General features: G+C 58.1%; 60 protein-coding genes (1 of these 60 running past the window's edge). 38 read left to right on the top strand and 22 right to left on the bottom strand.

The features are described from left to right. The 4 genes from odhB to PHW99_RS00930 form a co-directional block, all read left to right on the top strand. Window positions 1-68 carry the end of a 2-oxoglutarate dehydrogenase complex dihydrolipoyllysine-residue succinyltransferase gene (odhB, locus tag PHW99_RS00945; protein WP_300172813.1) on the top strand. The gene continues 1,210 nt to the left of window position 1, outside the view, so only the last 68 of its 1,278 coding nucleotides appear in the window; its start codon lies beyond the left edge, outside the window; the stop codon is at window positions 66-68. Window positions 69-139: 71 nt separating this feature from the next. Further along, window positions 140-1,567, top strand: coding sequence for a dihydrolipoyl dehydrogenase (lpdA, locus tag PHW99_RS00940; protein ID WP_300172811.1), 1,428 nt, complete (start codon window positions 140-142; stop codon window positions 1,565-1,567). A gap of 80 nt (window positions 1,568-1,647) precedes the next feature. Then, a complete protein-coding gene (gene zapE, locus PHW99_RS00935) occupies window positions 1,648-2,745 on the top strand; it encodes a cell division protein ZapE (RefSeq protein WP_300172809.1) in 1,098 nt (365 codons plus the stop codon). Further along, complete coding sequence (locus PHW99_RS00930; RefSeq protein WP_300172807.1) at window positions 2,742-3,119, top strand: hypothetical protein; 378 nt, start codon at window positions 2,742-2,744, stop codon at window positions 3,117-3,119. The genes zapE and PHW99_RS00930 overlap by 4 nt, the downstream gene beginning before the upstream one ends. Window positions 3,120-3,145: 26 nt before the next feature. Here the strand turns inward: PHW99_RS00930 and PHW99_RS00925 are convergent, their stop codons facing one another. Beyond that, a complete protein-coding gene (locus PHW99_RS00925; protein ID WP_300172805.1) occupies window positions 3,146-3,910 on the bottom strand; it encodes a protein phosphatase 2C domain-containing protein in 765 nt (254 codons plus the stop codon). Window positions 3,911-3,914: 4 nt separating this feature from the next. Next, a complete protein-coding gene (locus PHW99_RS00920; protein ID WP_300172803.1) occupies window positions 3,915-4,721 on the bottom strand; it encodes an outer membrane protein assembly factor BamD in 807 nt (268 codons plus the stop codon). A gap of 14 nt (window positions 4,722-4,735) precedes the next feature. Here PHW99_RS00920 and PHW99_RS00915 point away from each other — a divergent pair, with 14 nt between their 5' ends. The 22 genes from PHW99_RS00915 (at window position 4,736) to PHW99_RS00810 (ending at window position 25,777) form a co-directional block, all read left to right on the top strand. Continuing rightward, window positions 4,736-5,752, top strand: a complete 1,017-nt coding sequence (locus PHW99_RS00915) for an RluA family pseudouridine synthase (protein WP_300172802.1) — start codon at window positions 4,736-4,738, stop codon at window positions 5,750-5,752. Between the two features lie 117 nt (window positions 5,753-5,869). Next, window positions 5,870-6,565, top strand: a complete 696-nt coding sequence (scpB, locus tag PHW99_RS00910) for an SMC-Scp complex subunit ScpB (protein WP_300172801.1) — start codon at window positions 5,870-5,872, stop codon at window positions 6,563-6,565. Further along, window positions 6,562-7,704 (top strand): pseudouridine synthase, encoded by a 1,143-nt coding sequence (locus PHW99_RS00905; RefSeq protein WP_300172799.1) that lies wholly within the window; start codon window positions 6,562-6,564, stop codon window positions 7,702-7,704. The genes scpB and PHW99_RS00905 overlap by 4 nt, the downstream gene beginning before the upstream one ends. Before the next feature lie 135 nt (window positions 7,705-7,839). Further along, window positions 7,840-8,265: a nucleoside-diphosphate kinase gene (gene ndk / locus PHW99_RS00900; RefSeq protein ID WP_300172797.1), complete on the top strand. Its 426-nt coding sequence runs from the start codon at window positions 7,840-7,842 to the stop codon at window positions 8,263-8,265. An 8-nt stretch (window positions 8,266-8,273) separates the two neighbouring features. After that, window positions 8,274-9,419 (top strand): 23S rRNA (adenine(2503)-C(2))-methyltransferase RlmN, encoded by a 1,146-nt coding sequence (rlmN, locus tag PHW99_RS00895; protein WP_300172795.1) that lies wholly within the window; start codon window positions 8,274-8,276, stop codon window positions 9,417-9,419. A gap of 4 nt (window positions 9,420-9,423) precedes the next feature. Further along, the gene (gene pilW / locus PHW99_RS00890; RefSeq protein WP_300172793.1) at window positions 9,424-10,260 is read left to right on the top strand and encodes a type IV pilus biogenesis/stability protein PilW; all 837 of its coding nucleotides are present in this window, start codon (window positions 9,424-9,426) and stop codon (window positions 10,258-10,260) included. Then, on the top strand, window positions 10,253-11,197 hold the full coding sequence (locus PHW99_RS00885) for a RodZ domain-containing protein (RefSeq protein WP_300172791.1): 945 nt from the start codon (window positions 10,253-10,255) through the stop codon (window positions 11,195-11,197). The genes pilW and PHW99_RS00885 overlap by 8 nt, the downstream gene beginning before the upstream one ends. Then, window positions 11,197-12,468, top strand: coding sequence for a flavodoxin-dependent (E)-4-hydroxy-3-methylbut-2-enyl-diphosphate synthase (gene ispG / locus PHW99_RS00880; RefSeq protein ID WP_300172790.1), 1,272 nt, complete (start codon window positions 11,197-11,199; stop codon window positions 12,466-12,468). The genes PHW99_RS00885 and ispG overlap by 1 nt, the downstream gene beginning before the upstream one ends. An 11-nt stretch (window positions 12,469-12,479) precedes the next feature. Beyond that, window positions 12,480-13,793, top strand: a complete 1,314-nt coding sequence (gene hisS / locus PHW99_RS00875; RefSeq protein WP_300172788.1) for a histidine--tRNA ligase — start codon at window positions 12,480-12,482, stop codon at window positions 13,791-13,793. Between the two features lie 12 nt (window positions 13,794-13,805). Then, entirely contained in the window at window positions 13,806-14,483 is a 678-nt protein-coding gene (locus PHW99_RS00870; RefSeq protein ID WP_300172786.1) for a tetratricopeptide repeat protein, read from the top strand. A gap of 3 nt (window positions 14,484-14,486) precedes the next feature. Further along, window positions 14,487-15,626: an outer membrane protein assembly factor BamB gene (gene bamB / locus PHW99_RS00865; protein WP_300172784.1), complete on the top strand. Its 1,140-nt coding sequence runs from the start codon at window positions 14,487-14,489 to the stop codon at window positions 15,624-15,626. Window positions 15,627-15,653: 27 nt separating this feature from the next. Beyond that, window positions 15,654-16,994 carry a ribosome biogenesis GTPase Der gene (gene der, locus PHW99_RS00860; RefSeq protein WP_300172782.1) on the top strand — a complete coding sequence of 447 codons (1,341 nt, stop codon included), beginning with the start codon at window positions 15,654-15,656 and terminating at the stop codon, window positions 16,992-16,994. Window positions 16,995-17,113: 119 nt separating this feature from the next. Next, window positions 17,114-17,362, top strand: coding sequence for an RNA chaperone Hfq (gene hfq, locus PHW99_RS00855; RefSeq protein WP_300172780.1), 249 nt, complete (start codon window positions 17,114-17,116; stop codon window positions 17,360-17,362). A 1-nt stretch (window position 17,363) separates the two neighbouring features. After that, entirely contained in the window at window positions 17,364-18,515 is a 1,152-nt protein-coding gene (gene hflX / locus PHW99_RS00850) for a GTPase HflX (protein ID WP_300172778.1), read from the top strand. Window positions 18,516-18,554: 39 nt separating this feature from the next. Continuing rightward, window positions 18,555-19,964 carry an FtsH protease activity modulator HflK gene (hflK, locus tag PHW99_RS00845; RefSeq protein WP_300172776.1) on the top strand — a complete coding sequence of 470 codons (1,410 nt, stop codon included), beginning with the start codon at window positions 18,555-18,557 and terminating at the stop codon, window positions 19,962-19,964. A 10-nt stretch (window positions 19,965-19,974) separates the two neighbouring features. Beyond that, window positions 19,975-20,880: a protease modulator HflC gene (gene hflC, locus PHW99_RS00840; protein WP_300172775.1), complete on the top strand. Its 906-nt coding sequence runs from the start codon at window positions 19,975-19,977 to the stop codon at window positions 20,878-20,880. 14 nt (window positions 20,881-20,894) lie between these two features. Next, complete coding sequence (locus tag PHW99_RS00835; protein WP_300172867.1) at window positions 20,895-21,083, top strand: DUF2065 domain-containing protein; 189 nt, start codon at window positions 20,895-20,897, stop codon at window positions 21,081-21,083. A 57-nt stretch (window positions 21,084-21,140) separates the two neighbouring features. After that, window positions 21,141-22,289 (top strand): ATP phosphoribosyltransferase regulatory subunit, encoded by a 1,149-nt coding sequence (locus PHW99_RS00830; protein WP_300172773.1) that lies wholly within the window; start codon window positions 21,141-21,143, stop codon window positions 22,287-22,289. A 19-nt stretch (window positions 22,290-22,308) separates the two neighbouring features. Then, window positions 22,309-23,685 (top strand): adenylosuccinate synthase, encoded by a 1,377-nt coding sequence (locus tag PHW99_RS00825; RefSeq protein ID WP_300172771.1) that lies wholly within the window; start codon window positions 22,309-22,311, stop codon window positions 23,683-23,685. Between the two features lie 95 nt (window positions 23,686-23,780). Continuing rightward, window positions 23,781-24,305 carry a phosphoribosyltransferase gene (locus PHW99_RS00820; RefSeq protein WP_300172769.1) on the top strand — a complete coding sequence of 175 codons (525 nt, stop codon included), beginning with the start codon at window positions 23,781-23,783 and terminating at the stop codon, window positions 24,303-24,305. A gap of 53 nt (window positions 24,306-24,358) precedes the next feature. Further along, window positions 24,359-25,564, top strand: a complete 1,206-nt coding sequence (locus PHW99_RS00815) for a PLP-dependent transferase (protein WP_300172767.1) — start codon at window positions 24,359-24,361, stop codon at window positions 25,562-25,564. Between the two features lie 42 nt (window positions 25,565-25,606). Beyond that, the gene (locus PHW99_RS00810) at window positions 25,607-25,777 is read left to right on the top strand and encodes a hypothetical protein (RefSeq protein ID WP_300172765.1); all 171 of its coding nucleotides are present in this window, start codon (window positions 25,607-25,609) and stop codon (window positions 25,775-25,777) included. Between the two features lie 16 nt (window positions 25,778-25,793). Here PHW99_RS00810 and mnmH read toward each other — a convergent pair whose 3' ends face one another. Together mnmH and PHW99_RS00800 are read right to left on the bottom strand one after the other, a co-directional pair. Next, a complete protein-coding gene (mnmH, locus tag PHW99_RS00805) occupies window positions 25,794-26,858 on the bottom strand; it encodes a tRNA 2-selenouridine(34) synthase MnmH (protein WP_300172762.1) in 1,065 nt (354 codons plus the stop codon). Beyond that, window positions 26,858-27,511, bottom strand: coding sequence for an arylesterase (locus PHW99_RS00800; protein ID WP_300172760.1), 654 nt, complete (start codon window positions 27,509-27,511; stop codon window positions 26,858-26,860). Before PHW99_RS00800 ends, mnmH begins: the two co-directional genes overlap by 1 nt. Window positions 27,512-27,536: 25 nt before the next feature. Between PHW99_RS00800 and PHW99_RS00795 the strand changes: the two genes are divergently transcribed. After that, window positions 27,537-28,223: an ABC transporter ATP-binding protein gene (locus tag PHW99_RS00795; protein ID WP_300172758.1), complete on the top strand. Its 687-nt coding sequence runs from the start codon at window positions 27,537-27,539 to the stop codon at window positions 28,221-28,223. Window positions 28,224-28,235: 12 nt separating this feature from the next. On the opposite strand, the gene PHW99_RS00790 is transcribed toward PHW99_RS00795, so the two are convergent. After that, window positions 28,236-29,357 carry a sensor domain-containing diguanylate cyclase gene (locus PHW99_RS00790; protein ID WP_300172756.1) on the bottom strand — a complete coding sequence of 374 codons (1,122 nt, stop codon included), beginning with the start codon at window positions 29,355-29,357 and terminating at the stop codon, window positions 28,236-28,238. Between the two features lie 177 nt (window positions 29,358-29,534). Further along, window positions 29,535-30,464, bottom strand: a complete 930-nt coding sequence (locus PHW99_RS00785) for a folate-binding protein (RefSeq protein WP_300172754.1) — start codon at window positions 30,462-30,464, stop codon at window positions 29,535-29,537. A 71-nt stretch (window positions 30,465-30,535) separates the two neighbouring features. Here PHW99_RS00785 and mltG point away from each other — a divergent pair, with 71 nt between their 5' ends. The 6 genes from mltG to PHW99_RS00755 are packed head-to-tail and all read left to right on the top strand — an operon-like array spanning window position 30,536 to window position 35,028. After that, entirely contained in the window at window positions 30,536-31,495 is a 960-nt protein-coding gene (mltG, locus tag PHW99_RS00780; RefSeq protein ID WP_300172865.1) for an endolytic transglycosylase MltG, read from the top strand. 17 nt (window positions 31,496-31,512) lie between these two features. Further along, on the top strand, window positions 31,513-32,160 hold the full coding sequence (tmk, locus tag PHW99_RS00775; protein ID WP_300172863.1) for a dTMP kinase: 648 nt from the start codon (window positions 31,513-31,515) through the stop codon (window positions 32,158-32,160). Continuing rightward, on the top strand, window positions 32,157-33,152 hold the full coding sequence (locus PHW99_RS00770; protein ID WP_300172752.1) for a DNA polymerase III subunit delta': 996 nt from the start codon (window positions 32,157-32,159) through the stop codon (window positions 33,150-33,152). The genes tmk and PHW99_RS00770 overlap by 4 nt, the downstream gene beginning before the upstream one ends. Then, a complete protein-coding gene (locus PHW99_RS00765; RefSeq protein ID WP_300172750.1) occupies window positions 33,149-33,535 on the top strand; it encodes a PilZ domain-containing protein in 387 nt (128 codons plus the stop codon). The genes PHW99_RS00770 and PHW99_RS00765 overlap by 4 nt, the downstream gene beginning before the upstream one ends. Before the next feature lie 18 nt (window positions 33,536-33,553). After that, the gene (locus PHW99_RS00760; protein ID WP_300172748.1) at window positions 33,554-34,351 is read left to right on the top strand and encodes a TatD family hydrolase; all 798 of its coding nucleotides are present in this window, start codon (window positions 33,554-33,556) and stop codon (window positions 34,349-34,351) included. Next, window positions 34,348-35,028 (top strand): ankyrin repeat domain-containing protein, encoded by a 681-nt coding sequence (locus PHW99_RS00755; protein ID WP_300172746.1) that lies wholly within the window; start codon window positions 34,348-34,350, stop codon window positions 35,026-35,028. The genes PHW99_RS00760 and PHW99_RS00755 overlap by 4 nt, the downstream gene beginning before the upstream one ends. Before the next feature lie 149 nt (window positions 35,029-35,177). Here the strand turns inward: PHW99_RS00755 and PHW99_RS00750 are convergent, their stop codons facing one another. The 5 genes from PHW99_RS00750 to guaB all read right to left on the bottom strand — a co-directional run bounded on the left by PHW99_RS00750 (window position 35,178) and on the right by guaB (window position 41,616). Further along, window positions 35,178-36,089: an adenylate/guanylate cyclase domain-containing protein gene (locus tag PHW99_RS00750; protein WP_300172744.1), complete on the bottom strand. Its 912-nt coding sequence runs from the start codon at window positions 36,087-36,089 to the stop codon at window positions 35,178-35,180. Window positions 36,090-36,142: 53 nt separating this feature from the next. Then, the gene (locus tag PHW99_RS00745; RefSeq protein ID WP_300172742.1) at window positions 36,143-37,144 is read right to left on the bottom strand and encodes an LD-carboxypeptidase; all 1,002 of its coding nucleotides are present in this window, start codon (window positions 37,142-37,144) and stop codon (window positions 36,143-36,145) included. After that, window positions 37,141-38,217, bottom strand: a complete 1,077-nt coding sequence (gene tadA, locus PHW99_RS00740; protein ID WP_300172740.1) for a tRNA adenosine(34) deaminase TadA — start codon at window positions 38,215-38,217, stop codon at window positions 37,141-37,143. Before tadA ends, PHW99_RS00745 begins: the two co-directional genes overlap by 4 nt. Before the next feature lie 293 nt (window positions 38,218-38,510). Next, the gene (gene guaA, locus PHW99_RS00730) at window positions 38,511-40,127 is read right to left on the bottom strand and encodes a glutamine-hydrolyzing GMP synthase (protein WP_300172736.1); all 1,617 of its coding nucleotides are present in this window, start codon (window positions 40,125-40,127) and stop codon (window positions 38,511-38,513) included. A 19-nt stretch (window positions 40,128-40,146) separates the two neighbouring features. Continuing rightward, window positions 40,147-41,616 carry an IMP dehydrogenase gene (gene guaB, locus PHW99_RS00725; RefSeq protein ID WP_300172734.1) on the bottom strand — a complete coding sequence of 490 codons (1,470 nt, stop codon included), beginning with the start codon at window positions 41,614-41,616 and terminating at the stop codon, window positions 40,147-40,149. Between the two features lie 111 nt (window positions 41,617-41,727). Between guaB and PHW99_RS00720 the strand changes: the two genes are divergently transcribed. Further along, a complete protein-coding gene (locus tag PHW99_RS00720) occupies window positions 41,728-42,264 on the top strand; it encodes a DUF4124 domain-containing protein (RefSeq protein WP_300172732.1) in 537 nt (178 codons plus the stop codon). Between the two features lie 22 nt (window positions 42,265-42,286). On the opposite strand, the gene PHW99_RS00715 is transcribed toward PHW99_RS00720, so the two are convergent. Beyond that, entirely contained in the window at window positions 42,287-42,616 is a 330-nt protein-coding gene (locus PHW99_RS00715; protein ID WP_300172730.1) for an RnfH family protein, read from the bottom strand. 9 nt (window positions 42,617-42,625) lie between these two features. Next, window positions 42,626-43,063, bottom strand: a complete 438-nt coding sequence (locus PHW99_RS00710; RefSeq protein ID WP_300172728.1) for a type II toxin-antitoxin system RatA family toxin — start codon at window positions 43,061-43,063, stop codon at window positions 42,626-42,628. Window positions 43,064-43,131: 68 nt separating this feature from the next. On the opposite strand from PHW99_RS00710, the gene smpB reads away from it, so the two are divergent. The 4 genes from smpB to PHW99_RS00690 all read left to right on the top strand — a co-directional run bounded on the left by smpB (window position 43,132) and on the right by PHW99_RS00690 (window position 45,524). Next, entirely contained in the window at window positions 43,132-43,605 is a 474-nt protein-coding gene (gene smpB / locus PHW99_RS00705; RefSeq protein WP_300172726.1) for an SsrA-binding protein SmpB, read from the top strand. Between the two features lie 93 nt (window positions 43,606-43,698). Continuing rightward, a complete protein-coding gene (locus tag PHW99_RS00700; protein WP_300172724.1) occupies window positions 43,699-44,082 on the top strand; it encodes a hypothetical protein in 384 nt (127 codons plus the stop codon). Window positions 44,083-44,133: 51 nt separating this feature from the next. Then, a complete protein-coding gene (locus tag PHW99_RS00695; RefSeq protein WP_300172723.1) occupies window positions 44,134-44,682 on the top strand; it encodes an RNA polymerase sigma factor in 549 nt (182 codons plus the stop codon). 38 nt (window positions 44,683-44,720) lie between these two features. After that, entirely contained in the window at window positions 44,721-45,524 is an 804-nt protein-coding gene (locus PHW99_RS00690) for an anti-sigma factor (protein WP_366912858.1), read from the top strand. A gap of 3 nt (window positions 45,525-45,527) precedes the next feature. Here PHW99_RS00690 and PHW99_RS00685 read toward each other — a convergent pair whose 3' ends face one another. The 9 genes from PHW99_RS00685 to PHW99_RS00645 all read right to left on the bottom strand — a co-directional run. Further along, on the bottom strand, window positions 45,528-46,631 hold the full coding sequence (locus PHW99_RS00685; RefSeq protein WP_300172719.1) for an enoyl-CoA hydratase/isomerase family protein: 1,104 nt from the start codon (window positions 46,629-46,631) through the stop codon (window positions 45,528-45,530). Then, complete coding sequence (locus PHW99_RS00680; protein ID WP_300172717.1) at window positions 46,619-47,503, bottom strand: DMT family transporter; 885 nt, start codon at window positions 47,501-47,503, stop codon at window positions 46,619-46,621. The genes PHW99_RS00685 and PHW99_RS00680 overlap by 13 nt, the downstream gene beginning before the upstream one ends. 129 nt (window positions 47,504-47,632) lie before the next feature. Beyond that, entirely contained in the window at window positions 47,633-49,459 is a 1,827-nt protein-coding gene (gene typA / locus PHW99_RS00675) for a translational GTPase TypA (protein WP_300172715.1), read from the bottom strand. An 11-nt stretch (window positions 49,460-49,470) separates the two neighbouring features. Next, a complete protein-coding gene (gene truB, locus PHW99_RS00670; protein WP_300172713.1) occupies window positions 49,471-50,487 on the bottom strand; it encodes a tRNA pseudouridine(55) synthase TruB in 1,017 nt (338 codons plus the stop codon). A gap of 5 nt (window positions 50,488-50,492) precedes the next feature. After that, entirely contained in the window at window positions 50,493-50,861 is a 369-nt protein-coding gene (gene rbfA / locus PHW99_RS00665; protein WP_300172712.1) for a 30S ribosome-binding factor RbfA, read from the bottom strand. Between the two features lie 17 nt (window positions 50,862-50,878). Next, window positions 50,879-53,818: a translation initiation factor IF-2 gene (gene infB / locus PHW99_RS00660; RefSeq protein WP_300172710.1), complete on the bottom strand. Its 2,940-nt coding sequence runs from the start codon at window positions 53,816-53,818 to the stop codon at window positions 50,879-50,881. A 79-nt stretch (window positions 53,819-53,897) separates the two neighbouring features. Next, window positions 53,898-55,397 (bottom strand): transcription termination factor NusA, encoded by a 1,500-nt coding sequence (nusA, locus tag PHW99_RS00655; protein WP_300172708.1) that lies wholly within the window; start codon window positions 55,395-55,397, stop codon window positions 53,898-53,900. Window positions 55,398-55,414: 17 nt separating this feature from the next. Then, on the bottom strand, window positions 55,415-56,041 hold the full coding sequence (gene rimP, locus PHW99_RS00650) for a ribosome maturation factor RimP (protein ID WP_300172707.1): 627 nt from the start codon (window positions 56,039-56,041) through the stop codon (window positions 55,415-55,417). A gap of 135 nt (window positions 56,042-56,176) precedes the next feature. Further along, window positions 56,177-56,707 (bottom strand): ATP-binding cassette domain-containing protein (locus PHW99_RS00645; protein ID WP_300172705.1); only part of this gene is annotated, 531 nt, incomplete at its 5' end.

The following is a 56,707-nucleotide window of genomic DNA, read 5'->3' as shown; positions in this document are numbered from 1 at the left end:
CCGTGTTGGGCCTGGTGGCGATGAAGGAAGCACTGGAAGATCCGGCTCGTTTGTTGTTTGACATCTGATTGATAAGAAATTGACCCGTAGCCCACGTTCTATCTGCGTGGGCTGCTCTTATTTTTAATTCTGGATTTTTATGAGCAAACAATTTGATGTGATCGTGATTGGTGGCGGCCCTGGTGGCTACATTGCCGCCATTCGTGCCGCCCAGTTGGGCAAAAACGTGGCCTGTGTGGATGAGTGGAAAAACGCCAACGGTGGCCCGGCCCCGGGCGGCACTTGTACCAATGTGGGTTGTATTCCCAGCAAGGCTTTGCTGCAATCGAGTGAGCATTTTGAGCAAGCCAGCCACCACTTTGCCGATCACGGCATTTCGCTGAGTGGCTTGAAGATGGATGCCGCCAAGATGGTGGCACGCAAAGATGCCGTGGTGAAGCAAAACAACGACGGCATTTTGTACCTGTTCAAAAAGAACAAAGTCAGCTTCTTCCATGGCCGCGCCTCGTTTGTGAAAGCCGCAGAAGGCGGCTACGAGATCAAGGTGAGTGGTGCGGCTGAAGAAACCCTGGTTGGGCAGCAGATCATTGTGGCCACCGGGTCGAATGCCCGGGCGTTGCCGGGTACACCGTTTGATGAGGAAACCATCCTCTCCAACGAAGGTGCGTTGCGCATCACGACTGTTCCCAAGAAACTGGCCTTGGTCGGCTCTGGCGTGATTGGCCTGGAGATGGGCTCTGTCTGGCGGCGTTTGGGCGCTGAGGTGACGATCTTGGAAGGCTTGCCAGACTTTTTGGGAGCCGTGGACCAGCAAATTGCCAAAGAGGCCAAGAAAGTCTTTGAAAAACAAGGCTTGAAGATTGAACTGGGCGTCAAGGTTGGTGAAGTCAAGATCGGCAAAAAGGGCGTCAATGTGGCCTGGACCAACGCCAAAGGTGAGGCTCAAACGCTGGAGGCTGACAAGCTGATCGTCTCCATTGGCCGCGTGCCCAATACCATTGGTTTGAATACCGAGGCTGTGGGCCTGAAGCTCGACGAGCGCGGTGCGATTGTGGTGGATGCGGATTGCCGTACCAACCTGTCCGGGGTCTGGGCCGTGGGTGACGTGGTACGCGGGCCGATGCTGGCGCACAAGGCGGAAGAAGAGGGTGTTGCCGTGGCTGAGCGGATTGCTGGTCAGCACGGGCATGTCAACTTCAACACGATTCCGTTCGTGATTTACACCAGCCCCGAAATTGCCTGGGTCGGCCGTACCGAGCAACAGCTCAAGGCCGACGGCGTGGCCTACAAGGCGGGCACGTTCCCGTTCCTGGCCAATGGCCGGGCCCGTGCCTTGGGTGACACCACCGGCATGGTCAAGATGTTGGCTGATGCCGCCACCGATGAAATTCTGGGCGTTCACATCATTGGCCCCATGGCCAGTGAGCTGATTGCCGAATGCGTGATGGCCATGGAATTCCGCGCCAGCAGCGAAGACATTGCCCGCATTTGCCATGCGCACCCGTCCTTGAGTGAGTCCACCAAGGAAGCTGCGTTGGCGGTGGACAAGCGCACGCTGAATTTCTGATATTTATATAAGAAATAGACCTCTAGCCCGCATAAAATATGCGTGATAAGCTATGTTTTATATAGCAATATAGACGATTTGTGACGGTCAAGAAAATCTATCAGGCTGAGCTGGCTGCTCGCGGGTACAACGCGGACCCGGCCCAGCTGCGCGCGGTGCAGACACTGGACGCCTGCGCGCGTGAGTGGGCTCACTTCAAGGAAAAGCGGTCCAACGCGCTCAAAAAACTGATCAACCACCCGGTCATTCCCCGTGGGGTTTACATGTATGGCGGCGTAGGGCGGGGCAAGAGTTTCCTGATGGATTGCTTCTACAGCGCGGTGCCTTTGCGGCGCAAGACGCGACTGCATTTCCACGAGTTCATGCGCGAGGTGCATCGTGAGCTGGCAGGTCTGCAAGGGACGGCCAATCCGCTGGATCTACTGGCCAGGCGGATCGCCGAAAAATATCGGCTGATCTGTTTTGACGAGTTCCATGTCTCGGATATCACCGATGCCATGATTCTTCACCGCTTGCTCAAGGCCCTGTTTGACAATGGTGTCGGGTTGGTTACCACCTCCAATTTCAAGCCGGATGATCTGTACCCCAATGGCTTGAACCGGGATCGCCTGCTGCCTGCGATTGCGATGCTGAAGGCACAACTCAACGTGATCAACGTGGATAACGGTACCGATTACCGTGGCCTCACACTGGAGCAGTTGCAGCTGTATCACAGCCCGCTGGGTGAGGCGTCCGAGGCGGCCATGCAGGATGCGTTCGGGCGGTTGGCAGAGATGCAGGACGAAGATCCAGTATTGCAGATCGAGTCCCGAAAAATTCACGCCCGGCGCAAAGCGGGCGGTGTGGTCTGGTTCGATTTCAAGACCCTGTGTGGTGGTCCACGCTCGCAAAACGACTATCTGGAACTGGCGACCCAGTTCCACACCGTGTTGCTCAGCGACGTGCCCCAGATGTCACCCCGGATGGCAGCAGAAGCGCGCCGATTTACCTGGCTGGTGGATGTGCTTTACGATCGGCGGGTCAAGCTGATCATGTCGGCTGAGGTTCCAGCCAGCCAGCTTTATACGGAGGGGCAGATGGTTAACGAGTTTGTACGCACGGTGTCGCGCATCAATGAAATGCAATCGGGTGAGTTTTTGGCGCTGGAGCGCCGTGCCGTGGACACGCGACTGACATGAAGCATCGGTTGGGGCTCAGACTGTTGCTGGTTGTCGCGCTATTGCCTGTGCCGCTGCTGGCTCAGGCCGAAGAGCCTCTGAACATTGAAGCAGAGCGGGAGCGGATTGCACGGGAGCGTGCCCACCATGAGGCCGTTTTTTTGCAGGCCGAGCGTGACTGTTACGCCCGTTTTGCCGTGTCCGACTGTTTGCAACAGGCGCGCAAGGATCGACGCGCTGCACTTGACCCGCTGCGTCGTCAGGAGTTGGTCCTCAATGACATCGAAAGAAAGTCCAGGGCAGTTCAGGCGCTGGATCGGATCCAAAACAAGGTGTCAGAGCAGCAGCAGGGAGCAATACAGCGACAAGCTGAGCCAAAAACGCTGGCCAAATAAGCGGGGCAGGGTGGCCTGCCTGCTCTTCAGGCGTTCAGAGACTCCAGCTTGACAATGGCCAGTGACAAGTTGTCCCCACCACCTTTGGCTCTGGCACGGGCCTTGTCGATCAGGAATTCACTGGCATCACGCGGCGACAGGTTCGACAGAACCGAGCCCAGCTCCATATCCGTGAAGTAGTGCCACACCCCGTCACTGCAAGCCATCAGCGTGTCACCAGGCTGCAATTTCAGAATGAAATGGTGCTCCAGCGGTGGCTCTTTTTCTGTCCCCAGACAACTCATCAGAATATTGGCCTGGGGATGGAAATTGGCCTGCTCCGGTGTGATTTCACCTTGGTTGACCAGGGTCTGGACGTAGGAATGGTCCTTGGTCCGTGTGACCAACTGGTTCCCACGAAAATGGTAAATCCGTGAGTCCCCCGCGTGCACCCAATGGCAACTGCCATCCGGATTGATTAGAAACAAGGCAATCGTGCTGTGTGGCTCTTCCTCGGATGAAATGGCTGTCAGCTTGATCACCATGTGAGCTTCCAGAACCAGCTGTTTCAGCGTGGCTAGCGGATCATCCGTGGCCGGAGCGTAACGCTCGAACAGCTGTCTGGCGGTCATCATGACCTGGTCAGACGCTTTTCGCCCACCGCTACGCCCACCCATGCCATCTGCCACCACGGCCATCACACAGCCTTTGGCCCGGGGATGGCTGATCAGACAAACCTGGTCTTGCTGGTAATCCCGGTCGCCCTTGTGGATACCCGTTGCCGCAGAAAGCCGATAGCCCTTGATGCTCATGCCCTTACCAGAGTTTCCACCAGGGCTGGGTTTTGGTCTTGAATCCGAGCGTCAGATAAGAGGTCTGGGGAAAGTTTTTTTCCAGTACACGTCGTGTGTCATCACGCATCTGCGTCATCTTCAGTGCGTCATAGGACTGCATCATGATGAACAAGGCTTCCTCCAGCGCTGGTACACCTTGATAGTCACTGACGGCGGTTTGAGCCCGGTTGACGGCTGCCAGATAAGCGCCACGCTGGTAGTAGTAGCGTGCCACATGGACTTCCGACTGAGCCAGCGAGTTCACGATGTAATTCATGCGTGCACTCGCATCAGGCGTGTAGCGTGAAGCCGGAAATCGGGTCACGAGTTCCTTGAATGCCTCAAATGATTCTTTGGCAGCTTTCTGATCCCGCTCAGACAAATCCTGGCTGGTGATTGCTGAAAAGAGGCCCAGATCATCGTTGAAGTTGACGATCCCCTTGAGGTACAGCGCGTAATCAATGGCTGTACTGGCCGGGTGCAACTTCATGAACCGGTCCAGTGTGGCGATGGCCAGCGCAGGATCGCCATTTTTGTAATGAGCGTAGGCCTTGTCGAGTTGCGCTTGTTGCGCCAGGGGAGTACCCGCTGCGCGACCTTCGAGTTTCTCAAACAGGGGAACGGCTTTGTCGTAACTCCCCGATTTCAGTTCATCCTTGGCCTCGGCATAAATCTTGTTTGGACTCCATCCTGCGGTGGGGTCCACCGGCTTGGAAGAACACGCCCCCAACAACAGAACGCCACAAGCCAAAGACCAGGCGCGGACAGCAGATAATTTGGCATCAGGCATGTAGGACAACTTTCTTGAAAAATACCTCACCAATTATATCGGTCACCCCTGCGTTGACGGAGGCCGAAGCCGCTGAGGACACTGGCCCCGAGGTAGAGCTCAGAACATTGTCATTCAGTTCGGAGCACCACGGTGCCCGGCTCGACCGGGCGCTGGCCGATCTGGTGCCCGAATTCTCCCGCAATTATTTGCAGCAGCTTATCGAGCTTGGCAGCGTCTCGGTGAACGGCAGGGTCATCGGTAAGGCGTCTTTCAAAGTCAAGGCATCGGACAGCGGGCAGATCGAACTGAGGCCAACGCCGCAAAGCCAGGCCTTCAAGGCAGAGTCCTTCCCGCTGGATCTGGTCTACCAGGATGAGCACTTGCTGGTGGTCAACAAGCCTGCCGGCATGGTGGTTCATCCAGCGCCTGGCAACTGGAGCGGCACCTTGATGAATGGTTTGTTGGGTTTTGATGCACAAGCCTTCAATTTGCCGCGCGCTGGCATTGTGCACCGGCTTGACAAGGACACCAGTGGCCTGATGGTGGTGGCCCGCAGCCGGGCCGTGATGGAGGCATTGGTACAAGCCATTGCAGCACGCACGGTGAAGCGTCAGTATCTGGCTTTGGCGCATGGCACGTGGTACGGCGCACCGCAGCGGCATGTGGATGCTCCCGTCGGACGGGATCCGGGGAACCGACTCCGCATGGCGGTGGTGGATTTGAACCAGCATTCAGGCAAACTGGCCCAGACCGACCTTGAATGTTTGGCCAATGGCCCTTTGGGCTGTCTGGTCAAGTGCACCCTGCACACTGGCAGAACGCACCAGATCAGGGTTCACATGGCATCCATTGGACACCCCCTGGTTGCTGATTTGGTCTACGGTGGTGCCCTGGCCGCAGGCATGCAAAGGCAGGCACTACATGCTGCAAGACTGGCACTGGTGCATCCTGTCACCTCTCAGCCCATGATTTTTGAGGCCAAGCCACCCGTCGATTTTGCAGCTGCACTCGAATGCTGGGGGCTCAAGTACAATTGGGCATCTTTTTAAACCGCTCTACAGTTGGTTTTTTTGCGTGGCACCGATGTTCTTGTCGGTCTTCATCACGTCTCCTAGCCTTATTTTTTTCCAACCCCCAATGGGTGTTTTGACCGGAACTTGACAACCATGAACACGTCGGATGCCAAGCGCATCCTGGAAACTGCATTGATTTGTGCCCAGCAACCCATGCCGCTGCGCGACATGCGCACCTTGCTGGGTGATGAGTTGAGCGCGGACTCCGTCCGACTCATTTTGTCCGAGTTGCAGCAGGAGTGGTCTCAGCGTGGCGTGGAACTTGTCACTGTGGCCAACGGCTGGCGTTTTCAAAGTCGACCAGAGATGCGGGTTTACCTGGACCGCCTGCATCCAGAGAAACCGCCCCGTTATGCCAGAGCAACACTGGAGACGCTGGCCATCATTGCGTATAAACAGCCAGTGACCCGTGGTGATATCGAGGACATTCGCGGGGTGACTGTGAACTCGCTCACGCTCAGACAACTGGAAGATCGGGGATGGATTGAGGTTATTGGTCACCGCGACACGGTTGGTCGTCCTGCCTTGTTTGCCACTACCCGCCATTTTCTGGATGATTTGGGACTGAATTCGCTGGATCAACTGCCGTTACTGGAGTCGTCCATGAGTCCATTGGATGCCTTTGAATCGGGTATGGCTGATGAATTGCCCATGCTGGCGGAATCGGTGTCGGACCTTCTTGGAGACAACGTCGCTGCGATGTCCAAAACCGCTGAATTGGACTGGTCTGAAGAAGCGCCAGTCTTTCCACCCTATTCTGAAGCTGAACCTCAAAAGGACCCACAATGACAAAACCACCTGCTGAGTCGTCTGCCACCGAAGTCATTTCCGATGCCATCCGTTTCGAAGATGTTGTTTCTGGTCGGTTTGATGCCGAGGAAAACAAGCCGGAAACGGTTTCCCTGAAACGGGTTCTGCCACCTCAGCCTGAGTCCCCCAAGCTGCATAAAGTGCTGGCCCAGGCGGGTATGGGATCTCGTCTTGAAATGGAGCAACTCATTCTTGAGGGCCGCATCACTGTCAATAACGAGCCTGCACATATTGGGCAGCGAGTTCAATTTGGTGATCACGTCAAGGTCAATGGCAAACCCATCCGTTTCAGGATTGCGCCCCCCCCAGCCAGAGTGATTGCCTACCACAAGCCTGCGGGCGAAGTGGTCAGTCACGATGATCCGCAGAACCGGCCAACTGTTTTTCGCAAGTTACCCAAATTGTTCCAGGGAAAATGGCAATCGGTTGGACGTCTGGATTTGAATACAGAGGGACTGCTGCTGTTTACCAGCTCAGGGGAGCTGGCCAACAACCTGATGCACCCCCGCTTTGGCCTCGAGCGGGAGTATGCCGTGCGCGTGCTGGGCGCACTCAGCCAGGACGAGAAGCAGAAGTTGCTCGATGGTGTCCAGCTGGACGATGGCAAGGCGCAATTTGGGTCCATTGAGGACGGCGGTGGGGAAGGGTCAAACTGCTGGTATCGGGTGACCATCTCCGAAGGGCGCAATCGCGAAGTGCGTCGGATGCTGGAGTCTGTGGGGCATGCCGTCAGCCGGTTGATTCGCATTCGATATGGCTCCATGGTGCTACCGCGTGGCCTCAGGCGTGGTGCCTGGGTGGAGCTGGATGAGGCAGATATTCGATTGCTGACTCGGGCTGCACATGCTCAGGTTCAGAATGACCGGGCTGAACGATCAGCGGCAGATGGCATGCCGGGCAGGGCGCGCGTACCCGGCTCATCACCAGGAGGAAAAAACCAGGCCGGACGACGCAACCAGCGGCCGGCACGACCGGGATCGGCTGCGGCAAGTCAGCCTGATCCGATGAAGACCTCAATGGGCTACATTGGTGCCGACAGTTTTTCAAGACAGCGCCAGGAAGCTGGCAAAAAGCGGGTCAGTGGTGCCGCGCGCCGGGCAGGTGGTCGCAGCAGGTGATCCTTCCTTCTCAGGGTAGCTGGACTTGTCATTCAGGTGAATTCGGCCCAAGTGGCTCAACAACCATCTGGTTCAGGTTAACATCAAGAGCTTTGACTGAATTGTCAAGATTTTTTTCATCGACTAGGAAAACTTATGGCTATCGAACGTACTCTCTCTATCATCAAACCCGACGCTGTTGCCAAGAACGTCATTGGTCAGATCTATGCCCGTTTTGAAGCCGCTGGCCTCAAGATTGTGGCCGCAAAAATGGCCCATCTTTCCCGCGGAGAGGCGGAGGCTTTTTATGCTGTGCACAAAGCGCGTCCTTTTTTCAAGGATCTGGTGGACTTCATGGTTTCTGGTCCGGTCATGATTCAGGCTCTCGAAGGTGAGAACGCCATCCAGAAAAATCGCGATCTGATGGGGGCTACTGATCCCAAGAAGGCGGCTCCTGGCACCATTCGTGCAGATTTTGCCGACAGCATCGACGCCAACGCCGTACACGGATCGGATGCCGCTGAAACAGCTGCTGTTGAAGTGAGCTTCTTCTTCCCGGGTATGAACGTTTATTCACGCTGATCACTATCATGACGGTCAATCTGCTCGACTATGACCTCGAGAGTTTGGCCGCTTTTTGTGAGCGGCTTGGCGAAAAACGCTTTCGAGCCGTGCAGTTGTTTCGTTGGATTCATCAGAGAGGCTGTGCTCACTTTGACGATATGAGTGATTTGGCCAAATCCTTGCGCGAGAAGCTCAAGGGTGTGGCATATGTCAAGGCGCTCGACGTCGTCTCACAGCACATCTCTGCAGACGGCACCATCAAATGGCTGTTTGATGTGGGTGGAGGCAATGCCGTTGAAACGGTTTTCATACCCGAGGACGATCGTGGCACTCTATGTGTTTCTTCGCAAGCAGGATGTGCCATGGGTTGCCGGTTTTGCTCAACCGGTCATCAGGGATTTAGCCGCAATCTGACTACTGGAGAGATCGTTGCGCAATTGTGGTTTGCTGAGCATTTTTTGCGCCGGCATCTTCAACGTGACGAAAGAATTATTTCCAACGTTGTGATGATGGGAATGGGGGAGCCGCTGCAGAACTATGCAGCGCTGATCCCGGCCCTGCGGATCATGCTTGATGATCATGGCTATGGTTTATCGAGACGACGGGTGACGGTATCCACCTCCGGCGTGATCCCCAAGATGGACATGCTCGGACAGGACTGTCCCGTTGCACTGGCTGTTTCCTTACATGCCCCGAATAATGCCCTGCGAGATCACTTGGTGCCACTCAATATCAAATACCCCTTGGAGGAATTGTTGCCAGCCTGCAGGCGCTATTTGACCCATGCGCCGAGAGACTTCCTGACATTTGAATATTGCATGCTTGATGGGGTAAATGACCAGGCAGAACATGCGCATGAAATTGTTCAGATGGTTCAGAAATACTCATCCGCTCCTTGGTGCAAATTTAATTTGATCCCTTTCAACCCTTTCCCAGCTTCGGGTTTACTGCGTTCACCACAGAAACGGGTTTTAGAGTTCGCCCAGATACTGAATGGTGCTGGTATTACCACCACAATTCGCAAAACACGCGGTGACGACATCGATGCCGCGTGTGGACAATTAGCCGGCGATGTCAAAGACCGCACCAAAGTTGGCGAGCGGATGGCACGTCAACGTACCATTGCCATCAAGCCTGTTGACAGGCACGTCGAGAATGTTACGAAAATTTAAGACCATGATTGCCAATCCCGCGATCAAGATGATGCTGCATCCGGGCTTTGTTTTTACGGCCATGATGTTGATGGTCTGTTGGCATTTGGGTGGCTGTGCCAATCAACTGGGTGTGCCGGGTGCGGACAATGGACGAGGTGAGATATTGACTGATTCGGATGAATCGGCCGAACGCAAACGTGCGCGCATCCGGGTAGAGTTGGCACTGGGTTATTTTGAACAGGGAAAAACCACGATTGCCTTGGATGAAATCAAGCAGGCAATTGCGGCAGATCCGACGTACTCTGATGCTTTCAGTTTGCGTGGATTGATATACATGCGCTTGAACGATTACGCCGTGGCGGAGGACAGCTTCAACAAAGCTTTGTCGATCAGGCCACGGGACAGTAATGTCTTGCACAATCTGGGTTGGTTGAAATGCCAGAATGGTCAATATCCGCAAGCCGTGAATTTTTTCACGCAAGCTCTGGCAAATCCGCTTTATGGCGAGCGTGCCAAAACCTATATGGCACAAGGTTTATGTCAGATGAAAGCCGGTTCCTTGCTGGAAGCTGAGGCAAGCCTGATCAAGTCTTATGAATATGATGCGGCCAATCCGGTCACTGGCTTTAATCTGGCCACAGTGCTTTATCAGAAAAAAGACTACACCCGTGCACGGTTTTACATCCGCCGGCTGAATAACACCGAGCTGGCCAATGCAGAAACACTTTGGTTGGGCATCAAAATTGAGCGTCGTTTGGCAGATCTGGAGGCCATGACACAACTGGCTACCCAATTGGTCAAACGTTTCCCCCAATCACCGGAAGCGACATCGTATCAACGCGGAGCATTTGATGATTGAGCCAACCCAGGAGAGCGCTGAAACGGGTACGGCAGCATCTGGATCTGGTGTAACCATGCGGGCACTCCCTGGTGCCATGTTGCGTGAGGCACGAGAGGCGCAAGGTTTACATATCGCAGCCTTGGCGGTTGCCCTGAAAGTGTCTGTCAAAAAGCTGGAGGCCCTGGAAGCTGACCGCTTGGAACTGCTGCCTGACCTTGTGTTTGTGCGAGCGCTGGCATTGAGCGTTTGTCGAACGTTGAAGCTCGATCCAGCCCCGGTCATGGCAGCCTTGCCACAATTGCAAGCTCCACAAATCAAGACCGACGAAGCTGGTTTGAATACAACGTTTACACCAGCAGGTGGGGGGGCGCATCATGCCCTGTTGACGCAACTGAAAAGTCCAGTGGGCTTGGGCGTCCTGTTTTTCCTGCTGGCCATTGGCGTTTTATTATTCTGGCCATCCAAGATGACAACGGACAATGCCAAGTTGGTCATTCATGAGCCCGATACAGGGGGACTGAACATGCCGATGAGCTCATCATCACAGAATACCCCTGTGTCGGCTGTTGCAGCTTCGTCGATGGCTGAACCTTCGTCCGCTTCGCTCCCATCGACCGTCCCTGTGGTGAACATTGCCGCAGCCAATCAGACCAGTGCCATGCCAACGGTTGCTCCTGTTTCTGCATCAAGTACCGCCATGGCGCTCCCCCAGCAGGAACTGCAGGTGCTTTCCTTGCAGGCTCGCGGCGCTTCATGGGTGGAGGTCACCGATGCCAGGGGTGCGACCCTGTTGCGGAAAACCACCGCAGACGGCGATGTTTTGCAGGTGTCCGGTCCGCTGCCATTGACTGTGGTACTGGGGCGGGCCGACCTGATTTCAGTCACCGTGCGGGGAAAGCCAATGGAACTGACCGCTGTGACCAAGGACAACGTGGCCCGATTTGAGGTGAAGTAATGGAGAGATCAACGCCGGTGGCATCCGCGAGTGCGATGTCCCGAAAGACTCGCCAGGCAACCGTGGCCTGGGGAAGTCGTCTTGTCACGGTAGGGGGCAATGCCCCCGTACGCGTGCAATCGATGACGAATACGGACACGGTGGATGTCATTGGTACTGCTATCCAGATCAAAGCGCTGGCTTTAGCAGGCTCGGAGATGGTGCGTCTGACGGTCAATACGCCGGAGGCTGCGCAAGCTGTTCCCCATATTCGAGCCCAACTTGATCGTATGGGTGTCGATGTTCCGCTGATCGGTGATTTTCACTACAACGGGCATCGTTTGCTGACAGATTATCCAGAATGTGCGCAAACTCTCTCCAAGTACCGGATCAACCCAGGCAATGTGGGCAAGGGTGATAAACGTGACCGGCAATTCGGCTTGATGATCGAAGCGGCTATACGCTGGAACAAGCCAGTACGTATTGGTGTCAACTGGGGCAGCCTTGACCAGGAGTTGTTGGCCGATCTGATGGATCAAAACAGCCGTCGGGCAGTACCCTGGGATGCCAAACCCGTCATGTATGAGGCCTTGATCTCCTCCGCTATCCAGTCTGCTCAACAGGCTGTTGAACTGGGCATGAATCCGGATCAGATCATTTTGTCCTGCAAAGTCAGCGGAGTTCAGGACCTGATTTCCGTGTATCGAGAACTCTCTCGGCGGTGCGACTATGCCCTGCATCTGGGGTTGACTGAAGCAGGTATGGGGGTCAAAGGTGCTGTTGCATCTGCTGCCGCCTTATCCGTGTTGTTGCAGGAAGGGATAGGTGACACCATCCGTGTTTCCTTGACGCCACAGCCAGGAGAGTCACGTACCCAGGAGGTGGTCATTGCCGCTGAGATACTTCAGGCACTCGAATTGCGTTCATTTGTTCCCAGTGTGACTGCCTGTCCGGGTTGTGGGCGCACCACCAGTACCACGTTCCAAGAACTCACCCAGCAGATTGAGGCTTTTTTGCGGGCCCAGATGCCGGTATGGCGCAACAAATATCCTGGTGTAGAAAAAATGAAAGTAGCCGTGATGGGTTGCATCGTCAACGGACCTGGGGAAAGCAAGCACGCAGATATCGGAATCAGTCTTCCTGGAACCGGTGAAGCACCTGCAGCCCCGGTCTTTATTGATGGCGAGAAACGCATGACTCTGCGTGGTGATGCCATCGCGCAGGAGTTTCAGGTCATTGTTGAAAACTATGTTGAGAAACGTTTTGGCGGACTTGGCGCCACCAAAGCCTAATACACAAATCCATGAATGAAAAAGTAATCCTGCCCCAAGCTGGCAAACTGACTGGCGTCAAAGGCATGAATGACCTGTTGCCGCCGGACTCCGCTCTTGTTGAATGGTTCGAAGCCAAGGTACGCCAGTTGATGGCCCGTTTTGCTTATCGGAACATCCGCACTCCCATTGTTGAACGAACACCTCTGTTTGTTCGTGGTTTGGGGCAGGTGACGGATATTGTCGAGAAGGAAATGTATTGTTTTGAGGATCGACTTAACGGCGACTCACTCACTCTTCGCCCTGAGGCAACTGCTGGGGTGGTCCGTGCTGCCCTCGAACACAGTCTGCTGTATGACGGTGGCAAGCGGCTGTACTACATGGGGCCGATGTTTCGGCATGAGCGCCCACAGAAAGGACGTTACCGTCAGTTTGACCAGATTGGTGCAGAAGCCCTTGGGTTTCCCGGTGCCGAGGTGGATGCTGAATTGATCTTGATGGCATCTGCATTGTGGGCTGAAATTGGCCTGCGTGATGTTCGTCTGGAACTCAACAGCCTTGGGCAGCCACAGGAGCGTCTGGCCCACCGGCAAGCGCTGATTGCTCATTTTGAACAACACAGTGATGCACTGGATGAAGATGCACGCCGTCGCCTCTACAGCAATCCGTTACGCATTCTGGATACCAAAAATCCACACATGCAATCGATTGTCAATGCCGCTCCCAAGTTGCTCGATTTCCTGGGAGAAGCTTCGCTGGCTCACTTCAATACCTTGAAATCCATTCTGGAAACCAATGGCGTGGCCTACACGGTCAATCCTCGGCTGGTACGCGGCATGGATTATTACAACCTCACGGTTTTTGAATTCGTCACAGACCGTCTTGGGTCACAAGGCACAGTCTGTGCCGGAGGTCGATATGATTACCTGTTCGAGCAACTGGGGGGGAAATCCACACCCGCGGTAGGCTGGGCGCTGGGTGTTGACCGAGTACTGGAACTGGCCAAAGCCTCGGGATTAACCGGCACGGAGCCCCGGCTTGATGCCTATGCCATCATCACAGACCCAACTGCCATGCCCCTGATCATGGGTGTCTTGCATACCTTGCGCACTGCAGGCGTCAGTGTTCAGATGCACACGAGCTCACCCGATGGCATGGGTAGCATGAAAAGCCAATTCAAGCGGGCAGATACCAGTGGTGCACGTTATGCCCTCATTTTCGGGGCTGATGAAATCAAGGCGCAGCGGGTCACAATCAAACCCTTGCGTGACGCAGCAGCCCAACAGGTGACACAGCCGCTGGCAAGTCTAGCCTCATGGGCCGCAACCCTACAATCTCCCCTTTAACAGAATCACGACATGGCAAATCATTTGGATCTTGAAGAACAAGAGCAGCTTGATCAAATCAAGCATTTCTGGAAGCAGTATGGCAACGCCATCACGTGGGCTCTGATTGTCATTCTGGCCGCTTTTGCCAGCTGGAATTTTTATCAGTATTGGCAGCGCAATCAGGCCAACCAGGCCGCAGCGTTGTTTGATGAAGTTGAGCGTTCGATTCAATCGGGTGACGCGACAAAAATTGACCGTGTTTTTGCTGATATGAAGGAGCGTTTCGCCGCTACGACCTATGCACAGCAATCCGGGCTGCTGGTGGCCAAACAATATATGACGGCAGGCAAGATGGATGCCGCCAAGTCGGCATTGACTTGGGTGGCCGAAAAGTCAACGGATCCTGGCTATCAGGCGATCGCCAAACTCAGGCTCGCAGGCATCCTGCTGGACGCCAAGAACTATAACAGTGCCATCAGCCAACTGTCTGGAACCTTTCCAGCCGGATTTGAAGCTTTGGTGGCTGATCGAAAAGGTGATGTTCTGCTGTTGCAGGGTAACAAGGCTCAGGCTGCGGTCGAATATCAGAAGGCCTACCGCCTGTTTGATCAGCGTGCCGAATATCGGCGTTTGGTTGAAGTCAAACTCAATGCGTTGGGTATTGATCTGCAGCAGAATGCCCCAGTTGTGGCGGCGAGTGGAAAGTAAGACATGGTGACAATTGCTGGTGTTCATCGGTGGTGTAAGCTCAGCTTGAGCGCGCTTGCTATTTGGGGATTGGTAGCCTGTGCCAGCGGACCAAGTGTCCCCAAGCCGGCGGACCTGGGACCCAACCCGGCTCTCTTGGGCGTGCGGTCTGTTTGGACTAGTCAAATTGGTGTGATTGATTTTCCGCTTTCAGTGCCTGTTACAGGCAATAGCATCACGTTGGCAGGTTCGGATGGCGCCGTCATTTCCCTGAATGCAGCTACTGGTGCAGCCTTGTGGCGCACTCACATTGGTGCGCGTATTGCCGCAGGTGTTGGCAGTGATGGGCGATATGCGGCGGTTGTCACACGTGACAACGAACTGGTGACCTTGGAGGGTGCGCGGGAGCTGTGGCGTACACGTTTGACCAGTCAAGTCTTTACTGCACCGCTGGTTGCAGGGGAGCGTGTCTTTGTTTTGGGTGCCGACCGTGGGGTCAGCGCTTTTGACGCCCGTTCAGGTAAAAAACTTTGGTCCAATCAACGACCTGGCGAAGCCTTGGTGTTACGCCAGGCAGGCGTCATGATCGCAGTCAACAATACCCTGGTGGTTGGACTGGCTGGCCGGTTGGTGGGATTCAATCCTTTGAACGGCAATGTGCAATGGGATGCACCGATTGCCACTCCGCGTGGTACCAACGATATTGAGCGCTTGGTGGATCTGGTTGCAGGCGTTACCCGTGATGGCCATGTAATCTGTGCCCGCGCGTTTCAGGCTGCCATCGGGTGTGTCAATACAACGCGTGGCAGTGTTGTCTGGAAGCAAGCAGCGTCCGGCGTGGTGGGTCTGCATGGCGATGACAAACAGATTTATGGTGTCGAAGGGGATGGCCGCATGATCGCCTGGGGGCTTGCTGATGGTGGATCCGTGTGGACTTCAGATCGGCTGCGTTATCGCCAGTTGAGTACACCACTGGCACTTGGGCGCTCGGTTGTTGTGGGTGATGAAACCGGCTTGATTCACTTTTTGTCCCGGGCGGACGGCTCGCCTCTGACCCGTCTCAGCACCGACGGGTCAGCCATTTCAGTCACCCCGGTGCTGGCCGGGGGAACCTTGGTTGCAATAACCCGTAACGGTGGTGTGTTTGGCTTTCAGCCCGAATAAACCCGCCCCATTGGCAGACAAATCATCATGAAACCCGTATTGGCTCTGGTGGGCCGCCCCAATGTGGGTAAATCAACGCTGTTTAATCGGCTGACCAAATCACGTGATGCCATCGTGGCTGATTTTTCGGGCTTGACCCGTGATCGCCATTACGGCAATGGTAAGCAGGGCGGTCACGAATTCATCGTGATCGACACCGGAGGCTTCGAACCTGATGCATCAAGCGGCATTTACAAAGAAATGGCCAAGCAGACCCGGCAGGCCGTCGCCGAGGCGGACGTGGTTATTTTTGTGGTGGATGCGCGTGGTGGTGTTTCGGCCCAGGACCATGACATCGCGAATTACCTGCGGCGATTGGGCAAACCCTGCCTCTTGGTCGCGAACAAGGCCGAGGGCATGCGTGAAGGTGTCCAGTTGGTGGAGTTCTACGAATTGGGGCTGGGTGAAGTCCATCCAGTTTCAGCCGCTCACGGCCAAGGTATCCGTTCCCTGATTGATCTTGCCCTGGCACCGTTGAACCTTCAAGAGGCAGACGAGGAAAACGAACAGGCGGAGCCTGGCGTCATCAAGCTGGCTGTAGCGGGTCGCCCAAACGTCGGGAAGTCAACCCTGATCAATGTGTGGCTCGGCGAAGAACGATTGGTGGCATTTGACATGCCGGGAACCACCCGAGATGCCATTGCGGTTCCTTTTGAGCGGAATGGTCAGAAATTTGAGTTGATCGACACGGCCGGTTTGCGCCGCAAAGGCAAAGTTTTTGAAGCGATTGAAAAATTCTCGGTCGTTAAAACCTTACAAGCCATCGAATCAGCCCATGTGGTTTTGCTGCTGATTGACGCCACCCAGGGAGTCACCGATCAGGATGCTCATATCGCTGGCTATATCCTTGAGAACGGCAGGGCAGTGGTGCTTGCTGTCAACAAATGGGATGCCGTCGACGAATATCAACGGGAACTGGTGAAACGGTCTATCGAAACGCGTCTGGCTTTCCTCAAATTTGCCAATCTGCATTTGATTTCGGCCAAAAAGCGCCAAGGTTTGGGGCCGTTGTGGACGTCGATTGCTCAGGCCTACAAAGCCGCCACCTGCAAAATGTCAACACCAGTGCTGACACGCCTGCTGCTGGAATCAGTGCAATTCCAAAGTCCTCAACGCGCTGGCATGTTCCGCCCTAAGTTGCGTTACGCTCACCAAGGTGGCATGAATCCACCCGTTATCGTGATCCATGGCAATTCGCTGGAACACGTCACGGATGCTTACAAACGTTATCTTGAAGGGCGCTTCCGCAAAGAATTTGACTTGGTGGGAACGCCGTTGCGGATTGAAATGAAAACCTCGACCAATCCTTTTGCCGACAAGGCTGAATAGGCGCTGGTGATCAGGCATGACGACAAATAGTTTGTGAGTTTCGCAATATCTGGCGCTAATGTGGCACATGTCTGTGGTATCGTGGCCGCTTCGTCAATTATCCGAACACGGAGAATATCGTGAGTAACAAAGGCCAACTCTTACAGGATCCATTTCTCAATACACTGCGTCGAGAGCATGTGCCTGTCTCCATCTATCTCGTTAACGGGATCAAGCTTCAAGGCCAAATCGAGTCCTTTGATCAGTATGTGGTGTTGTTGCGTAATACCGTCACCCAGATGGTTTACAAACATGCCATTTCGACCATTGTGCCGGGACGTGCCGTGAATTTCTCCGCAACAGAGGGTGACCAGCCTGCCGCCGCCTGAATTGAACAAAGCCCCCACTTTGCTGGTGGGGGTTGACTTTGGACTTCCCCACTTTGATGCCGAGCTCGAAGAGCTCGGTTTGCTGGCTGAAACGGCGGGGCTGAAACCTGTAGCGCGAGTCACTTGCAAGCGCCGGGCACCTGACGCTGCCTTGTTCATTGGCAGTGGTAAAGCTGACGAAATCAAGTTGCTTGCGGAACAGATGGGTGTGCAGGAAATTTTGTTTGATCAAAGCCTCAGCCCGGCACAACAGCGTAACCTGGAACGTCATCTGGGCTTGCCGGTCAATGACCGCACCTTGCTGATTCTTGAAATTTTTGCCCAGCGCGCCCGCAGTCATGAGGGCAAGCTTCAAGTTGAACTGGCGCGGCTGCAATACCTGAGTACCCGGCTGGTGCGCCGTTGGTCGCACCTGGAGCGGCAAAGCGGCGGCATCGGCATGCGTGGTGGTCCTGGTGAAACTCAGATTGAACTTGACCGCCGGATGATTGGTGACAACATCAAGCGCATCAAAGAACGCTTGAGCAAAGTCAAGCGCCAGCGAAACACCCAGCGCCGCCAGCGTGACCGCCGAGAGGCTTTCAGCATCTCGCTAGTGGGATATACCAACGCGGGCAAGTCCACCCTGTTCAACGCATTGGTCAAAGCGCGGGCCTATGCAGCAGATCAATTGTTCGCCACACTGGACACCACCACCCGTCAACTTTATTTGGGTGATATCGGCCGCCTGATTTCCCTGTCTGACACGGTTGGCTTCATTCGTGATCTGCCGCATGGCTTGATTGATGCATTTCAAGCCACCCTACAGGAGGCCGTGGACGCTGACTTGCTGCTGCATGTGGTCGATTTTTCCAGTGAAAATCACCTGAACCAAATCGCCGAGGTGCAGCGGGTACTCAAGGAAATTGGTGCCGGTGATATCCCACAAGTATTGGTATTCAATAAACTTGATGCTGTCGCGGCAGAATGTCGACCAACCGTCATGCAAGATAGCTACGAGCTTGATGGCAAACCGACACCACGGGTTTTTTTGAGCGCCAAAGACGGTGAAGGCCTGGTTGTGCTGCGTCAGCTTCTGGCGGATGCAGTCATGACCCGTTACCCAACTTCAGTGGCAACCCATTTCCCTGAAAGCCATGAGGCTGACACCTGATTCGGCACAATCGCCATCTGTTAGACAAGAGCTGATCCGATGAAACTTCAATTACCTACCTTTAGTCTGGCACTTCTGCCGCAGCGCCTGAGAGGGATGTTCAACCTCAACGACCCTCGCTGGGGTCGCGGCGACGACAAGCCAGCCGACAACACCGGTGGTGATGCCGAGCGTCCGTCAGGCAACGGCGCTGAGCCGCCGCGTGGCAACGAAGATCGCCGGCCCCGAGGTGGCGCCAACCAGGGGCCTCCAGATCTGGACGAACTCTGGCGTGATTTCAATCGCAAGCTCGGTGGTCTTTTCGGTAATGTGAAACCGACAGGCCGCGGTACGCCACCGGGGGGCGACGCTGGCGGTGGTGGCAACGGGAGTTCGGGCGGCTTTCAACCCGACATGAAAAATGCCGGCATCGGGGCGGGTTTGATTGTTGGCGTGGCGGCCCTGATCTGGCTGGGAACCGGCTTTTTCATCGTTCAGGAAGGTCAGCAGGCTGTCATCACCCAGTTTGGCAAATACAACTCCACCGTGGGTGCTGGCTTCAACTGGCGCCTGCCGTACCCGATTCAACGTCATGAGCTGGTGTTCGTGACACAAATCCGTTCCAAGGATGTCGGGCGTGACACCATCATCAAGGCTACGGGCCTGCGTGAATCCGCCATGCTGACTGAAGACGAAAACATTGTCGAAATCAAATTCGCGGTGCAATACCGTCTCAATGACGCCAGGGCCTTTTTGTTTGAGAGCCGTAACCCGGAAGAAGCCGTGGTGCAGGCCGCTGAAACTGCCGTGCGCGAGGTGGTTGGCAAGATGCGCATGGACAGCGCCTTGTCTGAGGAACGTGACCAGATCGCCCCCCGTGTGCGGGCCCTGACGCAAAAAATTCTTGACCGTTACAAGGTAGGCATTGAAGTGGTGGGGATCAACCTGCAGCAGGGCGGTGTTCGGCCACCGGAACAGGTGCAGGCGGCTTTTGACGACGTGCTTAAGGCTGGTCAGGAGCGTGAACGGGCCAAAAACGAAGCCCAAGCCTACGCCAATGACGTGATACCGCGTGCCGTTGGTGCTGCTTCACGTTTGAAAGAAGAAGCAGACGCTTACAAGGCACGTATCGTCGCCCAGGCACAAGGTGATTCGCAGCGCTTCAAGTCAGTGCTGGCAGAGTACCAAAAGGCACCGCAGGTGACGCGTGATCGCATGTACATCGACACCATGCAGCAAATCTACAGCAATGTGACCAAGGTCATGGTGGACTCCAAACAGGGGTCCAATTTGCTCTACCTGCCGCTGGACAAAATCATTCAAATGACAGGGCAGTCGTCCCAGGACACCCCCGCCGCCGCCACACCAGTGCCAGCAGTCCCACCGGGCAGTCCGGCCACTGACGCCGCTGCGACTGTCGATGCCCGTGCCCGAGATGCCGCGCGCGCTCGCACCCGCGAAACCCGCTAGGAGCCACCCCATGAATCGCTTAGGTTTTATTTTTTCGAGTTTGCTGGTGGTACTGGCGTTGGCCAGCTCCACACTGTTTGTAGTGGATCAGCGGCAGTTTGGCGTGGTCTTTGCCTTGGGGCAGATCAAGGAAGTCATCACCGAACCAGGCCTGAACTTCAAGTTGCCACCGCCATTCCAGAATGTGTCTTACATTGACAAACGCCTGTTGACCCTCGACAGTTCCGACAACGAACCGGTGCTGACCGCCGAAAAGCAGCGGGTGGTGATTGACTGGTATGTGCGCTGGCGCATTTCCGAACCCTCCGAATACATTCGCAATGTCGGCACCACCGAAGCAGCGGGTGCCAGCCAGCTTAACCGCGTGGTACGTAATGCCTTTCAGGAAGAAATCAACAAACGCACGGTGAAGGAACTGCTCTCGGCCAAACGCGAAGCCTTGATGGAGGACGTCAAGAAGGAAGTGCTCAGCCAGGTTCGTGGCGCCAAACCTTGGGGTGTGGATGTGATTGACGTGCGCATCACCCGGGTGGACTATGTGGATGCCATCACCGAGTCGGTCTACCGCCGGATGGAAGCCGAACGCAAGCGTGTGGCCAATGAGTTGCGCTCCACTGGTGCAGCCGAAGGCGAAAAAATCCGCGCCGACGCTGATCGCCAACGCGAAGTGACCGTGGCCAATGCCTACCGTGACGCCCAGAAGATCAAGGGGGAGGGTGATGCCGAAGCGGCCCGCACCTACGCGGAGGCTTTTGGCCGTGACCCGCAGTTTGCCCAGTTCTACCGTAGTCTGGATGCCTACAAGGCCACTTTCGCCAAGAAGAGCGACGTCATGGTGGTTGACCCAAGCAGTTCCGACTTCTTCAAGGTCCTGCGTGGCAATACCCCGCCAGCAACCACTGGTGGCAAAAAATAGCCATGCAAGAGGGGTTGAACAGTACCACTTTCTGGCTGGCCATGGCACTGGTGCTGCTCATTGAGGGCTTCATGCCTTTCGTGTCACCAGCGACCTGGCGCAGGACCTTTTTGCAGATTTTGCAACTTGACGATGGCCAGTTGCGTTTTTTCGGCCTGTGCAGCTTGCTTCTGGGGGTTCTGCTGATTTGGTGGCTGGTTTGACAAAATCCGCCGCTTTCGCCCGGTAAAATCCGGGTTTTAACAGCCTCCCACAATCACATGTCTGCTTGGGTCCTGCCGGATCACATTGCCGATGTCTTGCCGTCTGAAGCCCGGCACATCGAAGAATTACGTCGAGACCTGCTGGATACGGCGCGTTGTTATGGCTATGAACTGGTCATGCCACCGCTGTTGGAGCATCTTGAATCCCTGTTGACCGGTGCTGGCGAAGCACTCGATCTGCAAACCTTCAAACTGGTGGATCAGCTCTCTGGCCGCATGATGGGACTGCGCGCCGACAGCACACCGCAGGTGGCGCGAATCGACGCCCACCTGCTCAACCGCAGTGGCGTCACCCGTCTGTGTTACTGCGGTCCGATCCTGCACACCCGGCCTGGCGCCCCCCATGCCACCCGGGAACCCTTGCAGTTTGGTGCTGAAATTTATGGTCATGCCGGCCTGGAAGCCGATATCGAGGTGTTGACCCTGGCGCTGGACTGTCTGCGGGCTGCCCATGTGCAGGCGCCCAGTGTGGATCTGGCCGATGCCCGCCTCGTCAAAGCCATGCTGTCGGGGGTGTCCCTGAGTGCAGCCCAACTGGCAGCGCTTTACGCCGCCCTCGCTGCCAAGGACAGCCCTGAACTGGCCACGCTCACCCATGAGTTGCCAGCACAGGTGCGTCAGGGCCTGCTGACACTGGTTCAGCTGTATGGCGATGCCACCGTGTTACAAGAGGCAGAAAAAGTCTTGCCACCCATTGCGGGTGTGCATGAGGCACTGCAAAACCTGAAGCAGCTCGCGGCGCATTTGACCGGTGTCCAGGTGACCTTTGACCTGGCTGACCTCCAAGGGTATGCCTATTACACGGGGGCGCGTTTTGCCATGTATGCGCCCGGTGGCAACGGCGCCCTGGTCCGCGGTGGCCGCTACGATCAGGTTGGAGCGGTCTTTGGCCGCAATCGCCCCGCCGCCGGCTTCAGCCTGGATCTGAAGACGCTGGTCGGTGCGGTGAACCCGGCGCCGCTGCAAGCCGCCATTCGTGCCCCCTGGCGTGATGAACCCGCGCTGGCCGCAGCCATTGCGGCCTTGCGCTCACGCGGTGAAGTTGTGGTGTGCGTGTTGCCAGGACATGAAAGTGAAGTTGATGAATTCCATTGCGACCGCGAGCTGCTCAATGTAGCCGGACAATGGGTTGTGCAAGCCATCTGAGACAGAGAAACGAAACAAAATGACTGCTATCAAAGGACGTAATGTGGTTGTCGTCGGTACCCAGTGGGGCGACGAAGGCAAGGGCAAGCTGGTGGACTGGCTTACCGAGAGCGCCCAGGGTGTGGTGCGTTTCCAGGGCGGCCACAATGCCGGCCATACCCTGGTCATCAACGGCGTCAAAACCGCCTTGCATCTGATTCCCAGCGGCATCATGCGCCCGGGCGTCAAGTGTTACATCGGCAACGGTGTGGTGCTGTCGGCCGCCAAACTGTTCGAGGAAATTGAAGGCCTGGAAAAAGTGGGGGTCGAGTTGCGTTCGCGCCTGCGCATCAGCGAAGCCTGCCCGCTGATCCTGCCATTCCATGCGGCCTTGGACGTGGCCCGTGAAGCAGCCCGGGAGCAGGGCGGCAGCGAGAAGATTGGCACCACCGGTCGCGGCATCGGTCCGGCTTATGAGGACAAGATTGCACGTCGTGCCCTGCGGGTACAGGACCTGAAATACCCCGAGCGTTTTGCCACCAAGCTGCGTGAACTGTTGGACTTGCACAACCATGTGCTGACCACCTACCTCGGGTCCCGCGCGTTCAACTTCGGTCCGACACTGGCACCCTACATGAAAGACGGGCAAGTGCAATTCCAGGCCGTGTATGACGAAGCCATGCGCCATGCCGAATTGCTCAAACCCATGATGGCGGACGTCTCGCGCGAGCTCAATGACGCCCACCTGCGTGGTGAAAACCTGCTGTTCGAAGGCGCCCAGGGCACGCTGCTCGATGTGGACCACGGCACCTATCCGTTTGTCACTTCCAGCAATTGTGTGGCCGGCAACGCCGCTGCAGGTTCTGGTGTCGGTCCAGGCTTGTTGCACTATGTGCTGGGCATCACCAAGGCCTACTGCACCCGCGTTGGCGGTGGACCGTTCCCGACCGAGCTGGAATGGGAGAAGGAAGGGACAGCCGGCTACCACATGAGCACCGTGGGTGCCGAAAAAGGCGTGACCACCGGACGCAGCCGCCGTTGCGGCTGGTTTGATGCGGCCTTGCTCAAGCGTTCGGCCCAGGTGAATGGCCTGACCGGCCTGTGTATCACCAAACTCGACGTGCTCGACGGCCTCGAAGAACTGCAACTGTGCACCGGCTACGAACTCGACGGTGAATTCACCGACATTTTGCCGATGGGGGCAGATGACATTGCCCGCTGCAAACCGGTGTATGAAACGATTCCCGGCTGGAGCGACAGCACCGTGGGTGTGACGCAATACGACAAGTTACCCACCAACGCCCGCCTGTATCTGCAGCGTATCGAGCAGGTCACTGGCGTGCCGATTCACATCGTGTCCACCAGCCCGGACCGGGCTCACACCATCATGATGCGTCATCCTTTTCTGGCTGATTGAACCGGTCACCCTGCGGGTCAACCGGTTTATATAAAAAATAGGCCTCTAGCCCACGTATTCATTGCCTTATTAGCTATATTTTCAGGAGTAAATTCATGTTGACTGAAGACGGCAAACACCTGTACGTCAGTTATGACGAATACCACAACCTGATCGAAAAACTGGCCATCAAGGTCCATCAATCCGGCTGGCAGTTCGACACCATCCTGTGCCTGGCACGGGGTGGCATGCGCCCGGGCGACATCCTGTCGCGCGTATTTGACAAGCCATTGGCCATCATGTCCACCAGCTCCTACCGCTCGGAAGCAGGCACGGTGCAGGGGCAGTTGGACATTGCCCACTACATCACCACCCCCAAGGGACAGATCGCCGGAAAAGTCCTGCTGGTGGACGATCTGGCCGATTCCGGCCACACGCTCAATGCCGTCATCGCGCAGTTGAAGAGCAACTACAAACCGATCACCGAACTGCGCAGTGCCGTGATCTGGACCAAGGCGATCTCGACTTTTGCGGCTGACTACTGTGTGGAATACCTGCCCACCAACCCCTGGATTCATCAGCCGTTCGAGAGCTACGACAGCCTGCGCCCCGAACAACTGATCCAGAAGTGGAGCGTTTGACAGCCGCCGTGTGATTGCCGCCCATTCCTTTCGTTTGTGAGCCCCATTGCACCATGTCCGCTTCCAGCACCGACCTGATCCATCACCCTTACACACCGCCGGCAGGTTTTGCCGCACCGCAGCCAGGTGTGTTCAAGGCCTCGACCGTGTTTTTCCCCAGCGTGGCTGCCATGCGCCATTTTGACTGGAAAGACAAAAGCGCCTACACCTACGGTCTGCACGGTACCCCCACCACCTACACGCTCGAAGAACGCCTGTGCACCCTGGAAGGCGGTGCCCAGTGCCTGCTGGTACCCAGCGGGCTGGCGGCGATTGCCACGGTGGCGCTGGCCTTGCTCCAAAGCGGTGACGAGGTGCTGATTCCCGACAACGCCTACGGCCCCAGCAAGGCGCTGGCCGAAGGCGAACTGGCGCACTGGGGCATCAGTCATCGGTTTTATGACCCGCTGGCTCCGCAGGATCTGGCCGCCAAGATCAGTCCCCGGACCCGTCTGATCTGGCTGGAGGCCGCCGGGTCGGTCACCCTTGAGTTCCCCGACCTGCTGGAGCAGGTGCGTATTTGCAAGGCCGCTGGCATTTTGTGTGCGCTGGACAACACCTGGGGCGCAGGACTGGCGTTCACACCGTTTGACCTGCAACCCGGCGCCAGCCCGGCACTGGCGGTGGACATCTCGGTGCACGCGCTGACCAAATACCCCAGCGGCGGCGGTGACGTGTTGATGGGCAGCATCATCACCACCGATGAGCGTCTGCACATGAAGCTCAAGCTGTGCCACATGCGGCTGGGCCTGGGGGTCGCCGCCAACGATGCCGAGGCCGTGCTGCGTGGTCTGCCCAGCCTGCCGTTGCGTTATCGCAGCCACGATGAAGCCACCCGCGCCCTGGCCCGGTGGAGCCTGACCCGCCCCGAGTTTGCCCAGGTGCTGCACCCGGCATTGCCTACATCACCCGGGCACGACCACTGGCGTGCCCTGTGCCAAAACACGCCAGGCGGGGCTGCCGGCCTGTTCAGTGTCATCTTCAAGCCCGACTACAGCCAGGCCCAGGTGGATACCTTTTGTGATGCCCTGAAACTCTTCAAGATTGGTTACAGCTGGGGTGGCCCCGTTAGCCTGGTGGTGCCTTACGAGTTGGCCGGCATGCGCCAAGGCTGGCCAGCCCATTTGCAGCCAGGCACCCTGGTACGTTTTTCGATCGGGTTGGAAGCGGTGGCTGACTTGCAGGCTGATCTGGCCCAGGCGCTGCAGTGCCTGGCTTGAGCCAGCAGGTAAAATCGCAGCCTTCAACCTTGAAAGACTACATTGGCAACACCTAATTACGGCTACGAAAAACGTCAAAAAGAACTGGCTAAAAAGAAGAAAAAAGAAGAAAAGCTGAAGGAGAAGGCCCAACGCAAGGCGGGTGAGGGCGCGCCAGTCGAGTCATCGGATCCATCCGGTGCCCAGGTCGACCCTTCAGCCCCGACGGCTTGATGCCGTTGGTATCCACTCAGCCCGCCGCACAGGCCAGTATTTGAGCAGCCAAATCGGCCATAGCCCGCATGGAACGGTCCATGGGTGCTATGGTTTTTGAATCATTGAACTGAACAAAATTGCGCTGCATGGACTGGGAATAGGCCGGGTCGTAATGACTGGTCAACAAGTCCTGCACCACCGGCGCCAAGGCACCGGCACGCGCCTGGGCTTGCCAGCCCTCTACCACCACACGGCCTTTGAGCGCCGTCAGCACCGCCAGGCGGTTGCAGAAATAATCCACATCACGCACCAGATAGTCGTAGTCCTCCATCAACAAGGCTACACGCTCGGCGTCGGACAGCTGTAAATTCAGGCACGGGCTCTGGCGCATGGCCTGCACCAGGGTGGCCGGGACGGACACATTGCCGACCTTCTTGCTTTCACTCTCCACGTACACAGGCCGGCTGTTGTCCAGATGGCGCAACGTGTCCCAGATCAACATGTCAAAGTGTTTCTGACTGGGCTGGGGCAGCCCCGGAATGGCCCCCAGCACCGAACTGCGGTGGTTGGCCAGGGCTTCGAGGTCCAGCACCTGCGCGCCCTGCGCGGCCAGTGCCTGCAGCAAACGGGTTTTGCCGGAGCCCGTCGGGCCGCACACCACCTGGAACTGCAGCGGCAATACCAGACGGTCAATGTCCTGGACCATGGCGGAGCGAAAGGCCTTGTAGCCACCGTCGATCAGGGTCACCCGAAAACCGATCTGGCTCAGGATCAGCGACAGTGCGCCGCTGCGCTGACCGCCGCGCCAGCAATAGGTCAGCGGCTTCCAGTCCTTGGGCTTGTCCATCACCTCGCGCTCGATGTGCGCGGCGATATTGCGCGCCGCCACGGCGGCACCGCGTTTACGGGCCTCAAATGGGTTCACCTGTTTGTACAGGGTACCGATCTCGCGGCGCTCGTCATTGTTGAGCGTGGGCCAGTTCACGGCCTGGGGCAGGTGGTCTTCGGCAAATTCGTCTTCGCTGCGGGCATCGATGATGGTGTCGAAATCGGCCAGCCGGCTCATGGCTTCGGCCGCACTCATAGGGGTCAGACTCATCACAATCCTTTTTTCAACTCGGGCCAGACATTAGCCAAGATCACTGGGTGCGCCGCCTCAAGCGGGTGGATGCGGTCGGCCTGAAACCAGCGGGCGCTGTCAGGCACGTCAGCGATGCCTTTGAGCAGGAACGGCACCAGCGCCGCCTTGCCGGACTTGGCCACATCCACATACATCTGGGCAAAACGCTGGCTGTAGTCGCGCCCATAGTTGGGCGGCATCTGCATGCCCAGCAACAGCACCCTGGCCCCGGCCTTTTGCGCCACCTGTGTCATGGCCATCAGGTTGTCCTGCGTCATCGCCAATGACAGGCCACGCAGCGCATCGTTGCCACCCAGTTCGATCACCACCAGGGTCGGGTGATGTTTTTCCAGCAAGGCTGGTAGGCGGGTGCGTCCACCCGATGTGGTGTCACCGCTGATGCTGGCGTTGACCACCGTGGCTGCGATTTTCTCGGCCTTGAGCTTTTTTTCCAGCAGCGCTACCCAGCCACTGCCGCGCTGCAGGCCATACTCGGCACTCAACGAATCTCCAACGACCAGAATGGTGCCGGGCAGGCGTTTGGCTGCCGCGGTCTGGGCCCGTGCGGGGTGGGCAGGAATCCCCACCGCCGCCAGCGTCGCTGCCAACGCGATACAGTGGCGGCGGTTCATTGTCATCAAATTCAAAGAAACATCCATGTCAGATTGCATTATTTCGGTTGAGCACGTCTTCAAGTCCGTCAGTGACTCCACCGGCACACTCGACATTTTGCGTGATATCGATTTCCGTTTGAGCCAGCGGGAAACCGTCGCCATTGTCGGTGCCTCCGGCTCCGGGAAAAGCACGCTGCTGTCGATCATCGCCGGACTGGATGTCCCCAGTCGCGGCACGGTGCATCTGGCCGGTCAGGACTTGTTTGCCATCGACGAAGATGCCCGTGCCGCACTGCGGGCGCAAAAAATGGGTTTTGTGTTCCAGAGCTTTCAATTGCTGGGCAATCTGACCGCCCTGGAAAACGTGATGCTGCCGCTGGAGCTGGCCAACCGGCGTGATGCCCGCCAGGCTGCCACCGAGATGCTGGCGCGTGTGGGCTTGTCGCAGCGCCTGGGCCACTACCCCAGGGTACTTTCGGGCGGTGAACAGCAGCGGGTGGCGCTGGCACGTGCCTTTGTGGTCCAGCCGGCCGTGCTGCTGGCTGACGAGCCTACCGGCAGCCTGGACTTTGCCACCGGCGAGACGGTGATGGAACTGATGTTTGACCTGAACCGCGAACTGGGCACCACCCTGGTGCTGGTGACCCACGACAAGGCCATTGCGGCACGCTGCCAGCGGCGTATCACCATCGAAGCCGGGCGGATTGCGCCGGAAGAGGACGGTCTTTGAACCGGTCGGCGTTCAGGTCGCCGTCACTTGGACAAACGAGACGACACGATTGCGGCCCTGCTGCTTGGCCTGATACAGCGCGGCGTCTGCATTGCGGATCAGCGCATGGGCGGTAAGAGCATCCGATGGCAATGAGGCCAGGCCAATGGACAGACGCACCGCCATTTGCTGGCCTGAGACCAGAATATTGCTGGCTGCCTGTTTTTTGCGCAGTTCTTCCGCACGTTCCATCGCCACTGCCGGTGTCAGATTGGGCATGAGCAGCAGGAATTCCTCGCCACCGTAGCGGCAGGCAATGTCGCCGGCACGTAACTCATCTGACAGTGTTTTTGCCACCTGCACCAGTACGGCGTCACCCGCCTGGTGACCGTAGGTGTCATTGATGTGTTTGAAATGGTCGATGTCGACCATCATGAGACAAAGCGGGTTCTGTTCCCGTTCACAGCGGGCAATTTCCCGATCCAGGGTGGCATCGAGGTAACGACGATTGAAGAGCCCGGTCAGCGGGTCGCGGTTGACCTGCTCGGTCAACTGTCCCTGCAGAAAGCTGATTTCCGCGATCTGCTTGTGCAGTGCCTGCTCGCTCTGGCGCAGTTTCAATCGCACTTCATGCAATTTGAGTGTGCGTTTGTGCGCACCAAAGGCAAACAGCGTCAGGTAGGTTGACAGGCTCATGATGGCCAGCAAGCTGGTGATCAGGCTGGTATCGGGCTGGAAATGCCAGCCCGTGACAGGGATCGTCAGCAAAACACCCGCCGCCAGCGCTGCTGTCGCCTGCAGCAGCCCCCGGAGACCACGAAATGCCGACAGGTTGATGCAGGTGGAAATCACCAACGGGAAGCTGATCCATAGCGGAAAACCCAGCGCCGAGATCCAGATGCCGAACAGAAACGAATCCAGCAACAGGTTCTGGAGTTCTGCCTGAAGGGGATCACTCGCCAACCGGGTGCGCAGGTAGACCAGATGGGGATAAACAAGAAACTGCAGGACCAGCCAGAACCAGCCCATCACACCATCAGCACGGTCCACCAAGTGGGAGCCCAGCAGCACAAAGGCGAAGACCCACGACACGGTGCGATTGAAGTAGTTCATGCGAACCACCCAGTGCCTGCCGGTCTTCTTTTCAGTCTTCATGTCAACTTGCTGGACGACCAGCGGATGCTGGCGCCAAAAGGCATAACGGTTTTGAATTTGATCTGATCCACCCAAGGGACATTATGCTTGTCTTATTTGACAGGGATCAAAATATCCAAACAACCCGCAGCCTGAGGGCCTGGCCTCGTCCACCAGGGGCCACCATGCCTGGGCGGCTCAAATATCCGCCAGCAAAGGGTAGGGTACGGGTGACAGCGCCAGCTGGGGCCCCGCTACCTGTCCCACACGGACACCACCGGTCTCAAAAGCGCTGATCTGGATCGACACAATGGCATCAAAGCCGCCGTCTGGGGCCGGTGCAGCTTGAGCCACGAGACCACAGGGCTGCCCCTCGTCAGCAGGCAAAAACAGCTCGTCGCCCGCGGTCAGCGCAAGTTCCGCGTGCGCCAAGTAGGCACGCCGCTTCAGTGTGCCGCGAAACTGGCTGCGCGCCACCACTTCCTGCCCCGGATAACAACCTTTTTTGAAATTCACACCACCGACCGACTCGTAATTGAGCATTTGGGGGACAAAGGCTTCGACGATGGGCTGGGTCACGGTGGCAATGCCGCTACGCACCTCGCTCCAGTCCCACAACGCTGGCGGCAAGACATCACCCGCTGGTAGCACGCTGTTCAGCGGTGCCACCCAGAGCGCCCGGGGCACCTCATCTGCCGGATACAGCTGGATCAGGCTGATATCATCAAAATCGGCCTTAGCCCACGTCGAATGGACCTGGATAGCTCCTTTTTTGAAAGCATCCATGGCCGCTGACCCGACCAAGCCATACACGGCAAAGTCGCTGCTGGCATCACTCAGTTTGACCTTGGCACGCATGACAAACATCGACAGACGCTTGAGTGTGGCCGCCAGGATGTCACGGCTGCAGACCAGCAGGAGATCGGTGGGGCTGCGCTTGAAGCCGATGAAACTGGCTTGCAGTCGGCCTTTGGCGGTACAAAAGCCCGCCAGCCGGGCTTCAGTCTGGCCCAGCAGCACAAAATCGTTGGTGAATTGGCTGTGCAGAAATTTGGCGGCTTCCTCGCCCTGTGCACGAATCAGCCCTAAATGTGTCAGCGGGGCGACGCCGTTGAGTTGGTTTTGCATGGCGCCGATTATGATGCGCGGTTGATTTTGTGGAAGGCAACAGGGTTGTGCGGCGATTGATCGGTTTATTGATGGTGGTGGCAGTGGGGCTGGCGGGTTCGGGCTGGTGGTGGGTCCATCAGCGCCTGTCCTTGGCCACACCGGTGGTCGACCTGTCGATTGAACCCGGCACCCCGGTGCGGGGCATTGCCCAGAGTGTGGTGGATGCTGGCGTCCAAACCTCGCCCCAGCTGCTGTACTGGTGGTTTCGCCTGTCTGGCCAGGCCCGCCAGATCAAGGCGGGCAGTTACGAGCTTGAGGGGGAGGTCACGCCGCAGCGCCTGCTGGCCAAACTGGTTCGTGGTGAAGAAGCCTTGCGCGCCGTCACGCTGGTGGAGGGGCTGACCTTTCGGCAGTTTCTTGAAACACTCTCAAAAGCAGAGCAGCTCAAGTCCGATACACGCGGGCTGGAGCCCGATTTGATCATGCAAAAGCTGGGGCGGCCAGGGGTCCCGCCCGAGGGGCATTTTTACCCCGACACCTACACCTACGCCAAAGGCAGCAGCGACTTGGCGGTGCTGGCACGGGCATTGCGCGCGATGGACCGGCATCTGGAGGCGGCCTGGCAGATGCGCCAGAACAACACGCCGCTGAAAACCCCGGAGCAACTGCTGACGCTGGCCAGCATCATCGAAAAGGAAACGGGCCGCGCCAGTGACCGGCCCATGATTGCCGCGGTATTTACCAACCGCTTGCGCCTGGGCATGCTGCTGCAGACCGACCCAACCGTGATTTACGGCATGGGTGAACGTTTTGACGGCAATTTGCGCCGCAGTGACTTGCAGGCCGACACCCCATGGAATACCTATACCCGCGTTGGCCTGCCACCAACGCCCATTGCCATGCCAGGCAAGGCGGCCCTGATGGCCGCCGCCCAGCCAGCGTCCAGCCAGGCGCTGTATTTTGTGGCACGAGGGGACGGCAGCAGTGAATTCAGCAACGACTTGACGGCGCACAATCGTGCTGTCAACAAATACCAGCGCAGGCCATGAACCTGCCTCTGTCCGCCATGGCCACTCCGGGACTTTTCATCAGTTTTGAAGGCATCGACGGTGCCGGCAAATCAACCCATATCGACGCTCTGGCGCGCGCTTTTGAAGCGCAGGGCAGGGCGGTCACCCTGACCCGCGAGCCAGGTGGCACACCTCTGGCCGAGAAATTGCGTGCCCTGGTGCTCAACGACACCATGGATGCCATGACCGAAGCCCTGCTGGTGTTCGCCGCCCGGCGCGACCACTTGCAGCAACTGATCGAGCCAGCGCTGGCCCGTGGCGATGTGGTGCTGTGTGACCGGTTCACCGACGCCACCTTTGCCTACCAGGGCGGCGGGCGCGGATTCGATCTCCATACGCTATCTTTTCTAGAGCAACTTGTGCAGTCAAAACGTGGGCTGGAGGGTTATTTTGTTCGTCAACCCGACCTGACCATCTGGTTTGAATTGGCGCCCGATATTGCCGCCCGGCGTCTGGCGGGTGTGCGGGTGCCTGACAAATTCGAGGCCCAGCCAGCAGCCTTTTTCAGCCGTGTCAGTGAGGGGTATTTACAGCGCCTGCAGACCGACCCGCAGCGATTTGCCCGCATTGCTGCCGCCAATTCGCGTGAAACGGTCTGGCTGGAAGTGCTGCGGGCCGTGCGGCAGAAGGGCTGGTTGACATGACGGCCTCCACCCCACTGGCCCCCTGGCTGGCGGCGCAGGCGCAGACCCTGCTGGCGCAACGCGGCCACGCCTGGCTGCTGGCCGGCCCTTCCGGGCTGGGTCAATATGCGCTGGCCTTGGCCCTGGCCCGTGCCTGGTTATGCGACCAGCCCACGCCGCAGGGCGCCTGTGGCCATTGCGGCAGCTGCCACGCCATTGACGTGCACGCCCACGCCGACCTGTGTGTGCTGATGCCCGAATCGGCGTTGGTGGATCTGGGCTGGCCATTGAGCGAAAAGGCCCAGTCTGAGATCGACAGCAAAAAGCGCAAGATCAGCAAGGAAATCCGGGTCGAGGCCATGCGTGATACCGTGGAATTCGCCCAGCGCACCAGCGCCCGCGGCCGGGGCAAGGTGGTGCTGGTGTTTCCTGCCGAGCGCATGAATGTGTTTACCGCCAACGCCTTGCTCAAAACCCTGGAAGAACCGGCTGGCGACGTGAAATTTGTGCTGGCCACCGAGGCTGCCCACCTGTTGCTGCCCACCATTCGCAGCCGCTGCCTGGGCCACACCATGATCTGGCCTGATCAAAACAGCGCCATGCAGTGGTTACAGTCACAGGGCGTGCCCGCTGCCCAGGCCACGGTGATGTTGCGCGCCGCCGGGGGCCGACCCGCCAATGCCTTGCAATTTGCACCGATCAGCGATTTGTGGCGCCTGTTGCCCAAAGCCGTGCAGCGTGGCGATGTGAGTGTGTTCAAAGACTGGACGCCAGCCCAAACCGTCGATGCCCTGCACAAGCTCTGCCATGATCTGCTGGCCGTCAAGACCGGCGCCGCACCACGGTTTTTTGAGGCTGGTGATTTGCCGCAAGGTGGCAGCTGGCAAAGCCTGACCAGCTGGGCCAAGGCACTGAGCGACACCATGCGCACAGTGGAGCACCCGTTCAACGTCGGGCTGATGCAGGAGGCCTTGGTCAGCCAGGCGCAACAAGCCCTAAACTCACGGCCATGAACAAGCCCAAACACCCACATGAAAGTGGCGCGGCAGCAGGGGTTCCGCGCCCCAGCGTGATCCAGCTGGCCATCAAGGAAAAGTCGGCCCTGTACGCCGCCTACATCCCGATTTTTGCCGATGGTGGCCTGTTCATCCCGACCACCCGCGAATACAGCCTGGGTGAATCGGTTTACGTGCTGATTTCCCTGCCCGATGACCCACAACGTTACCCGGTGGCCGGCAAGGTGGCCTGGGTGACCCCTGCCAAAGCCATGGGCAACCGCACCCAGGGGGTGGGTATCCAGTTCCCCAGGGACGAAAAATCCCAGGCGCTCAAGCTCAAGATCGAAGACATCCTGGGCTCACATCTGGCCTCGGACCGGGCCACCCAGACGATTTGACCGGGACCGGCTTGATCCATGTTCACTGATTCACACTGCCACCTGAATTTCCCGGAACTGATTTCGGATTTGCCCACCATCCTGGATGCCATGCAGGCGGCCCGTGTCGGGCGGGCGTTGTGCATCAGCACCACGCTGGAAGAATTTGGCGCCGTGCACCAGCTGGCGCTGGCCCATGAGAATCTGTGGGCCACCGTCGGGGTCCATCCGGACAGCGAAGGTGTTCAGGAGCCGACTTTGGCAGAGCTGCTCAAGCTGGGCAGCTTGCCGCGGGTGGTAGGGATTGGCGAAACCGGCCTGGACTATTACCGGCTCAATGGCCGCAGTGTGGCCGACATGCACTGGCAGCGTGAACGTTTTCGCACCCACATCCGGGCCGCCCGCCAGCTGGGCAAACCACTGGTGATCCACACCCGTCAAGCGGCAGCTGATACGCTGCAAATCCTGCGGGAGGAGGGCGAAACGGGTTGCGGCGACAGTGCCGGCGGGGTCTTCCACTGTTTCACCGAAGACCTTGAAGTGGCGCTGGCCGCCCTTGATCTGGGGTTTTACATCTCGTTTTCGGGTATTTTGACCTTCAAAAGTGCGCAAGCCATCCGTGATGTGGCCACCATGGTGCCGCTGGATCGCTTGTTGATCGAAACCGACAGCCCCTACTTGGCTCCGGTGCCGTACCGCGGCAAAACCAACAATCCCTCTTATGTACCGTGGGTGGCGGCCCAATTGGCCCAGCTGCGGGAACTGTCCGTGGAAGAGATCGCACGCATCACCAGCCGTAATTTCGACACCCTGTTCAAAGAGGTTGAGCGCTCATGATTCAGTGGTTTCAAATCATCACAAATTACTTTAAGAAAAGTATTTATCTTATTGTTTTTACAAGTTTTTCAATTGCTCACGCAGGCTCTTACGAGGACTTCTTCCGCGCCATTCAACAAGATGACGGTGGCCAGGTGAGTGCCTTGTTGCAACGAGGATTTGACCCGAATACGCTCGACCCGAGCGGCCTGCACGGCTTGATGCTGGCCACCAAGCTTCAGTCCATGAAAGTTGCCGAGGTCCTTGCCAGGTGGCCCAAAACCACGGTTGAAGTCCGTAACAGTGCCGATGAAAGCCCCCTGATGTTGGCCGCCTTACATGGTGATCTGGCACTGTGCCAGCTGTTGATTCAAAAAAATGCCGACGTCAATAAAACTGGCTGGACCCCGCTGCATTACGCCGCCACCAAGGGACACCTGGAGATCATGAATCTGCTGCTGGAGGAAAACGCCTACATCGATGCCGCGTCACCCAACGGCACCACGCCGCTGATGATGGCAGCGCATTACGGCACACCATCCGCGGTCAAGGCGTTGCTGGAGGCAGGTGCCGACCCGATGCTCAAAAACGTGCAAGGCCTGAGCGCACTGGATTTTGCCAATCGCGGCAACCGTACCGAGTCCGCCGGCATCATTTCAGCCTTTGTCCGGGGCCGTCAGCCCAAAGGAAGTTGGTAAAGCGCCTGCGGACTGATACAACGGCGGCGCATGATTTTGAGCCACGAGGCAAGCAGCATGCGGCTTTGGCGCGGCTTATCTGACTTTCTCCCGGTTCTATTTTAGTAGATACGATGTATATTATGTTAACTATAGTATCGGCACAGAAATCAAAGAACCGAGAAAGAAATCACAGGAGCGCTGAGATCGCTGAACGGAGCACCCAAGGCGATCTCGCCTCGCCCGTGCAAGACACATTCTTCGCGGCGTAACGCCAGATCGGCGCCACCGCCCGAGAACCTGACCCAACTGCCATAGGAGCTGATATCCACCAGAATCACGCTGCCATTGCGCCATTCCACCCGGGCATGCGTGCGGGAAACACGTGCGTCATTCACGACAAAATCAGCCTGGCGGGTACGTCCGATGTGAATCGGCATCTCGAATGCCTTGAAGGTCTTTCTGGATTCCAGCCAGATCAGTTCAATTTGCCCACCAAGCACATCGGCCTCCATCGTTTCGGTTGCTGGCGACAGTGCTGCAGGAACGGTGAAGAATTCGGAGCTGATGTCTTCCTGCCACTCGACCTGATAAACATCACAAGGTTCGATACGGCCTCGAATATGGATCGGTCCAAGAAAACGGAAACGTGCTGACGGCTGAACCCCATCTTCTATGGCTTCGCCATTGACCCAGATCTGATGCGGTCCAGTCAATTCGCTCAGACGCGATGCAATGTTGACGGCGTCGCCATAACAATCATCGTCCACGATTTCGACATCACCACGTACCACACCAATGCGCAGTGGCATATAGGCGCTGGTTGGCATCACTGCCAAGCGCGCCTGGTAAGCGCGCTGCAGATCGACCACGGCCGCGATGGCAGTCGGACTGTCTTTGAAGATGGCCAGCACGCCATCCCCCAAAAATTTGACCACCCGGCCGCCGTGCATTTCAAATTTTTGGGCAACCCACGCTGTCACCTGGGTCACCATCTCGGTCGCTCGTGCGTTGCCCAGGGTCTCAAACACGCCGGTGCTGCCATAAAGGTCAGCAAAAACAACAGTGGATTGGATGCCCATTCTTGAAGTTGTCTCGTATTGAATGGGGTGAGTTTAGCGAATCCCCAAGAGACTCATAGATGACCCCAGGCAATCAGGGCGTCCCGCCCATCCACACTCAAATCGGTTTGGGCTCCCACGGGCAACAAAACTTTGGTTGCGACATGACCATATGGCAAGTTGGTCAGTACCGGCGCCTTGATTTGTTGACGAAGCCACTGCACCACGGTCGCCATCTTGAAGCCACGATCATGGGCAGTCAGACTGTATTCGGTGAATTGCCCCAATAGGACCGCCTTCTGTCGTGCCAGAACGCCTGCATGCAACAGTTGAGACAGCATCCGTTCAATCCGGTAAGGGTGTTCTGCCACATCTTCCAGGTACAAAATACCCCTTTTGATTTCCGGGAAGTACGGCGTTCCCAGGAGTGACGTCAACACCGTCAGATTCCCACCCCATAGTGTGGCGTTTGTCACACTAAACGCGGTCTTAATCGGCGTATCTGGTTGGCTTGATGCTCCTGAATGGATGGCAATTCCAGCACTTTCCTTAAGTTGCCGCCAGCCCGCGCCCTCGCCCTGCCCGCGCAGCAGATCATCAAAACAGGCTTCCATGATGTCATCGGGGACAGGCGCTTCACCGTGACTGTGTCCATCTGCCTTGTCTGGATTACCACCTACGCCAAAGCCTTCACACAGGGCCGGACCCGCCCAGGTGACTGCACCGGTTTTGGCCAGCACTGCATTCTGGAACGCGGTGAAATCACTGATCCCGACAAACAGCATGCCCTGATCAATCGCCTTGGCAATTTTTTTGTAGCGGATCTCCGGCAGGATCCGGGTCAGGCCATAACCACCGCGTGAGATCAGCGCCACATCAGCGCCGCTGTCTGCGGCACGGTGGATGGCGGCCAGCCGGGTGGCATCATCCCCGGCAAAACGCTGGTAACTCGCGAGCGCAGCCTCGTCCACTTCAACGTCATGCCCCAAGGACTGCAGCCTGGCGATGCCTCGTTTGAAAGCGGCTTTGTCCCGCACAGCGCCTGAAGGGGAGTAGATGTAGATGTGTTTTTTCATGCGATGGGTGTTTCTGCTTCGGGCGGTAAAGACTGGATTTTCAGGGAAGAAAAGGCGCGTAGCGCAGCCCGGTGCCCGGCATCCGGGAACGGCGCGGCCAGCGCTTGGGCCGACATCAGGTCAGCCTGCGCTACGATGACCTGGGAGACTCTCATCGGTGCAGCTGCCTGGACTTGCTGCGCCAGTGCCAACATGGTGTCAGACACCATGAAGATCACCTGGTGCAGCTCCAGGTGGGCCAGCCATTCCAGCAAAATCTGCGCGTGCCAAGACAGACTGTGCGCCGACATTTTTTTAGGTTTGTCACTTTTGCCAAATCCGATCAGGTCCGGACAGACCACCCGATGTCCTTGGGCACGGTGTTCTGCCATCAAGCTGCGCCAGCCATAACTCCAGCTCTGCGGCCCGTGCAGGCACACGATGACTTGTGCCGATGCTGCCGCCCCTGTATCCAGGTAATGCAGCCGCAGCCCCGTCAGACTGGGTAAATCATTGACGTAGCAGGACAAGGCAGGGATCTCAGGTAAATCTGCAAACCGGGACTCCGGGGTGCGCAGCGCGTCTTCACGCAACGCCATGCCGGTCCGGGCTCTCTCTTGGCGCTGCTGCCTGCGCTGGCGCTTGAAAAAATTCTGTAACAACTCGGCACAGGCCTGGCCCATCACCCCACCGCGCACTTGCGTCTGGTGATTGAGTTGCGTCAGGCCAAACACATCCAGCACCGAACCAGCAGCACCGGTTTTGGGGTCGGTTGCTCCATACACCACCCGCTTCAAGCGCGCGTGCAGCATGGCGCCAGCGCACATGGTGCAGGGCTCCAGCGTCACATACAGCTCACAGTCGTCCAGTCGATAGTTGCCCAGGTGTTGGGCTGCCGTTCGCAAGGCCACCATTTCGGCATGTGCCGACGGGTCATGGGTGGAAATTGGCGCATTGCGGCCTGTGGCAATCACTCGCCCATGCAACACCACAACCGCCCCCACCGGCACTTCACCTGCAGCGTCCGCCGCCTGCGCCTCGGTCAGGGCCAGGCGCATCCACTGCGCATCCGGCTCCAGCTGTTCGGATGTCACTGGTCAGCAGGCATGGGGCGTGCCTGCATGGCGCCCTCAACGGCCTGTTTGAATTGCTGCTGGAGGTGTTGACTTTGCTGACCCACTGTGCCCGACGTCGGCGTCGTGACTGCCCCCGCCTGCCCTTGTTGGGACGGCGCAGGAACCTGCAAAACAGGCACCGGAGTACGCAACGATTGCAACTGCTGGCGAACCAGCCACCCTGTGACAGCCAACGCCACCAACAAACCAACCAGCCCAAACAAGCCGCGCATCCCTACCCCCTCCGTGTCCGCCGGGCATTCGGCCCTGTATCACTCCCACTCGATCGTCGCCGGTGGCTTGCTGCTCACGTCATAAGTCACGCGGTTGATGCCACGCACTTCGTTGATGATGCGGCTGGAGACTTTCTTCAGCAGGGCGTAAGGCAACTCGGCCCAGTCTGCGGTCATGAAGTCGCTGGTCTGCACGGCGCGCAGGGCCACCACGTAGTCGTAGGTGCGGCCGTCGCCCATCACGCCCACGCTTTTCACCGGCAGGAACACCGTGAAGGCCTGACTGGTCAATTCGTACCAGGTTTTGCCACTGGCTTCATCAACAAAGTTGTTGAGTTCTTCAATAAAGATCGCATCAGCCCGGCGCAGCAGGTCAGCATATTCCTTCTTGATTTCGCCCAAAATCCGCACCCCCAGACCCGGGCCGGGAAACGGATGGCGGTAAACCATGTGGTAGGGCAAGCCCAAGGCAACACCGAGCTCGCGCACCTCGTCCTTGAACAGTTCACGCAGTGGTTCCAGCAGCTTGAGCCCCAGCTGTTCGGGCAGGCCACCCACGTTGTGATGGCTCTTGATGGTGACGGCTTTCTTGTTCTTGGCACCGCCGGACTCGATCACGTCCGGGTAAATGGTCCCCTGGGCCAGCCACTTTGCACCTTTTTTTGTAGCATCCGAAGCAGTTAACTTCTGGGCTTGGGCCTTGAAAACCTCTACAAATTCACGGCCGATGATCTTGCGTTTGGCTTCCGGGTCGTTGACCCCGGCCAGTTGTCCGAGAAACTGATCGGAGGCGTCCACACGAACCACCTTGGCATGCAGCTTGCCCACAAACATGTCCATCACCATGTCGCCTTCGTTCAGGCGCAGCAAACCATGGTCGACGAACACACAGGTCAGCTGGTCACCAATGGCGCGGTGAATCAAGGCTGCCGCCACCGAAGAGTCAACCCCGCCAGACAGGCCCAGAATCACTTCTTCGCTACCCACCTGGGTGCGGATCTGCTCAACAGCTTCGCTGATGTAGTCACCCATGATCCAGTCTGCACGGGTGCCGCAGATATCCAGCACAAAGCGCTCCAGAATCGCCGCACCGCGTTTGGTATGTGTCACTTCCGGGTGGAACTGCACGGCGTAAAAGCGGCGGTCCTCGTCGGCCATGCCGGCAATCGGGCAGCTATCGGTACTGGCCATCAGCTTGAAGCCTGGGGGCAACTCCGTCACCTTGTCGCCGTGGCTCATCCAGACCTGCAGCATGCCGTGGCCCTCCGGCGTGGCAAAGTCCTGAATGCCGTCCAGCAGCGCCGTGTGGCCGTGGGCGCGGACATTGGCGTGGCCAAACTCGCGCTGGTGGCCACTGGTGACCACCCCGCCAAGCTGGTGCGCCATGGTCTGCATGCCGTAGCAGATCCCCAGCACCGGAATACCCAGCTCAAACACCACCTGCGGTGCCTTGTCGGTGGATTCCTCGTACACACTGGCGTGACTGCCTGACAGAATGATGCCGCGCAACTTGCCGTCGCGGGCGTACGCGCGGATCCAGTCTTCCGATACATCACACGAGTGCACCTCGCAAAACACATGGGCCTCGCGGATGCGCCGGGCAATCAGTTGTGTCACCTGGGAGCCAAAGTCAAGAATGAGGATTTTTTGATGCATGTTGGGTCAGCCCTGGCGTTTACTCGGCGCGGTAGTTGGGTGCTTCTTTGGTGATCTGCACGTCGTGAACATGGCTCTCGCGAATGCCTGCTGCCGTGATTTCCACAAATTCGGCCTTGTTTTGCATCTCCTCAACCGTGGCGCAGCCACAGTAGCCCATGCTGGCACGCAAGCCTCCAGCCATCTGGTAAATGATGGCGACCATGGAACCCTTGTACGGCACACGCCCTTCAATACCTTCGGGCACCAGCTTGTCAGCATTGGGATTGCCGGTACTCGACTCCTGGAAATAGCGGTCAGCACTGCCCTGTTGCATGGCGCCAATCGACCCCATGCCACGATAACTCTTGTAGCTGCGCCCCTGGAACAGAATGACTTCCCCCGGTGCCTCTTCGGTACCGGCAAACATGCCGCCCATCATCACCGAACCGGCGCCTGCGGCAATGGCCTTGGCGATGTCTCCGCTGAAACGGATACCACCGTCGGCAATCAGCGGAACACCCGTGCCCTTGAGCGCTGTGGCTACGCTGTCGATGGCCATGATTTGTGGCACGCCAACGCCCGCCACGATGCGGGTGGTACAGATCGACCCGGGGCCAATGCCCACTTTGACAGCATCAGCACCAGCGTCGACCAGAGCCAAGGCAGCAGCGCCGGTGGCGATATTGCCGCCAATCACGTCCACTTGGGGGAAGTTCTGTTTGACCCAGCGCACCCGATCAATCACGCCCTTGCTATGGCCGTGGGCGGTGTCCACCACAATGGCGTCGACCCCGGCCCGGGCCAGCAACTCCACCCGCTCTTCGGTGCCCTCACCCACCCCAACGGCGGCGGCCACACGCAATTTGCCCTGGGCGTCACGCGCTGCATTGGGAAAGCTGGTCTGTTTGGTGATGTCCTTGACAGTGATCAAGCCTTTGAGTTCAAAGGCGTCATTGACCACCAGCAGGCGTTCAATCTTGTGCTGGTTCAGCAAAACCTTGGCCTCGGTGATGGTGGTGCCATCGGGCACGGTGATCAGCCGCTCCCGCGGCGTCATGATGTGACTCACCGGCAGGTCATAACGGGTCTCGAAGCGCAAATCGCGGCCGGTGACAATGCCTGCCACCTTGCCACCGTCCATCACCGGGAAGCCCGATACGCCCAATTGTTCGGACAACGCCATGACCTGGCGCACGGTGTGCTGCGGGGTGATGACCACCGGATCACGCAACACCCCGGATTCATAACGTTTGACCTTGGCCACCTTGGCGGCCTGCTGTTGCGCCGTCATGTTCTTGTGCACCACACCAATGCCGCCCTCCTGGGCAATGGCAATGGCTAGGCGCGACTCTGTCACGGTGTCCATGGCGGCAGACACCAAGGGCAGGTTCAGGGCAATGTTGCGGGTAAAACGGGTGGCGAGGGAGGTGTCCTTCGGAAGGACCTGGGAGTACGCTGGCACCAACAAAACATCGTCGAAGGTGAGCGCTTTGCCAATCAGGCGCATAGGTGTTAGCTCCAAATCGTCAATTGTATCTGGCGCGGGCGCAAGCTGGTTTGCCAAGGTAGCCAAGTCTGCAGGAAAACCCTAATGCACAGTGGCATAAACTCGCCCCTCATGAAACAACTGATCCGCCTGATTCTTGTGGTGACTGCCGGTTTGCTGGCTTCCAACGCCTTGGCCCAGTGGCAATGGCTGGACAAGGATGGACGCAAAGTGTTCAGTGACCGCCCGCCGCCTGCCAGCGTGCCAGAAAAGAGCATTCTCAAACGGCCCGGGCAACTTCCTCTTGCTACCTCGAGCAACGACGCCGCAACCGCCCAGCTGCCAGCATCCGGAGTCTCCGCACCAGTTGCTGCGGCCCCTCAATCTGCTGCCAGCACCCCGAAAATCAGCGGCCTGGACAAGGATTTGGCTGAGAAAAAAAAGAAGGCAGAGCAGGCTGAATCCGACAAACGCAAGGCCGAAGAAGACCGTCTTCGCAAAACGCGGGCCGAAAATTGCAACCGGGCCAAACTGGCCAAAAGCGGACTGGATTCCGGCGTCCGGTTGGCGCGCATCAATGCACAGGGCGAACGTGAAATCCTGGACGATGCTGCCCGCGCCGCCGAAAGCAAACGCATTCAAGCCATCATTGACGCCGACTGCAAATAGCCACGTCCGGCAGACGCCTGATTCAATAACCGGCTTTGGCGCCGGGACGTTTTTTGACAAACAGTCCGGCAGCACCTGCACCCTGTTTGACAAAACGTTCACGCCGCGCCACTTTGGGGTCGACCCGCAAGGGTCGATACACCTCTACACGATCCTGCTCACGCAGCAACTGTTGGAGGTTGACCTTGCGCCCCCACACCCCGATCAGGAGATGCGGATGGTCAATTTCAGGGTATTTCTGCAACAAGCCGCTTTGCTGCAAAGCCTGCAGAACGCTGCAGGGTTCTGCCAAGGTCAGCACCACTTCATCCGTCTGACGTGGCCCGGGCGCGTAGATCACTGTGACCTGCATGGCCCCACTTCACTCTCCATAGACCTGTTTGGCCCGCTTGACAAAGGCATCCACCATGCTGCCGGCGATCTTGTCAAACACCGGGCTGATCAGCTTGCCCAGCGAGTTGTCAAAACCGTAGGTCAGGCTCAACTCGACCTTGCAGGCCCGCTGCTCGCCGCCGAGCGCGATGAAGTTCCATTCACCTTCCAGCTTGGAAAAGGGGCCGTTGACCAAGTTGATCACGACCTGCTGGTCAGGCACATGAACGTTTTGGGTGCTGAAGGTCTGGCGGATACCACTAAAGGCAATGCCGATTTCTGCCAGCATACCGTTTTCTTCCAGCGTCACCACCCGCGCTTTGTCACACCACGGCAAAAACTGCGGATAGGCGTCCACATCAATGACCAGCCGGTACATTTCAGCTGGGCTGTACCAGATCAGGACAGATTTTTTGACAGTTTTCATAGAATGGCGGTTTGCGCCGGATTGTAGTCAAGCCTGGATCGCATTCACTTTCACCTGATGTTCGCCCCATGGCCAAAAAACCCGATACCGCAACCCGCATCGCCGACAACAAAAAGGCTGCCTTCAACTATTTTTTCGAGGAACGCTTTGAAGCCGGCATCGTGCTGGAAGGTTGGGAAGTGAAATCCTTGCGCGAGGGCAAGGTCCAGCTGACCGACGGGTATGTGGTGATTCGCCAAGGCGAGTTGTTCATCATCGGCCTGCAGATCAACCCCTTGGGCACCGCATCCACCCACATCAGCCCGGACAAGCAACGCACCCGCAAGCTGCTGATGCACAAGGACGAGATCAAGCGACTGATTGGCAAGGTGGAACAAAAAGGCTACACCCTGGTGCCGATCAACCTGCACTGGAAAAATGGCAAGATCAAATGCGAGATTGCCCTGGCCAAAGGCAAGGCAGAACACGATAAACGCGACACCATCAAGGACCGTGAGGGTAAGCGCGAGGTGGAACGGGTCATGAAATCGCGGCAGCGCTGAATTTTTTTGAGTGGCAGCGGGAATAAAGCTGCGGAAATGGCTGTTCATGTGTGTGCAGACACTTGTTTGTGACCAACCCATCAGGAGTTCACCATGAAATGGATTTCACGTACCGCTTTCACCCTGTCCCTCAGCCTGGCTACCTTGGCTGGATGTGCCTCGATGTCGTCTGCCCCGGCCCAGGTGTCAGACGGTGTGTTGGTTGGCCCCAGCGGGATGACGCTCTACACCTTTGACAAGGACGTGGCCGGTAGCGGCAAGTCAGTCTGCAATGGTCCATGCGCCACCAACTGGCCGCCCCTGAAGGCCGAACAAGGTGCCGTGGCGCAAGGCGACTTCAGCATCATCACCCGCGACGACGGCAGCCAGCAATGGGCCGTCAAGGGCAAACCAGTTTATTACTGGGTCAAGGACAGCAAACCCGGTGACAAAACCGGTGACGGCTTCAACAAGGTCTGGCAGGTTGCCAGACCCTGATGTGGTGGCCCTGCCGGATCGTCCAACGACCTTTGACCTGCGTCACGGTTGATGACCCGCGAACTGATGGTGGCCCAGATCCCGTCGCTGCGCCGTTACGCGCGGGCGCTCACGGGGGACGCCTGGGCGGCGGATGACCTGGTGCAGGACACGCTGGAGCGTGCCTGCAGCAAATGGCGTTTATGGGTCATCGGCTCCAATCTGCGCGCCTGGCTGTTCAGCGTGATGCACAACCTGTTTGTCAACCAGTTGCGCCAGCCCTCCGGGCCCCTGCGTGCCAACTTGGTGGATGTTGACGATGTCGCCCATGATTTACTGGCACCGGAGACGGACCCGGCATTGATGCTGGACCTGCAACGTTGCCTGCTGCGCCTGCCCCCGGAGCAACGCGAGGTGTTGTTGTTGGTCAGCCTGGAGGACCTGAGTTACGCCGAGGTGGCCAAGATCACTGGCATACCGATCGGTACCGTGATGTCGCGGCTGTCCCGCGCCCGCAGCCGCCTGCAGGAACTGATGGAAGCCCCACCCCAGCCCTTGGTGCCACAGGCTGGCAGCAACGACAAACCGGCCCGCCCATCCGCCTTGCGTCGCCTCAAATAGCTCAAGCCACTGACATGACTCACCAGCCGCCCCTCCCCTTGACCGATGATGAACTCCACGCTCTGGTTGACGGCCAGGGCACGCCAGACGAACTGGCAAAGTGGCAAGCCCGGCTGGTTCACGACCCGCAGGGTGCGGCCCGGCTGGCAGCATGGCAACAACAGCGTGACGCCCTGCGTTCGCTGCACCGCCAGGTGCTGGATGAAGCAGTGCCAGCAGCACTGCTGCGGGCCGCGCGGCAAACCGGGGCAGCACCAGCGCCGGGCCGTGCGTGGTGGCGTTATGGCGGTCTGGCAGCCAGCTTGGTCCTGGCCTTTGGCGGCGGCTGGTTGGCCCATTCCGGCTGGCAAACGGGTGGTTTTGGCCGCTTAGCCACCCCCAGGCTCGCCCAGGCGCAACTGGAACACCAGTTTGTGCGTCAGGCCAGTGTGGCGCACCGCGTTTATGTGCCCGAAGTGCGCCACCCAGTGGAAGTCACCGCGCAGGACCAGGCCCACCTGGTGCAGTGGTTGTCCAAGCGCCTGGGCAAGCCGCTCAAAGTCCCCAGCCTGACGGCCCAAGGTTTTGAGCTGGTGGGCGGCCGCCTGCTGCCTGGCGACGATGGGGCCAGGGCGCAATTCATGTTCCAGAATGCCGCCGGTAGCCGGGTCACGCTGTACCTCGGGGCGATGGATGCGGCTCCCATGGGCGATACCCAGGCGTCCACCAGCTTCCGCTACAGCCCCCAGGCTGGGGTGCCAAGTTTTTACTGGGCCGATCAGGGCTTGGCTTATGCGCTGGCTGGCCAGGTGCCGCGCGAGGTGCTGATGGCGCTGGCAGAGGCGGTTTACCACCAGCTCTGACCATCAGGCCAATTGCCGCAGCGGGTGACTGTGCGCGGCCCAGGGGCTGTCAAAAAACGGCTGCACCATCGCCGGGGTGACGTCTTCAATACGTGCGGGTGACCACTGAGGCTGGTGGTCCTTGTCAATCACCAAGGCCCGAATCCCCTCGGCGGTGTCGGTCTGGGCGCTGCTGCGACCCAGGTGGCGGGGGAAAAAGCTGTGCCGGATCATGTCACGCTCCATGCGCAAATCCTGCGCCACGTTGAGAGAGCGCGCGCGGCGGACTTGCTCCAAAGCCACATGCAGCATCAGCGGCGAACGCTGGCGCAACAAGGCCGCCGTGTCGCGCGCCCAGTCGGAGGCATCGGCCTCCAATGCCGCCACCATGGCCCGCACCGAAGGTTGCGAAAAATAATGATCAATCTGGTCTCTAGCCCGCGTAAAACATCCGTCTTTAGCTACTGAAAATGTAGCAATCAACGAATCCAGGCTGGCTTCGTCGCAGGATGGCAGTTGGGCCAGCGCTTCCCACAACGCTGCCTGTTGATCCGCGGCAAGCTGATGGTCGGCCAACCCGAGTGCCATGGCCTCAGCGGCATTCAGGGGGGTGCCGGTCAGGGCCAGCCATTCACCCGTGTGGCCCGGGCAGCGGCTCAGGAAATAACCACCGCCCACGTCGGGAAACAGGCCAATGAGGGTTTCCGGCATGGCCAGTTTGGAGCGCTCGGTGACCAGCCGGTGCGAGGCGCCCTGACTCAGGCCCATGCCGCCTCCCATCACCACGCCGTCCATGAAGGCGATGTAGGGTTTGGGATAGGTGTGGACCAGGTGGTTGAGGGTGTATTCCTCGGTGAAAAAATCTTCCGGCGTTGGGTCGCCAGACAGCAAGGCTTGATGAAAAAAACGAATGTCACCGCCAGCGCAAAAGGCGCCAAAAGGCCCGGCCTTGTTGCAGCCCCGAATCGCCACCGCCTGCACCCGGGGGTCATCGCGCCAGGCCAGCAGGCAGTGGGTCAACCCCCGGATCATCGGCAGATTCAGGGCATTGAGGGCAGCCGCGCGATTCAGGGTGATGAAACCAACGTGACCACGAACCTGCGTCATCACTTCATTCACTGTCCCCATGCCCTGCCCCTCCATGCCACCAGCTCATTGGCCACCAGCGCGCCAATCACCAGCGCCCCGCCCACCAGCACATCGCGGCCAGGTGCCTCACCAGCGCCAACCCAGGCCAGCAAAATGCCGAAAATCACCTCCAGCAGCCCCAGCAAGGCCACTTCCGGTGCCTTGAGCACCCGGGTACACATCACCGCCAGCACGCAGGGAATGGCCAGCTGTACCAATCCCAGGCCAAACAGCAGGCCCAGATCATGTGGGGAAGCCTGCAGCGGCCAAGCCAGCGGCAGGGTCACCAGCGAGGAGATCACCCCGCCGATCAAGACGGCTGGAATCAGGTCCACGTCATGACCCTGGGCATGTGAATGCTGGGTCAACGTCCAGTTGGCGGCGCCGGAAATCGGCACACACAGACTCACCAGCGTGCCCACCAGACTGATACCCTGTTCCAGCTGACTGCCGTACATGTAGACAATGCCACAACCCGCCACCAGGATGGCCATCCAGGTCCGCAGCGGAATCTGGTGGCCGATGAAGATGCGGGCCGCCAGCGCGGTCAGCAACGGGGTCATGGACATGGTGATCAGCACATTGCCTACGGTGGTCAAGGTCAGTGCCAGCATGAAAAAGGTGAACATGCCAGCCCAGCACAGGCCTGAGAGCCACAAGGCGGCACCCCCGTGGCGCATGCGGGCAAACACGTCCCGCCCCTGCACCAGCGGCAGGATCACCAGCAGGCTCAGCACCGTGAAGAAACTGCGCCAGAACGTGACCTCAAAACTGCGGGCCTGCTCCAGATGGCGCGCCACCACACCGGCGGTGGACCACATCATGGTCACGGCCACCATCAGCAGGATGGCCCGGTTGTGACTGAGCTTCATGTTTCGCCTTGACGAAGAAAGTGAAAGACTGACGAGCCAAGAAAAAGACCGGCATTTCCGCATGAACAGCAATTCCGGTTGATGGGCTTAAGCGGCAGCACAATCGCTGGCCGCTTGCATCATCACGATTTATTCGCGGCTGGCGCGTTTGCGCTCATGCTCCTTCAGGTGACGTTTGCGCAGGCGCACCGATTTGGGCGTGATTTCAACCAGCTCATCGTCCTCGATAAATTCGACGCCGTATTCCAGCGTGAGTTCAATCGGGGGCGTGATCTTGATCGCATCTTCCTTGCCGGAGACCCGGAAGTTGGTCAGCTGCTTGGTCCGGGTGGCGTTGACCACCAGGTCGTTGTCGCGGTTGTGAATCCCCACGATCATGCCCTCGTACACCGGGTCGTTGGCCTTGACGAACATGCGACCACGGTCGTCGAGCTTGCCCAGGGCGTAGGTGAAGATTTCGCCGTCGTCCATGGAAATCAGCACGCCGTTCTTGCGGCCACCGATGTCGCCCTTGTGCGGCTCGTAGCAGTCAAAGATGTTGGCAATCAGGCCGGAGCCACGGGTCAGGTTTAGGAACTCGTTGGAGAAACCAATCAGGCCACGTGCCGGGATGCGGTACTCCAGGCGGACACGACCACGGCCGTCCGGCTCCATGTTGACCAGTTCACCCTTGCGTTCACCAAGTGCCTGCATCACGCCACCCTGGTGCTGCTCTTCGATGTCGGCGGTCACCAGCTCGATGGGTTCACATTTCTCGCCGTTGATCTCCTTGAACATCACGCGGGGCTTGGAAACGGCCATTTCGTAGCCTTCGCGGCGCATGTTTTCCAGCAGGATGGTCAGGTGCAGTTCACCGCGGCCCATGACTTCAAAGATACCTTCTTCGTCGGTTTCATTGACGCGCAGAGCCACGTTGTGCTGCAGCTCTTTTTGCAGACGATCCCAGATTTGGCGGCTGGTGACAAACTTGCCTTCACGACCCGCCAGCGGGCTGGTGTTGACGCAAAAATTCATGGTCAGCGTCGGCTCGTCCACCTTGAGCATGGGCAGCGGTGCGGGGGTCTGTGGATCGGTCACGGTCACGCCGATACCGATGTCGGCAATGCCGTTGATCAACACGATTTCACCGGGGCCGGCTTCGGTGGTCTGCACACGGTCCAGCCCCTGGAAGGTCAATACCTGATTCACCCGGCCCTTGACGGTTTTGCCGTCCGGACCTTCCATGACCACCACGTCCATGTTGGGCTTGATCGTGCCCTGGCTGATGCGGCCCACGCCGATACGCCCGACAAAGGTCGAAAAGTCAAGTGCGGAAATTTGCAATTGCAGCGGTGCGGCAGGATCACCCTGTTGGTGCGGCACATGTTTCAGGATGGTATTGAACAGGGCCGACATGTCGGGGCCCCACTGTTCACCAGGCTCACCCTCTTCCAGCGAGGACCAGCCGTTGATGCCCGAGGCGTACACCACCGGAAAGTCGAGTTGTTCGTCAGTGGCCCCGAGCTTGTCGAACAAGTCGAAGGCGGCATTGACCACCTTGTCTGGGTTGGCACCGGGCTTGTCGACCTTGTTGACCACCAGGATCGGGCGCAGACCCAGGGCCAAGGCTTTCTTGGTCACAAAACGAGTTTGCGGCATCGGGCCTTCTTGGGCATCGATCAACAGCACCACACCGTCCACCATGGACAGGGCGCGCTCGACTTCACCACCGAAGTCCGCGTGGCCGGGGGTGTCAACGATGTTGATGTGAGTGCCTTCCCAGCTCACAGCACAGTTCTTGGCCAGGATCGTGATGCCACGCTCTTTTTCAATGGCGTTGTTGTCCATCACGGTGTCAACCACCTTTTCGTGCTCGGCAAAGGTGCCGGACTGGCGCAACAGTTGGTCCACCATGGTGGTCTTGCCATGGTCAACGTGGGCGATGATGGCAATGTTTCGGATTTGTTTATGGGACATGGTTCACTTTCTTAAAGGGTTGGGACCGAACTGGCGTTGTCGCTCAGGCCCGTCATGGATTCAGCGGTGGAGGCAGCCACCTGGTTCTTCTGTTTCATCTGTTCAATTTCAAGGGGACTGAGCAAGCGCACGGGAATCAGTTCGCCTGCGGTCACGCGGGCCGTCCCCAGCAGCACCGCACCACCTTCGGCATACACCGCCACCCGTTCGGCATCCGGCCAGGCTCCCCGGCGACGCAAGCCACTGAGGAACCGGGCGGCATTGTCGTCATCGAGTGTGACCACCGTGTGATCCGTCAACAAACTGGCAACCGGCTGCAGGCAAGCCAGCCGTTCTGTTTCACTCATGGCCTCCAGCGCTTCCAGCGTGACACATTGCGACACGTCGAAACCACCGGTGCCAATCCGGCGCAGCGCGGTCAAATGGGCGCCGCAGCCAAGCGCCTCTCCCAGATCTTCACCCAAGGTGCGGATATAGGTGCCTTTGCTGCATTTTACTATCATACTGATAGCTTCTTGACCAGATTCTACGCGGGCTAGAGCCATATTTAATGCATAAATGGTGACGGGACGAGCCACCCGCTCCACTTCCAGACCGGCACGGGCGTATTCATACAGCGCCTTGCCGTCCTTTTTCAGCGCACTGTGCATGGGCGGCACTTGCTGGATCAGTCCGGTGAATTGCCTGGCGACACGCGTCACGTCCTCGGGCATCACGGCCACCGGTCGGGTGGCGATGACTTCCCCTTCAGCGTCACCCGTGCTGGTTTTGACACCCAGGCGCATCACCGCCTCGTAGGTCTTGTCGGCGTCAAGCTGCAGTTGGCTGAACTTGGTGGCAGCGCCAAAACACAGGGGCAACACACCACTGGCCAGAGGATCGAGCGTGCCGGTGTGACCGGCTTTTTCCGCACGCAACAACCACTTCACCTTTTGCAAGATGTCGTTGCTGGACCAGCCCAGAGGCTTGTCCAAGAGCAGCACCCCATGCACGGGGCGCCTGGCAACCCGTGCACGTGGCGCATTCATGGGGTTCAGTCCTCTTTGGCTCGCGAGGCCACCGCACGCGCAATCAGCGCGTTCATGTCAGCCGCGCGCTCTGGCGTCTGGTCGTAGACAAAGTGCAGGGTCGGCACGGTATGAATGTGCAGCCGCTTGAACAGGCCAGCGCGCAAAAAACCAGCGGCCTGATTCAACCCTTCGGCACACTGCTTGGGGTCACCCGCCAACAGGCTGAAAAACACCTTGGCGTGGGCGTAATCGGGGGTGACCTCCACGCCCTGAAGCGTCACCATGCCAACCCGCGGGTCCTTCAACTCACGCGCGATCAGTTCGGTCAGATCACGCTGGATCTGATCGGCGACCTTGAAGGCACGGTTGGGTGTGGCTGACTTTTTACGCACGGGTTGTTTCCATCAGATCACAAGGTCCGTGCCACTTCACGGATCTCGAAGAACTCCAGAACGTCACCTTCCTGGATGTCGTTGTAGTTCTTGATGTTCAAACCGCAATCAAAGCCTTCGCGCACTTCCTTGGCGTCATCCTTGAAACGTTTGAGCGATTCGAGTTCGCCGGTATAGATGACCGTGTGATTGCGCAGCAGACGCAGCCGCGCCGTACGGCGAACCACGCCTGACGTGACCATACAACCGGCGATCGAACCAATCTTGGACACCTTGAAAATCTGGCGAATTTCAGCGGTACCAATGACTTCTTCTTTCTTGTCCGGTGTCAACATGCCCGACATCGCCAGCTTGAGATCGTCTACGGCGTCGTAAATGATGTCGTAATAACGAATATCGACCCCGCTGCTTTCGGCCAGCTTGCGGGCACCGGCATCCGCCCGGGTGTTGAACCCGATGATGACTGCTTTGGCAGCGATGGCCAGATTCACGTCCGACTCGCTGATTCCCCCCACGGCCGCGTAAACCAGCTGCACCTTGATTTCGTCGGTGGAGAGCTTGAGCAGGGACTGGGCCAAGGCTTCCTGCGAACCCTGCACGTCAGCCTTGACGATGATCGGCACCATCTTGACTTCGCCAGCCGTCATGTCGGTAAACATGTTCTCCAGCTTGGCCGCCTGTTGTTTGGCCAGTTTGGTGTGACGGAACTTGCCAGCGCGGTAGGTGGCGATTTCACGAGCCCGACGCTCGTCAGACAGCACCATGAACTCATCACCGGCCTGGGGTACTTCGGTCAAACCCTGAATTTCGACGGGAATCGACGGCCCGGCAGACTTGATGCTCTTGCCGTTTTCGTTGAGCATGGCGCGCACGCGGCCATAGGTTTGCCCGGCCAGCACCACGTCACCGGTTTTCAAGGTACCACTTTGCACCAGCACCGTGGCCACCGGCCCACGGCCCTTGTCGAGCTGGGCTTCAATCACCAGACCCTTGGCCATGGCATCCACCGGCGCCTTGAGCTCCAGCACCTCGGCCTGCAGCAGCACCTGCTCCAGCAATTCATCCACTCCCAAGCCGGTCTTGGAGGACACCGCCACAAAGGGTGAGTCGCCACCATATTCTTCGGGAACCACTTCCTCAACCACCAGCTCCTGCTTGACCCGATCCGGGTTGGCGTCGGGTTTGTCGGCCTTGGTGATGGCCACCACCATCGGTACACCGGCCGCTTTGGCGTGTTTGATGGCTTCCTTGGTTTGCGGCATCACACCGTCATCCGCAGCCACCACCAGAATCACAATGTCGGTGGCCTGGGCGCCACGCGCCCGCATGGCCGTGAACGCCTCGTGACCGGGGGTATCCAGGAACGACACCATACCGCGCGGCGTTTCCACATGGTAAGCACCAATGTGTTGGGTAATGCCACCGGCTTCACCCGAGGCCACCTTGGTGCGGCGGATGTAGTCCAGTAAGGAAGTTTTACCATGGTCAACGTGACCCATGACGGTGACAACCGGTGCCCGCGGCAAGGCTTCCGCCTGTTGTTGCGACACTTCGTCATCGGTGAAAGCTTCCGGATCATCCAGCGCCGCCACAATGGCTTTGTGTCCCATTTCCTCCACCACAATCATGGCGGTATCCTGGTCCAGCGGCTGATTGATGGTGACCATCTGGCCGAGTTTCATCAAATGTTTGATGACTTCCGAAGCCTTGACCGCCATTTTGTGGGCCAGTTCGGCCACGGTGATGGTTTCAGGCACATGCACCTCCAGCACGCGCGCCTCCACCGGGGCCATCTGCTGATGGCTGTGGTCTTCGCGATCTCGGTCATTGCTGCCACGGCGACCACGCGGACCACCGCGCCAGTTGCTGTTGCCACGGCCCGCTCCGGCACTCGTGTCACCACGGGTCGGAATGCCCTTTTTCTTGGCCGGATCACCAGCCCAGCTGCTGGAGAGTTTGGCTGATTTGACCTCTTTGCCGGCGCCAGCTGGCGCTGCCGCTGCGGCGGTAGCGGGTCCGGGCGCGGGTTTGGTGGTGGTGCCGCCTGCCGGTTTGTGCAACGTCCCCTTGATGCCGGCCTTGGCCGCTTCCGGCGCGGGTTTGGGCTCTTCCTTTTTGGGCGGCAGTTTTTTGCCGGGCTGGGACATCATCAGGCGAATGGCGGCCGCTTCGGCCTCCGCCTTGCGGCGGCGTTCATTCAGATCAACGGCACGAGCCTGCTCTTCCGCGGCGCGGGATTTGGATTCGGCAGCCGCCTTCTCTTTGGCCTGAGCCTGGGATTGTTGCTCGGCAGCAGCTTTTTCTGCAGCCTGAGCCATCGTGGCCGCGTTGGCGGCTTGGGCATCATTGCGCTGCCCAACGGTCTGGCTCGACTCCTCCGCAACCGTCTGTTGGGCCTGGGCTTTTTGCTGCTCGGCCAGATCCTGGGCCGCCTTGGCAGCCGCGCGTTCAGCCGCTTCCCGGGCTGCCGCTTCCTGTGCCTCACGCTGACGGCGGCGTTCGGCCAATTCCTCTTCCTGACGGCGGATCAGTTCTGCCTGACGACGCGCGTCTTCTTCACGACGCGCCAATTCGGCGTGATCAATCAACGCCGGCGCTTCAATGCTTTCTTCCTCTTGTACCGGTGCACTTGATGTTGCAGGCACATCCAGATTGTCATCCCGGCGCACAAAGGTGCGCTTCTTGCGCACTTCCACCTGGATCGTGCGGGCCTTGCCAGTTGCATCAGCCTGCTTGATTTCTGTGGTGGATTTTTTGACCAACGTGATTTTCTTGCGCTCGGACGACGCAGTCCCGTGGGCGCTCTGCAAGTATCCCAACAGCCGCTGTTTGTCAGCCTCTGTGAGGGTGTCGGTCGCGGCTGTTTTAGCCACGCCTGCCGACTTCAGTTGCTCTAGCAGGGTATCGGTTGATTTTTTGAGTTCACTGGCAAACTCGGCGACGGTCATACTGGACATTTGTTGGGTAACCTTTAGTTTCGGCTGGACAAGCCCGGTGGGTGTTGTTCAGCCTTTGCTGAAACTTAATTTTTCATGATCAAGACACTTGGGAAGCAGAGTCACCGGTAAACCAGTGCGCCCGTGCTTTCATGATCAACGACGTGGCATCTTCCTTGGATTGCCCGGTCATTTCCATGAGTTCATCCACCGCGAGATCAGCCAGATCATCCAGCGTGTGGACGCCAGTTTCTGCGAGTCGGCTGATCAGATCCGGGGTGATTCCTTCAAGGTCACGCAACTCCAGCGCCACCTCTTCCACATTTTCCTCGTTGGCAATCTCCATGGTCAACAAGGCATCCTTGGCACGGGTACGAAGTTCGTTCACCGTGTCTTCGTCAAAGCTTTCAATTTCCAGCATCTCTTCCAGCGGCACATAGGCGACCTGTTCGAGGCTGCTGAAGCCTTCGGCAATCAGCAGGTCAGCGATTTCTTCGTCGACATCCAGCTTTTCCATGAACAGCGCGCGGCTGGTATTGACTTCGGTGGCTTGTTTCTGAGCAGATTCCGCCGCATCCAGGATGTTGATTTTCCAGCCGGTCAGTTCGGCTGCCAGCCGCACATTCTGACCACCACGGCCAATGGCAATCGCCAGGTTTTCCTCATCCACCACCACATCCATGGCGTGACGTTCTTCGTCCACCACAATGCTGGTGACATTGGCAGGCGCCAGCGCGCCAATGACAAACTGGGCCGGATCCTCACTCCACAAAACAATGTCCACCCGCTCGCCAGCCAATTCATTGGTGACGCTGTTGACACGGGTACCACGCACGCCGACACAGGTGCCGATCGGATCCACCCGCTTGTCGTGCGACAACACGGCAATCTTGGCACGTGAACCAGCGTCACGGGCACAGGACTTGATCTCCAGCAGCCCTTGTTCAATTTCAGGCACTTCGTTGCGGAACAGCTCGATCATGAACTCCGGCGCGGAGCGAGACAACACAATCGGTGCGCCACGCAAGGTCAGATCCACTTCCATGATCATGGCGCGAACCCGGTCTCCGGTACGGAAATTTTCCTTCGGGATCATTTCCGAGCGACGCAAGCGGCCTTCCACGCGGCCTGACTCGACAATCAGATCACCCTTGTCCATGCGCTTGACGGTACCGACAAAAATCTTGTCCCCGCGTGACATGAAGTCGTTGAGCAGCATTTCACGCTCGGCATCACGGATTTTCTGCAGGATGACCTGTTTGGCTGCCATCGCGCCGATCCGGCCAATCGGCACCGACTCAATGGTTTCCTCAATGTATTCATCAACTTCGATGTCTGGAATCTGCTCCTTGGCTTCGAACAGCAGGATTTCCTGATCCGGCAATTGCAAACCTGCCTCATCCGGCACCACATGCCAACGGCGAAACGTCTCGTAAACACCGGTGTCACGGTTCAACGCCACGCGAATATCCACGTCGCCTTCGTAGAGTTTTTTTGTAGCCTGCGCCAGCGCCGCTTCCACCGCGCCAAACACCACATCACGCTCCACGTTCTTCTCACGTGAGATGGCGTCAACCAACATTAACATTTCGCGATTCATGCCATGACTCTCCTGTTTCAATTCAATTCAATGTTGTCGCCAGCAGCTTCGCCGGCCATGTGACCCCGACCCTTGAAACTGACAATCGGGGCCAGGCGGGCATCCCGCAATTCATCCAACGTAAAACCCAGGGCTTGCAACGGCGGCAGCGGGCGCTTTTTGCTGATTTTTGCACCTGGTTTGACCTCCGGCTCATCACGCCAGACGATTTGCCAACGCGCGACATCCATCTCGCCAGCCAGTGGCTCGGCATGCTCCAGCACCCCCCGAAACTTTTTGCGGTTGGCATTGACCTGGCCCGCAGCCGCAGCACCCAACGGCGCCTTGAGCGTGACATCAATCACCTGACCAGCAAAACGCTCAAAATCCTGCTGATGCCGCAAGGGCCGGTCAATGCCAGGAGAGGAGACCTCCAGGCGGCGGTACTCCACCGCCTCCACCTCCAGCGCAAATTGCAATTGCCGGGTGACTTTTTCGCAATCTTCTACCGTGACAAACTGTTCCGGAGCAAGCACACCATCAATCGCAGGCGTCCAAGGCAAGTCAATCGTGATACGCAGCAAACCACCGGCGGAACGTTCAATTTCCACCAGGTCATAGCCCAAGCCGGTTACCGTTTGTTCAACAATGTCTTTTAGCGCCACCAAAACCCCAGATCAAACTCTGTTTCATGCAAAAACAATCGACCAAAAAAAACGGGCGGAAGTGACTCGCCCGTTTGGTCGTGAAGCGGCGGATTGTACGCCAAATTCTGCAGAATGTCTTTGATTTTTAAGGATTTAGCCCGCAGCGTTCACCAATATTTGGGTATAAGCATGGCTCGGACGTGTCAACACGGTGTCTACCGGGCCGGACTCCAGCACCTGACCACCTTTCATGACGAGCACGTCGTGCGCCATGGCTCGTACCACCGCGACATCGTGTGTGATCAACAGGTAACTCAAACCACGCTCGCGCTGCAGTCGTTGCAGCAATTGCAACACCTGCTTTTGCACCGTCACGTCCAACGCGCTGGTGGGCTCATCCAGCAGCAGGACTCGCGGGTTGATGATCAGCGCCCGGGCAATGGCCAGCCGCTGACGTTGACCGCCTGAAAACTCATGCGGGTAACGCCCCAGCAACGAGGTCATCTCCTGGTCGCCCTGCGCGCCCAAACCAACGTCGCGCAGGGCCTGAATCACGCGTTGGCGCCGCTGATTCGATGGCAGCCGGGGTTCGTGCACCCCCAACCCTTCACCCACAATCTCTTCCACGGTCAGGCGTGGCGACAGGGATGAAAACGGGTCCTGGAAGACCACCTGAACCTGCCG

Origin of the sequence: Rhodoferax sp., assembly GCF_028689305.1 — a bacterium.
Taxonomy (GTDB): Bacteria; Pseudomonadota; Gammaproteobacteria; order Burkholderiales; family Burkholderiaceae_C; genus Rhodoferax.
Note: the sequence above shows the minus strand (reverse complement) of the source record. Positions and strands in the feature narration are given on the sequence as shown.

Excerpts from the sequence above, each read along its gene's own strand:
- lpdA (WP_300172811.1), top strand. The coding sequence starts at position 140 with ATGAGCAAACAATTTGATGTGATCGTGATTGGTGGCGGCCCTGGTGGC.
- PHW99_RS00930 (WP_300172807.1), top strand. The coding sequence starts at position 2,742 with ATGAAGCATCGGTTGGGGCTCAGACTGTTGCTGGTTGTCGCGCTATTG.
- PHW99_RS00925 (WP_300172805.1), bottom strand. The coding sequence starts at position 3,910 with ATGAGCATCAAGGGCTATCGGCTTTCTGCGGCAACGGGTATCCACAAG.
- PHW99_RS00920 (WP_300172803.1), bottom strand. The coding sequence starts at position 4,721 with ATGCCTGATGCCAAATTATCTGCTGTCCGCGCCTGGTCTTTGGCTTGT.
- scpB (WP_300172801.1), top strand. The coding sequence starts at position 5,870 with ATGAACACGTCGGATGCCAAGCGCATCCTGGAAACTGCATTGATTTGT.
- PHW99_RS00905 (WP_300172799.1), top strand. The coding sequence starts at position 6,562 with ATGACAAAACCACCTGCTGAGTCGTCTGCCACCGAAGTCATTTCCGAT.
- ndk (WP_300172797.1), top strand. The coding sequence starts at position 7,840 with ATGGCTATCGAACGTACTCTCTCTATCATCAAACCCGACGCTGTTGCC.
- rlmN (WP_300172795.1), top strand. The coding sequence starts at position 8,274 with ATGACGGTCAATCTGCTCGACTATGACCTCGAGAGTTTGGCCGCTTTT.
- pilW (WP_300172793.1), top strand. The coding sequence starts at position 9,424 with ATGATTGCCAATCCCGCGATCAAGATGATGCTGCATCCGGGCTTTGTT.
- PHW99_RS00885 (WP_300172791.1), top strand. The coding sequence starts at position 10,253 with ATGATTGAGCCAACCCAGGAGAGCGCTGAAACGGGTACGGCAGCATCT.
- ispG (WP_300172790.1), top strand. The coding sequence starts at position 11,197 with ATGGAGAGATCAACGCCGGTGGCATCCGCGAGTGCGATGTCCCGAAAG.
- hisS (WP_300172788.1), top strand. The coding sequence starts at position 12,480 with ATGAATGAAAAAGTAATCCTGCCCCAAGCTGGCAAACTGACTGGCGTC.
- PHW99_RS00870 (WP_300172786.1), top strand. The coding sequence starts at position 13,806 with ATGGCAAATCATTTGGATCTTGAAGAACAAGAGCAGCTTGATCAAATC.
- bamB (WP_300172784.1), top strand. The coding sequence starts at position 14,487 with ATGGTGACAATTGCTGGTGTTCATCGGTGGTGTAAGCTCAGCTTGAGC.
- der (WP_300172782.1), top strand. The coding sequence starts at position 15,654 with ATGAAACCCGTATTGGCTCTGGTGGGCCGCCCCAATGTGGGTAAATCA.
- hflK (WP_300172776.1), top strand. The coding sequence starts at position 18,555 with ATGAAACTTCAATTACCTACCTTTAGTCTGGCACTTCTGCCGCAGCGC.
- hflC (WP_300172775.1), top strand. The coding sequence starts at position 19,975 with ATGAATCGCTTAGGTTTTATTTTTTCGAGTTTGCTGGTGGTACTGGCG.
- PHW99_RS00830 (WP_300172773.1), top strand. The coding sequence starts at position 21,141 with ATGTCTGCTTGGGTCCTGCCGGATCACATTGCCGATGTCTTGCCGTCT.
- PHW99_RS00825 (WP_300172771.1), top strand. The coding sequence starts at position 22,309 with ATGACTGCTATCAAAGGACGTAATGTGGTTGTCGTCGGTACCCAGTGG.
- PHW99_RS00820 (WP_300172769.1), top strand. The coding sequence starts at position 23,781 with ATGTTGACTGAAGACGGCAAACACCTGTACGTCAGTTATGACGAATAC.
- PHW99_RS00815 (WP_300172767.1), top strand. The coding sequence starts at position 24,359 with ATGTCCGCTTCCAGCACCGACCTGATCCATCACCCTTACACACCGCCG.
- mnmH (WP_300172762.1), bottom strand. The coding sequence starts at position 26,858 with ATGAGTCTGACCCCTATGAGTGCGGCCGAAGCCATGAGCCGGCTGGCC.
- PHW99_RS00800 (WP_300172760.1), bottom strand. The coding sequence starts at position 27,511 with ATGAACCGCCGCCACTGTATCGCGTTGGCAGCGACGCTGGCGGCGGTG.
- PHW99_RS00795 (WP_300172758.1), top strand. The coding sequence starts at position 27,537 with ATGTCAGATTGCATTATTTCGGTTGAGCACGTCTTCAAGTCCGTCAGT.
- PHW99_RS00790 (WP_300172756.1), bottom strand. The coding sequence starts at position 29,357 with ATGAAGACTGAAAAGAAGACCGGCAGGCACTGGGTGGTTCGCATGAAC.
- PHW99_RS00785 (WP_300172754.1), bottom strand. The coding sequence starts at position 30,464 with ATGCAAAACCAACTCAACGGCGTCGCCCCGCTGACACATTTAGGGCTG.
- mltG (WP_300172865.1), top strand. The coding sequence starts at position 30,536 with ATGGTGGTGGCAGTGGGGCTGGCGGGTTCGGGCTGGTGGTGGGTCCAT.
- tmk (WP_300172863.1), top strand. The coding sequence starts at position 31,513 with ATGGCCACTCCGGGACTTTTCATCAGTTTTGAAGGCATCGACGGTGCC.
- PHW99_RS00770 (WP_300172752.1), top strand. The coding sequence starts at position 32,157 with ATGACGGCCTCCACCCCACTGGCCCCCTGGCTGGCGGCGCAGGCGCAG.
- PHW99_RS00765 (WP_300172750.1), top strand. The coding sequence starts at position 33,149 with ATGAACAAGCCCAAACACCCACATGAAAGTGGCGCGGCAGCAGGGGTT.
- PHW99_RS00760 (WP_300172748.1), top strand. The coding sequence starts at position 33,554 with ATGTTCACTGATTCACACTGCCACCTGAATTTCCCGGAACTGATTTCG.
- PHW99_RS00755 (WP_300172746.1), top strand. The coding sequence starts at position 34,348 with ATGATTCAGTGGTTTCAAATCATCACAAATTACTTTAAGAAAAGTATT.
- PHW99_RS00750 (WP_300172744.1), bottom strand. The coding sequence starts at position 36,089 with ATGGGCATCCAATCCACTGTTGTTTTTGCTGACCTTTATGGCAGCACC.
- PHW99_RS00745 (WP_300172742.1), bottom strand. The coding sequence starts at position 37,144 with ATGAAAAAACACATCTACATCTACTCCCCTTCAGGCGCTGTGCGGGAC.
- guaA (WP_300172736.1), bottom strand. The coding sequence starts at position 40,127 with ATGCATCAAAAAATCCTCATTCTTGACTTTGGCTCCCAGGTGACACAA.
- guaB (WP_300172734.1), bottom strand. The coding sequence starts at position 41,616 with ATGCGCCTGATTGGCAAAGCGCTCACCTTCGACGATGTTTTGTTGGTG.
- PHW99_RS00720 (WP_300172732.1), top strand. The coding sequence starts at position 41,728 with ATGAAACAACTGATCCGCCTGATTCTTGTGGTGACTGCCGGTTTGCTG.
- PHW99_RS00715 (WP_300172730.1), bottom strand. The coding sequence starts at position 42,616 with ATGCAGGTCACAGTGATCTACGCGCCCGGGCCACGTCAGACGGATGAA.
- PHW99_RS00710 (WP_300172728.1), bottom strand. The coding sequence starts at position 43,063 with ATGAAAACTGTCAAAAAATCTGTCCTGATCTGGTACAGCCCAGCTGAA.
- smpB (WP_300172726.1), top strand. The coding sequence starts at position 43,132 with ATGGCCAAAAAACCCGATACCGCAACCCGCATCGCCGACAACAAAAAG.
- PHW99_RS00700 (WP_300172724.1), top strand. The coding sequence starts at position 43,699 with ATGAAATGGATTTCACGTACCGCTTTCACCCTGTCCCTCAGCCTGGCT.
- PHW99_RS00695 (WP_300172723.1), top strand. The coding sequence starts at position 44,134 with ATGACCCGCGAACTGATGGTGGCCCAGATCCCGTCGCTGCGCCGTTAC.
- PHW99_RS00685 (WP_300172719.1), bottom strand. The coding sequence starts at position 46,631 with ATGGGGACAGTGAATGAAGTGATGACGCAGGTTCGTGGTCACGTTGGT.
- PHW99_RS00680 (WP_300172717.1), bottom strand. The coding sequence starts at position 47,503 with ATGAAGCTCAGTCACAACCGGGCCATCCTGCTGATGGTGGCCGTGACC.
- typA (WP_300172715.1), bottom strand. The coding sequence starts at position 49,459 with ATGTCCCATAAACAAATCCGAAACATTGCCATCATCGCCCACGTTGAC.
- truB (WP_300172713.1), bottom strand. The coding sequence starts at position 50,487 with ATGAATGCGCCACGTGCACGGGTTGCCAGGCGCCCCGTGCATGGGGTG.
- infB (WP_300172710.1), bottom strand. The coding sequence starts at position 53,818 with ATGTCCAGTATGACCGTCGCCGAGTTTGCCAGTGAACTCAAAAAATCA.
- nusA (WP_300172708.1), bottom strand. The coding sequence starts at position 55,397 with ATGAATCGCGAAATGTTAATGTTGGTTGACGCCATCTCACGTGAGAAG.